The sequence below is a fragment of the Vibrio mytili genome (assembly GCF_000830505.1).
GTDB lineage: Bacteria > Pseudomonadota > Gammaproteobacteria > Enterobacterales > Vibrionaceae > Vibrio > Vibrio mytili.
In genome coordinates, this window is sequence record NZ_JXOK01000041.1 from 57,672 (window position 1) to 107,585 (window position 49,914).

General features: G+C 45.2%; 36 protein-coding genes and 9 pseudogenes (1 of these 45 cut by a window edge). 20 read left to right on the forward strand and 25 right to left on the reverse strand.

The window, feature by feature from the left end:
- Together mrcB and hrpB are read right to left on the reverse strand one after the other, a co-directional pair.
- A pseudogene (gene mrcB / locus SU60_RS11375) lies at positions 1 to 659 on the reverse strand (penicillin-binding protein 1B); it reaches 1,713 nt to the left of the window's first position.
- Positions 652 to 3,119 (reverse strand): annotated as a pseudogene (gene hrpB / locus SU60_RS11380) (ATP-dependent helicase HrpB). The pseudogenes mrcB and hrpB overlap by 8 nt, the downstream one beginning before the upstream one ends.
- Before the next feature lie 62 nt (positions 3,120 to 3,181).
- Between hrpB and sfsA the strand changes: the two are divergent.
- The 7 genes and pseudogenes from sfsA (at position 3,182) to panC (ending at position 9,104) form a co-directional block, all read left to right on the forward strand.
- Positions 3,182 to 3,898 carry a DNA/RNA nuclease SfsA gene (sfsA, locus tag SU60_RS11385; RefSeq protein WP_041155641.1) on the forward strand — a complete coding sequence of 239 codons (717 nt, stop codon included), beginning with the start codon at positions 3,182 to 3,184 and terminating at the stop codon, positions 3,896 to 3,898.
- Positions 3,899 to 4,034: 136 nt separating this feature from the next.
- Positions 4,035 to 4,481, forward strand: coding sequence for an RNA polymerase-binding protein DksA (gene dksA, locus SU60_RS11390; RefSeq protein WP_041155607.1), 447 nt, complete (start codon positions 4,035 to 4,037; stop codon positions 4,479 to 4,481).
- 69 nt (positions 4,482 to 4,550) lie between these two features.
- Complete coding sequence (gene gluQRS / locus SU60_RS11395; RefSeq protein ID WP_041155608.1) at positions 4,551 to 5,414, forward strand: tRNA glutamyl-Q(34) synthetase GluQRS; 864 nt, start codon at positions 4,551 to 4,553, stop codon at positions 5,412 to 5,414.
- 107 nt (positions 5,415 to 5,521) lie between these two features.
- Positions 5,522 to 6,882: pseudogene (gene pcnB / locus SU60_RS11400) on the forward strand (polynucleotide adenylyltransferase PcnB).
- Complete coding sequence (folK, locus tag SU60_RS11405; RefSeq protein ID WP_041155609.1) at positions 6,879 to 7,364, forward strand: 2-amino-4-hydroxy-6-hydroxymethyldihydropteridine diphosphokinase; 486 nt, start codon at positions 6,879 to 6,881, stop codon at positions 7,362 to 7,364. Before pcnB ends, folK begins: the two are co-directional and overlap by 4 nt.
- A gap of 24 nt (positions 7,365 to 7,388) precedes the next feature.
- On the forward strand, positions 7,389 to 8,183 hold the full coding sequence (panB, locus tag SU60_RS11410; protein ID WP_041155610.1) for a 3-methyl-2-oxobutanoate hydroxymethyltransferase: 795 nt from the start codon (positions 7,389 to 7,391) through the stop codon (positions 8,181 to 8,183).
- 12 nt (positions 8,184 to 8,195) lie between these two features.
- Positions 8,196 to 9,104 (forward strand): pantoate--beta-alanine ligase, encoded by a 909-nt coding sequence (gene panC / locus SU60_RS11415; RefSeq protein ID WP_041155611.1) that lies wholly within the window; start codon positions 8,196 to 8,198, stop codon positions 9,102 to 9,104.
- Positions 9,105 to 9,179: 75 nt separating this feature from the next.
- On the opposite strand, the gene SU60_RS11420 is transcribed toward panC, so the two are convergent.
- The 3 genes from SU60_RS11420 to SU60_RS11430 form a co-directional block, all read right to left on the reverse strand.
- Positions 9,180 to 9,950, reverse strand: a complete 771-nt coding sequence (locus tag SU60_RS11420) for an ABC transporter permease (protein WP_041155612.1) — start codon at positions 9,948 to 9,950, stop codon at positions 9,180 to 9,182.
- Positions 9,951 to 10,868, reverse strand: coding sequence for an ABC transporter ATP-binding protein (locus tag SU60_RS11425; protein WP_041155613.1), 918 nt, complete (start codon positions 10,866 to 10,868; stop codon positions 9,951 to 9,953).
- Positions 10,869 to 11,100: 232 nt separating this feature from the next.
- Complete coding sequence (locus tag SU60_RS11430; protein ID WP_041155614.1) at positions 11,101 to 12,771, reverse strand: SulP family inorganic anion transporter; 1,671 nt, start codon at positions 12,769 to 12,771, stop codon at positions 11,101 to 11,103.
- A gap of 272 nt (positions 12,772 to 13,043) precedes the next feature.
- On the opposite strand from SU60_RS11430, the gene can reads away from it, so the two are divergent.
- Positions 13,044 to 13,712 carry a carbonate dehydratase gene (gene can, locus SU60_RS11435; protein ID WP_041155615.1) on the forward strand — a complete coding sequence of 223 codons (669 nt, stop codon included), beginning with the start codon at positions 13,044 to 13,046 and terminating at the stop codon, positions 13,710 to 13,712.
- Positions 13,713 to 13,788: 76 nt separating this feature from the next.
- Here the strand turns inward: can and hpt are convergent, their stop codons facing one another.
- Positions 13,789 to 14,319: a hypoxanthine phosphoribosyltransferase gene (hpt, locus tag SU60_RS11440; protein ID WP_041155616.1), complete on the reverse strand. Its 531-nt coding sequence runs from the start codon at positions 14,317 to 14,319 to the stop codon at positions 13,789 to 13,791.
- Between the two features lie 335 nt (positions 14,320 to 14,654).
- On the opposite strand from hpt, the gene SU60_RS11445 reads away from it, so the two are divergent.
- Complete coding sequence (locus SU60_RS11445) at positions 14,655 to 15,278, forward strand: LuxR/HapR/OpaR family quorum-sensing transcriptional regulator (RefSeq protein WP_041155617.1); 624 nt, start codon at positions 14,655 to 14,657, stop codon at positions 15,276 to 15,278.
- Positions 15,279 to 15,577: 299 nt separating this feature from the next.
- Here the strand turns inward: SU60_RS11445 and lpdA are convergent, their stop codons facing one another.
- The 5 genes and pseudogenes from lpdA to ampD all read right to left on the reverse strand — a co-directional run bounded on the left by lpdA (position 15,578) and on the right by ampD (position 23,630).
- Positions 15,578 to 17,005, reverse strand: coding sequence for a dihydrolipoyl dehydrogenase (lpdA, locus tag SU60_RS11450; RefSeq protein ID WP_041155618.1), 1,428 nt, complete (start codon positions 17,003 to 17,005; stop codon positions 15,578 to 15,580).
- Between the two features lie 277 nt (positions 17,006 to 17,282).
- Positions 17,283 to 19,183: pseudogene (gene aceF / locus SU60_RS11455) on the reverse strand (pyruvate dehydrogenase complex dihydrolipoyllysine-residue acetyltransferase).
- Between the two features lie 19 nt (positions 19,184 to 19,202).
- Positions 19,203 to 21,861 (reverse strand): annotated as a pseudogene (aceE, locus tag SU60_RS11460) (pyruvate dehydrogenase (acetyl-transferring), homodimeric type).
- A 48-nt stretch (positions 21,862 to 21,909) separates the two neighbouring features.
- A complete protein-coding gene (pdhR, locus tag SU60_RS11465; protein WP_041155619.1) occupies positions 21,910 to 22,677 on the reverse strand; it encodes a pyruvate dehydrogenase complex transcriptional repressor PdhR in 768 nt (255 codons plus the stop codon).
- A gap of 401 nt (positions 22,678 to 23,078) precedes the next feature.
- The gene (gene ampD, locus SU60_RS11470; protein ID WP_041155620.1) at positions 23,079 to 23,630 is read right to left on the reverse strand and encodes a 1,6-anhydro-N-acetylmuramyl-L-alanine amidase AmpD; all 552 of its coding nucleotides are present in this window, start codon (positions 23,628 to 23,630) and stop codon (positions 23,079 to 23,081) included.
- A gap of 96 nt (positions 23,631 to 23,726) precedes the next feature.
- Here ampD and nadC point away from each other — a divergent pair, with 96 nt between their 5' ends.
- From nadC to yacG, 8 genes and pseudogenes are all read left to right on the forward strand, one after another.
- Positions 23,727 to 24,614, forward strand: coding sequence for a carboxylating nicotinate-nucleotide diphosphorylase (gene nadC / locus SU60_RS11475; RefSeq protein WP_041155621.1), 888 nt, complete (start codon positions 23,727 to 23,729; stop codon positions 24,612 to 24,614).
- A gap of 260 nt (positions 24,615 to 24,874) precedes the next feature.
- Positions 24,875 to 25,345, forward strand: coding sequence for a pilin (locus tag SU60_RS11480; RefSeq protein ID WP_041155622.1), 471 nt, complete (start codon positions 24,875 to 24,877; stop codon positions 25,343 to 25,345).
- Positions 25,345 to 27,029 (forward strand): annotated as a pseudogene (gene pilB / locus SU60_RS11485) (type IV-A pilus assembly ATPase PilB). The gene SU60_RS11480 and the pseudogene pilB overlap by 1 nt, the downstream one beginning before the upstream one ends.
- Positions 27,030 to 27,059: 30 nt before the next feature.
- A pseudogene (locus tag SU60_RS11490) lies at positions 27,060 to 28,282 on the forward strand (type II secretion system F family protein).
- A 138-nt stretch (positions 28,283 to 28,420) separates the two neighbouring features.
- Positions 28,421 to 29,290, forward strand: a complete 870-nt coding sequence (locus tag SU60_RS11495; protein WP_041155623.1) for a prepilin peptidase — start codon at positions 28,421 to 28,423, stop codon at positions 29,288 to 29,290.
- On the forward strand, positions 29,291 to 29,905 hold the full coding sequence (coaE, locus tag SU60_RS11500) for a dephospho-CoA kinase (RefSeq protein WP_041155624.1): 615 nt from the start codon (positions 29,291 to 29,293) through the stop codon (positions 29,903 to 29,905).
- A gap of 27 nt (positions 29,906 to 29,932) precedes the next feature.
- Positions 29,933 to 30,673, forward strand: a complete 741-nt coding sequence (zapD, locus tag SU60_RS11505) for a cell division protein ZapD (protein WP_041155625.1) — start codon at positions 29,933 to 29,935, stop codon at positions 30,671 to 30,673.
- Positions 30,674 to 30,756: 83 nt separating this feature from the next.
- Positions 30,757 to 30,951, forward strand: a complete 195-nt coding sequence (gene yacG, locus SU60_RS11510; RefSeq protein WP_041155626.1) for a DNA gyrase inhibitor YacG — start codon at positions 30,757 to 30,759, stop codon at positions 30,949 to 30,951.
- A gap of 476 nt (positions 30,952 to 31,427) precedes the next feature.
- On the opposite strand, the gene rplS is transcribed toward yacG, so the two are convergent.
- The 5 genes and pseudogenes from rplS to ffh form a co-directional block, all read right to left on the reverse strand.
- Positions 31,428 to 31,781, reverse strand: a complete 354-nt coding sequence (gene rplS, locus SU60_RS11515; RefSeq protein WP_041155627.1) for a 50S ribosomal protein L19 — start codon at positions 31,779 to 31,781, stop codon at positions 31,428 to 31,430.
- Positions 31,782 to 31,822: 41 nt separating this feature from the next.
- The gene (gene trmD / locus SU60_RS11520) at positions 31,823 to 32,584 is read right to left on the reverse strand and encodes a tRNA (guanosine(37)-N1)-methyltransferase TrmD (RefSeq protein WP_041155628.1); all 762 of its coding nucleotides are present in this window, start codon (positions 32,582 to 32,584) and stop codon (positions 31,823 to 31,825) included.
- Positions 32,585 to 32,611: 27 nt separating this feature from the next.
- Positions 32,612 to 33,160: a ribosome maturation factor RimM gene (gene rimM / locus SU60_RS11525; RefSeq protein ID WP_041155629.1), complete on the reverse strand. Its 549-nt coding sequence runs from the start codon at positions 33,158 to 33,160 to the stop codon at positions 32,612 to 32,614.
- A 29-nt stretch (positions 33,161 to 33,189) separates the two neighbouring features.
- On the reverse strand, positions 33,190 to 33,438 hold the full coding sequence (gene rpsP, locus SU60_RS11530; protein ID WP_005379962.1) for a 30S ribosomal protein S16: 249 nt from the start codon (positions 33,436 to 33,438) through the stop codon (positions 33,190 to 33,192).
- Positions 33,439 to 33,648: 210 nt separating this feature from the next.
- Positions 33,649 to 35,030: pseudogene (gene ffh, locus SU60_RS11535) on the reverse strand (signal recognition particle protein).
- Between the two features lie 213 nt (positions 35,031 to 35,243).
- On the opposite strand from ffh, the gene SU60_RS11540 reads away from it, so the two are divergent.
- Positions 35,244 to 36,038 (forward strand): cytochrome C assembly family protein, encoded by a 795-nt coding sequence (locus tag SU60_RS11540; protein WP_041155630.1) that lies wholly within the window; start codon positions 35,244 to 35,246, stop codon positions 36,036 to 36,038.
- A gap of 115 nt (positions 36,039 to 36,153) precedes the next feature.
- Positions 36,154 to 37,425 carry an HlyC/CorC family transporter gene (locus tag SU60_RS11545; RefSeq protein ID WP_041155631.1) on the forward strand — a complete coding sequence of 424 codons (1,272 nt, stop codon included), beginning with the start codon at positions 36,154 to 36,156 and terminating at the stop codon, positions 37,423 to 37,425.
- A gap of 119 nt (positions 37,426 to 37,544) precedes the next feature.
- Here the strand turns inward: SU60_RS11545 and luxS are convergent, their stop codons facing one another.
- From luxS to SU60_RS11590, 9 genes and pseudogenes are all read right to left on the reverse strand, one after another.
- A complete protein-coding gene (gene luxS / locus SU60_RS11550) occupies positions 37,545 to 38,063 on the reverse strand; it encodes an S-ribosylhomocysteine lyase (RefSeq protein ID WP_041155632.1) in 519 nt (172 codons plus the stop codon).
- Positions 38,064 to 38,123: 60 nt separating this feature from the next.
- Entirely contained in the window at positions 38,124 to 38,729 is a 606-nt protein-coding gene (locus tag SU60_RS11555; RefSeq protein ID WP_084735776.1) for a transglycosylase SLT domain-containing protein, read from the reverse strand.
- A gap of 113 nt (positions 38,730 to 38,842) precedes the next feature.
- Positions 38,843 to 40,408 (reverse strand): glutamate--cysteine ligase, encoded by a 1,566-nt coding sequence (gene gshA, locus SU60_RS11560; RefSeq protein ID WP_041155633.1) that lies wholly within the window; start codon positions 40,406 to 40,408, stop codon positions 38,843 to 38,845.
- Positions 40,409 to 40,564: 156 nt separating this feature from the next.
- Positions 40,565 to 43,408, reverse strand: coding sequence for a M16 family metallopeptidase (locus SU60_RS11565; protein WP_041155634.1), 2,844 nt, complete (start codon positions 43,406 to 43,408; stop codon positions 40,565 to 40,567).
- 9 nt (positions 43,409 to 43,417) lie between these two features.
- The gene (locus tag SU60_RS11570) at positions 43,418 to 43,879 is read right to left on the reverse strand and encodes a YqaA family protein (protein ID WP_041155635.1); all 462 of its coding nucleotides are present in this window, start codon (positions 43,877 to 43,879) and stop codon (positions 43,418 to 43,420) included.
- Positions 43,873 to 44,823, reverse strand: a complete 951-nt coding sequence (locus SU60_RS11575) for an NADP-dependent oxidoreductase (protein WP_041155636.1) — start codon at positions 44,821 to 44,823, stop codon at positions 43,873 to 43,875. The genes SU60_RS11570 and SU60_RS11575 overlap by 7 nt, the downstream gene beginning before the upstream one ends.
- A gap of 242 nt (positions 44,824 to 45,065) precedes the next feature.
- Positions 45,066 to 46,196, reverse strand: a complete 1,131-nt coding sequence (locus tag SU60_RS11580) for a sodium ion-translocating decarboxylase subunit beta (RefSeq protein WP_041155637.1) — start codon at positions 46,194 to 46,196, stop codon at positions 45,066 to 45,068.
- A gap of 9 nt (positions 46,197 to 46,205) precedes the next feature.
- A pseudogene (gene oadA, locus SU60_RS11585) lies at positions 46,206 to 47,990 on the reverse strand (sodium-extruding oxaloacetate decarboxylase subunit alpha).
- Positions 47,991 to 48,022: 32 nt separating this feature from the next.
- Complete coding sequence (locus tag SU60_RS11590; RefSeq protein WP_041155638.1) at positions 48,023 to 48,286, reverse strand: oxaloacetate decarboxylase subunit gamma; 264 nt, start codon at positions 48,284 to 48,286, stop codon at positions 48,023 to 48,025.
- A gap of 957 nt (positions 48,287 to 49,243) precedes the next feature.
- On the opposite strand from SU60_RS11590, the gene SU60_RS11595 reads away from it, so the two are divergent.
- Positions 49,244 to 49,885: a hypothetical protein gene (locus SU60_RS11595; protein ID WP_052481528.1), complete on the forward strand. Its 642-nt coding sequence runs from the start codon at positions 49,244 to 49,246 to the stop codon at positions 49,883 to 49,885.
- Positions 49,886 to 49,914 lie beyond the last annotated feature (29 nt).

Consider the following 49,914-nt stretch of genomic DNA (forward strand, 5'->3'; position numbering starts at 1 on the left):
TGATAAAAGTCACGGTCCTCGGTGGCCAGCAGCGCATCAACTAAGATCTCTGGGAATTGATCTCGACGTAGGAACAAACGTTGCTCATCTTGATCCTTCTCTAACATCCCCAACATCTTCGGCTCCAGACGCAAATATCCCAGATCGCCCTTTGATTCAAGAGATTGGATGCGTTTAAGATTGTCACCGGAGAAATGCAGCATCACGTGGCGATCCGGCTCTGGGCCATCTGCAAATTCAAATGGACGACGAATCAGTTCGATACGTGTTGCCGATGAAGAGTACTCACCAGGGTAGCGCGGTTGGCTAACTTTGCGGTAATTCAAGACATCTAACTCATTGCGCAGCTCTTTGATATTGATATCTTCACCGGGACTCAAATTCAAAATACGGGCATACACTACCGTAGGCAACTCAAACAATTGACCTTCAAAACGCTCTTTGACCACACTGTCTAAGTAAATACCGACAAACAGCAATACGGCAGCGAGCGCAATTCCAGCTTTCCATCCAAACGACCAAAGCGTTTTGAGCCATGAACGCTTGGTATTACTTGGCTTTTTGCTCGGAGTTCGTCGAGTACGCTTCGCCGGTCCTTTACTTGCTGCACTTTTCTTCGCAGGTGCTTTCTTTGCACTGGGCTTTTTACTGTTAGTCATTGTTTAATTGTCTTTTTGTTTTCGTGGTCGCGACATGATTAGCAGGGTCGTCTGGCCAAACATGTTTCGGGTAGCGCCCTTTCATCTCTTTTTGCACCTCTTTGTAACTGCCTTGCCAAAAAGCAGCCAAATCTGTGGTGACTTGTAAAGGACGTTGAGCCGGAGAAAGCAGTTCGAGCACCAAGCGTTTGCGTCCTTGGGCTATGGTTGGTGAACCGCTTTCACCAAACATTTCTTGCATACGTATAGATAACACGGGCTCGTGGCCTGCCTGATATCGAATGCGCTTTTTGCTTCCTGTAGGCATTTGATAATACTCAGGTAACCATTCATCAATTTTCTGATTCAATGGCCACCCCAAACGCGTATTCAATGCTTCGACTAGATTGACTTTTTGTAAATCTTTCACAGAAGACACAGACCCCATATAAGGCGCTAACCACTCATCTAAGGAGTCAAGTAAGCTTGATTCATCAAAACTTGGCCATGGTTGTTCTGCTAGCCAGTTCGCCGCGCATCGAATACGTTCGAGTAGCATTTTTGCTGCTGGTGTCCAGTTTAAACTCGCTATGCCCTGACGGCGGACATAGGTGAGTAAAGCTTGTGTCATTTTTTCTTTACCAGGACTTGGCAAAGTTTCACGATCAATGATTAATTGCCCGAGCTTTTGTTGTCGTTCAGCGACTAAGCGTCCGCGCTTATCATCCCAGTCAACGACTTCTTCAGTGGAAAATAGCGTACCAAAAGTGGTTTGCAGTATATTGACGTCCACTTCACATGCCAAATGAATTTGACTTGAGTTGGAGTGCGCACGCATCAAATCAATAGCCACTAAGTACTCACTCCCTCCTAACGGATCATCAGGGTGACATTCAGCGCCATGCCCGTTTGCCAACGTAAACCGACCAAATTGCTGATGGCGTTGCTGAGCGATGCGATCCGGAAACGCCAAACTCAACACGATTGGGAAAGCACTCTCATCGACACCCTCTAACTGGAATGACGTATCTAACTTTTGTGCAAGAGATTGTGCACGCTTTGACAACAATGATCGTTTTGGGTGAGTACCCACTATCCAACGATGCAGGCTATGTGTGATGTTAGTGACATTGCGCTCCGGCTCTTCAATCAAAGCCGCAGCAGCCAATGCCGTTGAGAGCATCGTCTCACTGTGGGCTTGAGCTTTAATTAACATCGCGGCCGCTCGGGGATCAACACCAAGTTCATGCGCTTGCTTACCATTAGAGGTTAACTGACCTAGCGAGGTAAACAACCCTAGAGAGATCAACAATTGCTTGGCTTGATTCAACGCTGCAGGAGAGGGAATATCCAGCCACTTGAGATCTTGAATGTCCGCCGCTCCCCAAAACGCTAACTCCATGACCAAGCTTGCTAAATCGGAATGAAGAATTTCTGGCGATGAGACTGATGGCTGCTGTTTCAACTGACTTTCCGAATACAACCTTACACAGATGCCTTGTTCAATTCGTCCCGCTCGTCCCATACGCTGAATCGCAGAAGACTGAGCAATTCGAACTTGTTCCAATCGCGTCAGCCCATTTTTCAAATCAAACCGAGCCACTCGCTCTAGGCCAGAATCGACAACTAAGCGGATACCTTCTATTGTGAGTGAGGTTTCTGCAATATTCGTGGCCAATACGACTTTACGCTTGCCAGCTACTGCAGGCGCTATTACTTTTTGCTGGTCAGAGAAGCTAAGCTGACCATAAAGCGGACACACTTCAATATCCTCTGGCAATTCAGATAAGCGTTCTTCCACTTGCTTAATCGCCGCGACTCCCGCAGAAAAGCCAACAATGATCCCGACTCTTTATTCATCAAATTCTGAATACTTTTGGCCATAACATTGGGTAAATAATCATTGGCAGATAAAGGCACGTAACGCGTTTCCACGTCAAAGCAGCGCCCTTGGGATTCAATGTAACTCGCATCAGGTAGCAACGTCTGTAGTGCATTATGATCCAGTGTTGCCGACATCACCACCAGCTTGAGGTCATCGCGCAGCGCTTCTTGTACTTCTAAACTGAACGCCAGTGCGGTGTCGGCATGAATACTTCGCTCATGAAACTCATCAAAGATGAGTAAATCGACACCAGCCAGTTCAGGATCGTTTTGAATCATACGAGTCATGATTCCTTCCGTCACAATCTCAAGCTGCGTTTCCTTACTGACCTTTGTTTCCCCGCGAACACGGTATCCAACACGTTGTCCGACTCGCTCTCCCAACCGCTCAGCCAAGTAGCGAGCAATATTTCGCGCAGCCAAACGCCTAGGTTCCAACATGATAATTTTGCCTTGCACCGTTTGCTGCAAGAGAAGTTGTAAAGGGAAATGGGTAGATTTACCGGCACCTGGAGCAGCTTTTAAGATCACTTGTTGTTGATATTTAACCGCCGCTAGTAACTCAGGCATCACGGCTTCGATCGGCAATTGTGACAAAGAAAATACCTTATGGTGTAATGTTGCCCGTATTGTACTCTTCTCAAATTAAATTAAGCAAAATGCATTTTAAACCGTCTTTAGAGTCAGCGACTCTGCTCAAACGTTACAAACGATTCTTGGCCGATATCGAACTCGATAATGGTGAGATCAGAACCATACATTGTGCCAATACGGGCGCCATGACCGGGTGTGCGACGCCAGGAAACAGAGTCTGGTACTCTACGTCTGACAATCCTAAGCGAAAATACCCAAACAGCTGGGAGTTAACCGAAACCTCTCAAGGGCACCGTATCTGCGTGAATACCGCCCGCGCGAACCAACTTGCCGTGGAAGCGATTGAAAATGGCGTAATTTCAGAGCTTTGTGGCTATGACGAACTTCAAACAGAAGTCAAATATGGCAATGAAAATAGTCGAATTGATATCTTGCTCAGCGAAAAAAATAAACCAAGGTGCTATATAGAAGTAAAAAGCGTCACTCTTCTCGATGAATCAAACGAGCAAGGACAAGGATACTTCCCTGATGCCGTCACGACCCGAGGTCAAAAACATTTAAGAGAGCTCACAGAAATGGCACAAAACGGGAATAGAGCCATACTTTTATTCACTGTTTTACATTCAGGTATTGAAAAAGTGTCCTCGGCACACCATATAGACGCCAAATATTCACAATTACTCAACCAAGCACAAGACGCTGGAGTGGAAGTTCTGTGTTACAAAGCCGAACTAAGCAATACTGAAATTAAGCTGCTTTCCGCTATTGATTTTATCAGTTAAGAGAAAAAATGATGTCGTGTTCACAATGACGATAACTTTGCGATTCAGTATTTGCCAGCACCGCCTCTTTTTGCTATAGATACCCGCCTTAAATTAACTGCATAGCAGTTGACTGGGTGTAAGTAGGAGATGCTGTATGCCAGAATCAAAGAAAAAAACGATAGGCATCCTAGCCATTGCAGGCGTGGAACCATATCAGGAAAAACCTGGTGAAGAGTACATGTCACCAGAACAGGTGAAACACTTTACGACTATTCTAACAGCTTGGCGTGATCAACTAAGAGCTGAAGTAGATCGTACGGTTCACCACATGCAGGATGAAGCAGCAAACTTCCCAGATCCTGTTGACCGCGCCTCTCAAGAGGAAGAGTTCAGCTTAGAATTGCGTAACCGCGACCGCGAACGCCGTTTGATCAAGAAGATTGAAAAAACATTAGACAAAATTAAAGAAGATGATTTTGGCTTTTGTGAATCTTGTGGCGTAGAGATCGGCGTTCGTCGTCTTGAAGCTCGCCCAACTGCAGACCTTTGTATTGACTGTAAAACACTTGCAGAAATCAAAGAAAGACAGATGCAAGGTTAATCAAGCAAACATTTCAATAAAAGGGAGCTCATGCTCCCTTTTTGTTTTAGCTTATCTGGGTATACACGCATGACACGCTATGTTGGCCGATTCGCTCCATCTCCTTCCGGCCCCTTACATTTTGGCTCCCTTGTGGCAGCTCTTGGTAGTTACTTTCAGGCAAAAGCAAACAACGGTCTTTGGTTGGTCCGTATGGAAGACCTCGATCCACCAAGAGAAATGCCTGGAGCCGTGGGAGCAATCCTTGACGCGCTGAAAGCCTACCATTTACATTGGGATGGCGAAGTGGTTTATCAGAGCCAACGCCATCCTTTGTACCAAGCGCAAATTGATACTTGGTTAACCAATGGGGACGCCTACTATTGTCAATGCACACGTAAGCAGATCAAACAACATGGCGGCTTTTATCCAGGGACTTGCCGAGATAAAAACTTGAAACAAGGCGCGATTCGTCTAAAAATGACCCAACCTGTCGCCAGTTTCTTCGATCAAAAACATGGACAGATGCTCATTCCAGAGCAACTGGTAAATGAAGATTTCATTATTAAACGCCGTGATGGCTTATTTGCCTATAATCTTGCGGTAGTATTGGATGACATCGACCAAGGTGTGACAGAAGTCGTTCGAGGTGCAGACTTAATCGAACCGACAGGGCGTCAAATCAGTTTGTACCGAACCCTTGGTCAGCCGGAGGTAAGCTACTTACATTTACCCTTGGCGATGGATAACAACGGCAATAAATTGTCGAAACAAAATCACGCGACGGCTATTGATATCGATAACCCGAAACCAACACTATTGAACGCAATGATCTTCTTAGGCTTTGATATACCTACAGAAATAAGCGCGGGCGATATTGAAGAAATTCTACGTTGGGGCTGTAAAAATTGGCGTTTAGAACAACTGCCAGCAGCGATCGAGATCACAGCATGATTCTCAAATGGGACTACGTAAGCTATCATTAGCCGCAAAATCCGCCCTAAGGGCACCAAAACTAACCAAAGCAAAATTGGATTAAACCCAGTTATTGCCAGATGCAAATGAATACAAACGACTATACACCAAGCGAACCTGCCACAATCCCAGAGCTCGCTCTCAATGTAATAACTCGTGAAGAGCACAACATTTCGCGTAAACAGATCAGTGACAATGCGCTGAAAGTCCTGTACCGCCTAAATGGTGCTGGTTTCGATGCTTTTCTTGTGGGTGGCGGGGTTCGAGACTTACTACTAGGGCAGAAACCAAAAGACTTTGATATTGCCACGAATGCAACGCCGGAGCAGATTAAGCAACTGTTTAGAAACTGCCGCCTAATCGGCCGTCGCTTCCGTCTGGCACACATTATGTTTGGCCGAGACATCATTGAAGTTGCGACCTTCCGAGGTCATCATCAAGAGCAAAAGAACAAGAGCATTTCTCAGCAGTCTAAAGACGGCATGCTATTGCGTGACAACGTCTACGGCACCATTGATGAAGACGCAGAGCGACGAGACTTCACGATTAACTCGATGTACTACAACATCGCAGATTACTCTATTCACGACTACGCGCGCGGTATTGAAGATTTAGAAGACCGTTTAATTCGCCTGATTGGCGATCCTGAAACGCGTTACCGTGAAGATCCGGTACGAATGCTACGCGCCATTCGTTTTGCAGTGAAACTGGACTTTGATATTGAAGAAGACACCGCTGCACCGATTGAACCGATGTCACCGCTGCTGCGTGAAATTCCATCTGCACGCCTTTTCGAAGAGTCTCTGAAGCTGCTTCAGTCAGGTAACGGTTTAGAAACTTATCACTTATTGCGTGAATACAATCTATTCCAACAGCTATTCCCAATCATTGCTGAGCACTTTACCGAAGACTATTCATCGCATACTGAGCAAATGCTGGATCTCGCTCTCGATTCGACCGATTTAAGAATTGAAGATGGTAAACGCATTAACCCTGCGTTTATGTTTGCAGCAATGTTGTGGTACCATTGTGTGCAAAAGCGGAAACACTGATGTCAGAACGTAACCTTGGTCACTATGATGCCATTATGGAAGCGAGCAACATCATTCTTGATGAACAAGTGCGTACCATTGCTATTCCTCGACGTCATACCGCCACTATTCGTGAGATTTGGCAACTGCAATTGCGCCTACCAAAGCGCAATGGCAAACGCGCATTCCGTCTAATGGAGCTTAATAAATTCCGTGCCGGTTACGACTTCTTAGAAATGCGTGGTGAAATCGAAGGTGGAGAGACTCAAGAGTTAGCCAAGTGGTGGAAGACGTTCCAAAATGCGGGTCGAGAAATGCGCCAAGCGATGGCCTCAGACTTAGATAGCCAAGCACCTAAATCGGGGCAACGCCGCCGTAAAACCTTCCGTAAAAAGAAGAGTAAACCAGCGTCATGATCACCGCGTATATTGCAGTAGGCAGTAATTTGGCAGATCCTGTCAACCAGGCTCAGCAAGCGATAGAAGCGCTCAAAGCATTGCCTGACTCAGAGTTTATTAAAGCGTCTGCGCTCTACAGCAGCACACCAATGGGGCCACAAAATCAACCGGATTATATTAATGCGGTGGTGGCGATTCATACTCGTTTAACGCCTATTGCGCTGCTTAATTGCACTCAAGCGATTGAGCAAGAACAAGGGCGTGTCCGTAAAGATGAGCGTTGGGGTCCAAGAACCTTAGATCTCGACATCATCCTTTATGGCAATGAGGTGATCAATTCCGAGAGGCTGATTGTTCCTCATTATGGAATGAAAGAGCGCGAGTTTGTGCTCTACCCTCTTGCGGAAATTGCACCAAGTTTACAACTCCCTGATGGGACAGAGGTCTCTGAGCTACTGAAACAAGTCGACAGAAATGGCCTCAGAATTTGGCAGTCATAGCCAACTCCTAGTAAGGATAAAACAATGAAAAAAATAACCATCAACGACCTAATTAAGTGGAAGCAAGAAGGTCGTAAATTTGCCACTTCAACCGCTTACGATGCTAGCTTTGCACAGCTTTTTGAAAGCCAAGAGATGCCCGTTCTTCTTGTCGGTGACTCTCTCGGTATGGTGTTACAAGGGGAAAACGATACCCTGCCCGTCACGGTTGAAGATATTGTGTATCACACTCGCTGTGTGCGTGCGGGAAGCCCTAACTGCTTATTGATGTCAGATATGCCCTTCATGAGCTATGCCACCCCAGAGCAAGCTTGTGAAAATGCAGCTAAGATCGTGCGTGCTGGTGCGAATATGGTCAAAATTGAAGGTGGTGACTGGCTAGTCGATACGGTTAAAATGTTAACAGAACGTGCGGTTCCAGTTTGTGCCCATCTGGGCCTCACCCCACAGTCTGTCAACATTTTTGGTGGCTATAAAGTGCAGGGGCGTGAGCAAGAAAAAGCAGACCGAATGATCAAAGATGCCATTGCTCTACAAGAAGCGGGTGCACAAATTATCTTGCTAGAATGTGTCCCGGCAGAACTTGCAGAACGCATTACTCAAGTTCTCGACGTGCCAGTCATTGGTATCGGTGCGGGTAACGTGACGGATGGGCAAATCCTTGTAATGCATGATATGTTCGGCATTTCTGCCAACTACATGCCAAAATTTTCTAAAAACTTTCTTGCTGAAACAGGTGATATGCGTAAAGCCGTAGCGAAATACATGGAAGATGTCGCTAGCGGTGTATTCCCAGACGACGCACATACCATTGCCTAAAAGGATAAACGCATGCAAACTCTCGCGGAAATCTCATCGGTTCGTGATCTCGTAAAAACCAATAAGCGCCAAGGTCGCAGCATTGCGTTGGTTCCAACTATGGGTAACCTGCATGAAGGCCACTTAACGCTTGTGCGCAAGGCCCGTGAATACGCAGATATTGTTGTGGTCAGTATTTTCGTCAACCCAATGCAGTTTGATCGTGCGGACGATTTAGACAACTACCCACGCACGCTAGAGGACGATCTGAGTAAACTGAGTGCTGAAGAGGTAGACTGGGTATTTACTCCGACTCCGGAAATGATGTATCCAAAAGGATTAGACAAACAAACCTACGTGGATGTACCAGGTTTATCAACGATATTAGAAGGCGCATCGCGCCCGGGTCACTTCCGAGGTGTCACGACCATCGTCAACAAGTTGTTCAATATCGTTCAACCAGACTTCGCTTGTTTTGGTGAAAAAGACTTCCAACAACTTGCTATCATCCGCAAAATGGTCGATGACTTAGCCATGGATATTGCCATCATTGGGGTGCCAACCGTACGTGAAATGGACGGACTAGCAATGAGCTCGCGTAACGGCTTGCTGACGTTGGATGAGCGTCAACGTGCCCCTGTACTGGCGCGCACCATGCGTTGGATCAGCAGCGCGATTCGCGGTGGTCGTATCGACTATGCGTCGATTATTGAAGATGCGAGTGATCAACTACGTGCGGCAGATTTACAGCCGGACGAAATCTTCATCCGTGATGCTCACTCATTACAAGCCATCACGGAAGAAACAACACAAGTCGTGATCTTAATGTCTGCATTCCTAGGAAAAGCACGCTTAATTGACAACCAAACTGTTGATTTAGCAGCAGAAGCCAAGGAAGAGACTGAATCAAGCGATTCAGAAGACGCGCCCAATGAAGCGTAATTTAGGGTAGCATTAAAAAGGTCGACACGAAGTCGACCTTTTTACTTTTTAAGGAAGCGTTTTAACAAACATACGTTACGAACGCAGTCCAATGCCCTTGGTCACCAAATAATGTGCCAGTGCATAGAGTCCCAAAACAAATACGAATAGAACACTAAAAGAAGTCACAATACCGACATCAGACACACCAAGAAATCCGTAGCGGAATGCGTTGACCATATAAACAATCGGATTCACTTTCGACACGCCCTGCCAAAACTCTGGAAGTAAACTGATGGAGTAAAACACCCCTCCTAAGTACGTCAGTGGTGTTAACACAAACGTCGGAATAATCGAGATATCATCAAACGTCTTCGCGTATACGGCATTAATTAGTCCCCCCAGAGCAAACACCACCGATGTCATGAATACTGTGGCAACAATGATACCCCAGTGCTCAACTTGCAGATCGACAAACAACAAAGAGACACAAGTCACCAATGCGCCTACCAGCAAACCTCGAGTCACACCGCCCATCACATAGCCTGCGATAATCACGTAATTCGGAACAGGTGCTACCAAAAGCTCTTCGATGTTTTTTTGCAACTTGGCACTAAAAAAGGAAGACGCGACATTGGAATAAGAGTTGGTGATCACCGACATCATGATCAAGCCCGGTACAATATATTCCATATAGCTAAAACCGTTCATTTCACCAATTCGGGAACCAATCAAGTTACCAAAAATAATGAAATACAGAGTCATCGTTATCGCAGGTGGCACTAAGGTTTGTACCCAAATTCGAGTAAAACGATTGATTTCTTTACCCAATAAACTGCGAAATGCAGTCCAATATAATTGGTACATTTACTTACTCCCTTCTCTCACGATACTGACAAACAGCTCTTCCAAACGGTTGGCTTTGTTGCGCATCGACAACACTTTAACCCCCTGCTCAGTAAGCTGAGTAAAGACGGAATTCAACCCTTGGCTCTTCTCCAGCTCAATCTCAAGCGAACCTTCCAACCAACTTTGGCGATTCACACCAGTCAGTTCAGGGACTTCGCCATCACACTCAACATCAAGAATAAACGTCTCAACACTCAACTTGCCAAGTAACGCTTTCATTGTGGTATTTTCAATCAGCTCACCGTGATTGATGATACCGATATTGCGGCACAGCATTTCAGCTTCTTCCAAGTAGTGCGTGGTCAGAATAATGGTAATGCCCTGTTGCTGATTAATCTCTTTTAGGAAATCCCACATTGAGCGGCGCAGTTCTATATCTACCCCCGCCGTTGGCTCATCGAGGATCAGTAACTTAGGCTCATGCATCAAGGCTCGGGCGATCATCAAGCGACGCTTCATGCCCCCCGATAAGTTACGTGCGCGCTCCTGGCGCTTCTCCCACAAATCTAGCTTCTTCAGGTACTTTTCTGCTCGTTCTTTGGCTAAACTTTTTGATACGCCGTAATAGCCGGCTTGTTGCATCACAATCTGTTCAACGGTTTCAAACTGATTGAAGTTGAACTCTTGTGGTACTAGACCTAAGTGCTGTTTCGCTAATTCAAGATCAGTATCAATATTGTATCCAAAAACCTTAACGGTTCCGGAAGTCTTATTAACTAGCGAAGCGATAATCCCTATAGTGGTGGATTTTCCCGCTCCGTTTGGACCAAGAAGTGCGTAAAAGTCGCCTTTTTTAACTTGCAGGCTGATACCTTTTAACGCCTCAAAGCCGCCAGCGTACGTCTTGCGTAGCTGATCAATTTCTAATGCGTACATGCGTAATGGTTGCCGTCTGTTGATGAATGGAGAGTAACAATACTGATGAGGGAGTGCTGTGTTCTATAACGCCCCATGAGTATTGGACTGAAGTCGCATTAGTTTATCGTTGAATAACGATGATTACAATCAAACCTGACCGTCATATTAGAAATACAACGACCAGGAGAGTTTCATTCGCTTGATCTGCTAGTAGTGAGATAATTGCTTATACCATATATGGTATTACCACTTAGGCGGTAATACGCTGGTATTGATTGGATTCAACATACTTCACCGCCGAATTCAGAGCCTCATAACGGAATTGATAAATGTTGGCGTCAGGTACCAAATCAATGACGTGAAACTTTTCCAACTGTTCACGCGTTCGCTGATTTGGGCACAGCAAATACACCTGACATTTCGCGTCCAACGCATCTTTGATCGCATTTTCTAGTGCCAAGCCGACGGTCACATCGATCATAGGAACATCGGTCAGATCGAGAATCATTACCTCGTAATCAGAAATGCTGGAATGCTGACGAGAAATCGCTTTGGACACACTGAATATCATGGGACCAGAAAGGTAGAAAAATAGTACCTTGCCATTCGCTTGATCTAACAACCCTCTTTCACTGTCGGTTAGCGGTACATCATCTTCATCAGCATCACTGATGGCCTTGACTTGACGAGCTTGTTCCCGACTTAAACGTTCAATGATAATAATATTAGAAATGAAGACCCCTAACCCGACGGCGACAATCAGATCGACAAACACCGTGAGCAACATGACACCATACATGATTGCCATACCAGAAAAGCTGACTTTGTGGGCACGTTGAATAAAGCTCCAGTCAAGGATATTAAAACCAACGTAGACGGCAATTCCCGCCAAAACCGCCATTGGAATAGGTTCGGTCAAACCACCAGCGACAAGCACAACCAACGCCAGCATCAATGCACGGACAACCCCAGACAACGGCGAACGCGCACCAACTTGGATATTAGTCACCGTCCCCATAGTTGCACCGGCACCAGGTAACGCGCCAAACAAACCAGAAATCATATTCGCCAACCCCTGACCTCTTAGCTCTTTATCAGAATCGTGTTCTTTCCGCGTTAATGAATCCCCAATCACGGCTGTGAGCAATGTATCGATACAACCTAAAGTCCCCAGTACCAGCGCATCAATAACCATTTCGACAAATATTTCTGGGTTTATCTGTGGCGCGACTAACGAAGGTAATCCAGCCGGAATTTCACCGATGCGACGAATGTCATCAGCATCAAAAACCATCACCGACAACAAAGTCACCACCACCAGAGCGACTAATTGTGCAGGGACGTATTTACGATATTGCTTCGGGAAGAAAAACAGAATCCCTAGCGTCAGTAAGCCTAAAAACAACTCACTGAAGTGTAAGTTAGAAATGGTCTCTGGGAGCGCGGACAACGTCCCTAGAACGCCACCAGAAGGGGCCGCGTGTCCCAACAAGGGAGATAGCTGAAGAATAATAAGGATGACACCAATTCCGGACATAAATCCAGAGATAACGCTATAGGGCATTAAAGTGACGTATTTTCCTAGCTTCAAAGTACCGAGTAAAATCTGGAAAGCCCCCGCCATCATTACCACGGTAAATGACATGGCCATACCGCTCTCGGGGTACTTAGCCATCATACTGGTCAATACAGCCGTCATGATCACCGTCATTGGTCCGGTAGGTTCAGATATTAGCGTATTTGATCCACCAAACAACGACGCAAAAAAACCGACCATGATAGCGCCCCACAGACCAGCTTCAGCGCCTGCGCCTGAGGCCACACCAAAGGCCAAAGCCAAAGGAAGAGATATTATGGCCGTCGTAACGCCTCCAAATATATCCCCTTTCAGATTAATATGATCAAAACGACTACCGAACAATGTTGCTCTCCCTGCATGAGTAAAAAAGTAAAAACAAAATTGTTAATACTCTAACCTGAGATGTTAAAAATTAAACCTTAAATACAGTAAGTCTTACTGCATATCAGCCAGCAATTGGGTCAATTGTACGAACTTCAAAGAAAAAACAAGTCAGATGAGTACGTTCTGACGCATATTTAACGAGCTCGAAATTGTAACATTGTGTATAGTTATGACATGGTGAGCTTGAATGTTTGCAGTGATTTTGTTCTTGAAGGGAAGTAGTTTGCAAAATGCCGGAAATTAAACAATTATTTGAAAATAATTCGAAATGGTCAGAAGAAATCAAATCCGACCGTCCCGAATACTTCACCAAGCTCGCGCAAGGGCAAAAACCAGACTTTCTATGGATTGGATGTTCCGATAGTCGTGTGCCTGCAGAAAGACTAACTGGGCTTTTTTCAGGAGAGTTATTTGTCCATCGTAACGTCGCTAACCAGGTCATCCACACCGATCTTAACTGCTTATCAGTGGTGCAGTACGCGGTGGATGTGCTCAAAGTAAAACACATTATTGTTTGTGGACACTACGGTTGTGGTGGTGTGAATGCTGCAATCGACAACCCTCAACTAGGACTGATTAACAACTGGTTACTGCACATCCGGGATATCTATTTTAAATACCGCACCTACTTGGACGAGATGCCATTAGTCGATCGCGCCGATAAACTCGGTGAACTGAATGTCGCGGAACAAGTGTACAATCTCGGCAACTCAACCATAATGCAAGGTGCATGGGAACGTGGACAAGACGTTGAAGTGCATGGTGTCGTTTACGGAATTGAAGATGGCCGTTTAGAATACCTTGGTATACGTTCGAACTCTAAAGACACCGTTGAAGAGTCCCATAAAGAAGCGCTAACCAGTATTTTAAACCCTGAATACAAGCTTTTGTGTCGTTAATTAATGTCACCATTGCTTCAACAAAAAACGCCCATTTTTAAATGGGCGTTTTTATCACTCTAACTTTAATGAGTCATTACTCTTGAGGGACGACTTTACCGATGAACGGTAAATGACGGTATTTCTGAGCATAGTCAATACCAACACCGACAACAAACTCATCTGGAATTTCAAAACCGATCCAATCCACAGGCACATTGACTTCGCGTCGAGATGGTTTATCCAGCAACGTACAAATGGCGATAGACTTAGGCTCACGTAATGACAAAATTTCACGAATTTTGTTCAGAGTATTCCCCGTATCGATAATATCTTCAACCAGCAGTATATCTTTACCTTTAATGTCATCATCTAAATCTTTCAGGATACGAACATCACGCGAACTTTCCATCGTATTGCCGTAGCTAGATGCGGTCATAAAATCCACTTGGTGAGTCAGTTCAATAGCACGAGCTAAGTCGGCCATAAATACAAATGAACCACGCAGCAATCCGACTAAAACAAGGTCTTCACTGCCTTGATAGCGTTCTGTAATTTGCTTACCCAATTCACGAACTCGTTCCTGAACTTCTTGCTCAGAAATCATGACTTCTACTGTATGTTTCATACTGTACTCATTTAATTTTGTGGGTTGAGGCAAGTCGTACTCAAACGATTACCTAATTTTACGGCCTGTAGTGTACCACCCTGCTAATAGGGTTAAAAGTCGGATGCTGTTGCATCCAATATTGGATCTTCGTCGAGATTTACCTATCTCGGAATAAACGTAAGACTGATAATGACATAACTGTCTATAAACCCGAGAACAGCTGTTGACCTCAATGATATGCACCAGTACACTCATTATTGCGACACGCATGTCTTCAACATTGCGACACGCAACTATAAAAATAAATTAGGGGAAAATCCCCAACATAACTCAATTGGCAAGGAAAATTAATTATGGACTCAATTGCAAAGAGACCCAGAACTAGGCTGTCCCCAATAAAACGCAAGCAACAGCTAATGGAAATCTCATTAGAAGTTTTTGCTCGTCGTGGTATTGGCCGCGGAGGTCACGCAGATATCGCTGAAATCGCGCAAGTATCTGTTGCTACTGTATTCAACTATTTCCCTACTCGAGAAGATTTAGTCGATGAAGTGTTGAACCACGTCGTACGTCAGTTTTCGAACTTTTTGTCAGATAATATCGATTTAGACTTAGGCGCCCGAGAAAATATCTCCAACATAACTAATGCGATGCTCGACCTGGTTAAGCAGGATTGCTCTTGGTTGAAAGTATGGTTTGAATGGAGCGCTTCGACTCGTGATGAAGTATGGCCACTGTTTGTTTCAACAAACCATACTAATCAACTGCTGATCAAGAACATGTTTATCAAAGCCATTGAAGCAGGCGAAGTGTGCGATCAACACGATCCTGAACACTTGACCAACCTGTTCCACGGTATTTGTTACTCGTTGTTCGTTCAAGCAAACCGCTTTAAAGGTGAAAAAAGTGAAGCTGAACTTAAAACACTCACCAATTCATATCTGAATATGCTGTGTATTTACCGAGGTGAAAACTAGGACTCACTCTAGTTAATCTGACCTCACCGGTTTATAAGAAATGACAACGCCCACCATTTGGTGGGCGTTTTATACCAATCACAGTAAATAAGTGATCAGAAATAGCGTAGGAAAAATGCTTGAGAACAAGACGCAATTTTTCGGTAAGTAGTTATTCTACAATCAAAAATTGCAATGAAGTTATCGAGTGTTTTAACAAGCTAGAATGACCAGTTATTTACGACGATTGGTATTAGTAGCAGTAAACAAAAAAACCGCTGAATGCTCAGCGGTTTTTAGTAATAAATCAGTAAGAAAGATTATTTCTTCTTAACTGCTTTTTTGTTTGGAAGGTCAGTGATAGAGCCTTCAAATACTTCAGCAGCTAGACCAACAGACTCGTGAAGAGTTGGGTGAGCGTGGATAGTCAGAGCGATATCTTCTGCATCACAACCCATCTCGATCGCAAGACCGATTTCGCCAAGTAGTTCACCACCGTTAGTACCAACGATAGCACCACCGATTACGCGATGCGTTTCTTTGTCGAAGATTAGCTTAGTCATACCGTCTGCACAGTCAGATGCGATTGCACGACCTGATGCTGCCCATGGGAATGTTGCCACTTCGTACTTGATGCCTTCTTCTTTCGCTTCTTTTTCAGTCTTACCAACCCAAGCCACTTCTGGCTCAGTGTACGCGATTGAAGGGATAACTTTAGGATCGAAGTAGTGCTTCTTACCAGAGATAACTTCCGCTGCAACATGGCCTTCATGCACACCTTTGTGTGCAAGCATTGGTTGACCAACAACATCACCGATAGCAAAGATGTGAGGTACGTTAGTACGCATTTGCTTATCAACGTTGATGAAGCCGCGCTCGTCGATTTCCAGACCCGCTTTTTCACCGTCGATTAGCTTACCGTTTGGTACACGACCGATAGCAACTAGTACAGCATCATAGCGTTCTGCTTCAGCAGGTGCTTTTTTGCCTTCCATTGAAACGTAGATACCGTCTTCTTTCGCTTCAACTGCTGTTACTTTTGTTTCTAGCATCAGCTTGAACTTGTCTTTGATTCGCTTAGTGAAAACCTTAACGATATCTTTGTCTGCCGCAGGGATTACCTGGTCAAACATTTCAACAACTTCAACTTTAGAACCTAGAGATTGGTATACCGTACCCATTTCTAGACCGATGATACCACCACCCATGATGAGCAGCTTTTCTGGCACTTCTTTTAGTTCAAGAGCGTCAGTAGAATCCCAGATACGTGGATCTTCATGCGGGATAAATGGCAGTTTGATTGGACGAGAACCCGCAGCAACAATTGCGTTGTCAAAGTTAACAACCGTGGACTCACCTTCACCTTCTACAAGGATAGAGTTAGGGCCAGTAAACTTACCGTAACCGTTCACAACCGTGACGTTACGCATTTTAGCCATGCCACCAAGACCACCTGTCAGTTGGTTTACAACTTTTTCTTTCCAGATACGGATCTTGCTGATGTCAGTTTGCGGTTCGCCAAACACAACACCGTGCTCAGCCATCGCTTTGGCTTCTTCAATGACTTTAGAAACGTGAAGAAGTGCTTTTGATGGGATACAACCCACATTCAGACATACACCGCCAAGCGTGCTGTAGCGTTCAACAAGTACGGTTTCAAGACCTAAATCCGCACAACGGAATGCAGCGGAGTAACCAGCAGGACCAGAACCAAGTACAACAACTTGGGCTTTAATTTCTTTGCTCATTTTGACCTCTTGTAGTCATTATCCCTAACAGGCTGAGTAGTATTTTGATTCTTTTTGTTTAAGTAAGATTTTTTAAACAGTGACTTTCAGACCGCTAACAGTTTACAGAGATGTTAATGGCGTGAAAAGTAAATCAATTTAGCCTGTGAGCTAGACAACAATTCGATTGAGAAAACCCTGAACTAAGTTGGGGGAACAACCAAATTGTCGATAATTTTTATTCGTTATTCGCTATAAACAGAGGCGGCTAATTTGCCGCCTCTCTCATCCACTTCTGTTAAAGAACTAGACGACGAATGTCAGATAGACATGAGTTAGGTAAGTGATGAAACGCGCACCTTCCGCACCATCAATCACACGGTGATCGTATGACAGAGACAATGGAAGTTGTAGACGCGGTTCGAACTCTTTACCGTTCCATACAGGTTTCATCTCAGACTTAGACACACCTAGGATACCCACTTCTGGCGCGTTTACGATAGGAGTAAACGCCGTACCGCCGATGCCGCCAAGACTAGAGATAGTGAAACAGCCACCTTGCATGTCAGCAGCCGTTAGCTTACCTGCACGTGCTTTCTTAGAAACAACCATTAGCTCTTCAGATAGCTCGTAGATGCCTTTCTTGTTCACGTCTTTAAATACAGGAACAACCAGACCGTTTGGTGTATCTACTGCGATACCGACATTCACGTATTTCTTCAGAATTAGGCTCTCACCATCTTCTGATAGTGAAGAGTTGAATGCTGGGAACGCTTCAAGCGCTTTAGCTACCGCTTTCATGATGAACACAAGTGGCGTGATCTTCATGCCAGTGTCTTTCTTAGCTTCAATCGCGTTTTGCTCTTTACGGAATGCTTCAAGAGCCGTGATGTCTGCGTTGTCCCACTGTGTAACGTGCGGGATCATTACCCAGTTACGGTGTAGGTTTGCACCAGAGATCTTCTTAATGCGAGATAGCGGTTTAACTTCTGTCTCACCGAACTTGCTGAAGTCCACTTTTGGCCATGGTAGTAGACCAAGAGCTGCACCGTCACCTTTGCCAGATGCTGCTGCACCAGACTCAAGACGCTTAAGCGCTTCTTTCACGTAGTTCTGAACGTCTTCTTTCAGGATACGGCTCTTACGACCAGAACCTTTAACCTTAGAAAGGTTTACGCCGAACTCGCGAGCTAGACGACGAACAACTGGAGACGCATGAGCGTACTCATCGTTCTCTTTGAAATCGCCTGCGGCCGGCGTTCCGGTCGCTGCTGGAGCTGCCGCCGCTGGAGCTTCCGCTTTAGGCGCTGCTGCTGGTGCTGCCGCTTGAGCTGGAGCAGGTGCTGCGCCCGCAACTTCGAATACCATGATTAGTGAGCCAGTAGACACTTTGTCGCCAGCTGCAATCTTGATTTCTTTAACTGTACCAGCGAATGGTGCCGGTACTTCCATTGAAGCTTTGTCGCCTTCAACAGTGATTAGAGATTGCTCTTCTTCCACTGTATCGCCAACTGCAACCATGATTTCAGTGACTTCTACTTCGTCGCCACCGATATCTGGAACGTTAACTTCTTTGGCTGCTGCGGCCGGCGTTCCAGATGCTGCTGGAGCTGCCGCCGCTGGTGCTTCTACTGCCGCTGGTGCTGCCGGAGCACCGGAACCTGCAGTTTCAAAGACCATGATCAGTGAACCAGTCGATACTTTATCGCCTGCTGCTACTTTGATCTCTTTAAGCGTACCTGCGAATGGTGCCGGTACTTCCATAGAAGCTTTGTCGCCTTCTACCGTGATCAGAGATTGCTCTTCTTCGATGCTGTCGCCGATAGCTACCATGATTTCAGTAACTTCAACTTCGTCACCACCGATGTCTGGTACGTGAACTTCTTTCAATTCTGCCGCTGCTGCTGGAGCTGGAGCTGCTGCTGGAGCCGCTTCTGCCGCAGGAGCAGGTGCAGCTTCAGCTGCACCCTCGGCTTCGAAAATCATGATTAGAGAACCAGTAGAAACCTTGTCGCCTTCTGCAACTTTGATTTCTTTAACGATACCCGCTTGAGAAGCAGGTACTTCCATAGAAGCTTTATCGCCTTCAACAGTGATCAGAGACTGCTCTTCTTCAACCTTGTCGCCAACGCTCACAAGAATCTCAGTAACTTCAACCTCATCCGCACCGATGTCTGGTACATTAATTTCGATTGCCATTTCTTATCTACCTTCTTAATTAAGCGTATAGCGGGTTTGTTTTCTCAGTGTCGATGTCGAATTTCTTAATAGCTTCTACAACTACAGATTTTTCAACTTCGCCACGTTTCGCTAGTTCAGTTAGCGCTGCTACTACTACGTAACCTGCGTTCACTTCGAAGTGACGACGTAGGTTTTCACGGCTGTCTGAACGACCGAAACCGTCAGTACCAAGAACTTTGAATGATTCAGCAGGGATGAATGCACGAACCTGCTCTGCGTAGTTCTTCATGTAGTCAGTTGCTGCGATCGCTGGCTCAGTACCCATTACCGTTTGGATGTAAGGTACTTGCGCTTCCGCTTCTGGGTGTAGCATGTTGTAACGCTCTGCTGCTTGGCCATCGCGAGTTACTTCGTTGAACGACGTGACAGAGTAAACGTCAGAGGCAATACCGTAGTCATCGCTTAGGATTTGCGCTGCTTTACGAACTTCGGTCATGATAGTGCCCGAGCTCATTAGCTGCACTTTACCTTTAGAACCTGTGTAGGTTTCTAGCTTGTAGATACCCTTACGAATGCCTTCTTCAGCGCCTTCTGGCATAGCTGGCATTGCGTAGTTCTCGTTCATTAGCGTTAGGTAGTAGTAAACGTTCTCTTGTTCGCCGTACATACGACGGATACCGTCTTGCATGATTATCGCTACTTCGTAAGCGAATGTTGGGTCGTAAGAGATACAGTTTGGTACTGTGTTTGCCATGATGTGCGAGTGGCCATCTTCGTGCTGCAGGCCTTCACCGTTTAGCGTTGTACGACCAGCCGTTGCACCCAATAGGAAACCACGAGCTTGTTGGTCACCAGCCATCCACGCCATGTCGCCAACACGTTGGAAACCGAACATTGAGTAGTAGATGTAGAACGGAATCATTGGTAGGTCGTTTGTCGAGTATGACGTTGCAGCGGCAACCCATGAAGACATAGCACCTAGCTCGTTGATACCTTCTTGCAGTACCTGCCTGAAGTCGCTTCTTTGTAGTAAGAAACTACGCCACGGTCTTCTGGTGTGTAAGTCTGGCCTTGCGGGTTGTAGATACCGATTTGACGGAATAGACCTTCCATACCGAAGGTACGCGCTTCATCGGCAATGATAGGAACAATGTTCTTACCAATACCTTTGTTCTTCAGTAGAACGTTCAGTGTACGTACAAACGCCATGGTTGTTGAGATATCACGTTTCTGCTCTTCAAGCAGAGGTTTAAACTCTTCTACTTCAGGGATAGTGAGCGCTTCAGTAAAGTTAGGTAGACGCTGAGGCGTGTAACCGTGAAGTGCTTTACGACGAGCATGCAGGTATTCGTACTCTTTTGAACCTTCTTCAAGTTTCAGGTACGGAAGCTCTTTCACCGCTTCGTCAGTTAGAAGATCTTGTAGGCCCAGACGATCACGTAGGTGTAGAACGTGAGTCATGTCCATCTTCTTAACTTGGTGCGCGATGTTCTTACCTTCCGCTGCGTCACCCATGCCGTAACCTTTAACTGTCTTAGCTAGGATAACGGTTGGACGGCCTTTCGTTTCTTCGGCGTTCTTGTAAGCAGCGTAAAGCTTAGAAGACTCATGACCACCACGCTTAAGTGCGAAGATTTCGTCATCTGTCATATCAGCTACAAGTGCAGCTGTCTCTGGGTATTTACCAAAGAAGTGCTCACGCACGTAGCGCCATCTTTAGATTTAAATGTTTGGTAGTCGCCATCGATCGTTTCGTTCATAAGCTGTAGAAGCTTACCCGTCGTATCTTTAGCAAGTAGTGAATCCCAGTTGTTACCCCAGATTACCTTCACTACGTTCCAACCAGCACCTTTGAATAGACCTTCAAGTTCTTGAATGATCTTACCGTTACCCATTACAGGGCCATCAAGACGCTGCAGGTTACAGTTGATTAGGAAACATAGGTTGTCTAGCTTTTCACGGGCAGCGAAAGAGATAGCACCACGTGATTCTGGCTCATCCATCTCACCGTCACCTAGGAACGCGTATACGCGCTGCTCAGACGTATCTTTCAGGCCACGGCCTTCTAGGTACTTAAGGAAACGAGCTTGGTAGATAGAAGCAATTGGACCTAGACCCATAGATACGGTCGGGAACTGCCAGAATTCAGGCATCAATTTCGGGTGCGGGTATGAAGGAAGCCCTTTACCATCGACTTCTTGACGGAAGTTGTCTAGCTGCTCTTCAGTTAGACGACCTTCAACGAATGCACGAGAGTAAATACCAGGAGAAATATGACCTTGGTAGTAAACTAGGTCGCCACCGTCCTTCTCGTTTGGCGCACGGAAGAAATGGTTGAAACATGTCTCGTAGAATGCAGCAGAAGACTGGAAAGACGCCATGTGGCCGCCTAGTTCTAGGTCTTTCTTCGATGCACGTAGAACGATCATGATTGCGTTCCAACGGATAATAGAACGAATACGACGCTCTAGCGTTGTGTCACCTGGGTATGCTGGTTCTTGGTCTGCAGGAATCGTATTGATGTAGTTAGTTGTGATACCTGTTGGCATATCAACACCGTCTAGACGTGCTTTATCTAGAACTTGCTCTAGTAGGAACTGAGCGCGCTCTAGACCTTCTTCACGTACAACTGACTCAAGCGCCTGTAGCCATTCTTGAGTTTCCAGTGCATCTACGTCATGCTTCATATCAGACATGGCGATCTATCCTTCTGTTGGTTGGATCTACTGATTTAAGTAACACTCTTATGAGTGATTACCCTGCTGAATTCGACGTAGAGAACGCTCTCGTCGAGACTCTTCTCGAGTCAAATCCAACAATGTTTCTTCGATGTAAGCCAAATGAGAGTGAGACATTTCTCGTGCCTGTTCAGGCTGCCCAGAAACAATCGCATCCACAATATTGGCTCGGTGCTTACTTACTTTCTCCACCACTTCTTCTCGGCGGTGAAGTAATTTTAAATTTTGTAGAACATTTTGCTCAAGTAAAGGCGCAAGGCTACGAACAATATGCAGCAACACCACATTGTGCGCGGCTTCTGTTAAAGCAATAAGAAACTGCATAACCGCAGCGGCTTCGGCTTCAACGTTGTTGCTTTTTTGTTCTTCACTGATTTGGTCCAGACAGGTCTGAATACGGGCAAAATCTTCTTCGGTACCACGCAAAGCCGCAAAATAAGCCGAAATGCCTTCCATCGCATGACGCGTTTCGAGCAGATCAAGTTGTGTCTCAGAGTGAGTCGATAATAAATTAAGCAAGGGATCGGAAAAGCTTTTCCAGATGGTATCGCTAACGAATGTGCCACCACCTTGACGGCGACTTAACAAACGCTTTGCTTCCAAGCGCTGAATGGCTTCTCGGACTGAAGGACGGGAGACATCAAACTGCTTTGCAAGTTCGCGCTCTGGGGGAAGTTGCTGCCCCGGAGACAATGTTCCTTCCACAATCAACCGCTCCAACTCTTGTTCAATCACATCAGAGAGTTTTGGCTGACGAATCCTTTGATAAGCCATAATTTATTATTCTTCTAATTTTGCTGGTAAATGGTAATACCAATTTTCAATTGAGGCAGAAATTAACATAATTAAAACGTCACTGTCCAGCCAAAAGTTGACCTAAATCATAGAACAGGCCTAGCCCTAACACTTTGGCAACAATCGCGCATTAAAACATCAATATAATTGGTATTACCAATTTCACGATTAAAACAAGCGATGAATGGATGTGTTAGTTTTTTGAAAGAGAACTACAGAAAGTGACAAAACGGTCAGCGAAACGGCGCTTAAAATGCGCCGACAAGAAGAATAATGTTGTTAATTTGCTACATCTGTTTTTTATCTTCACATCACTCCAAAATATGCAACGTCCAATTTTTAATGGTAAAATGGATAATTATTTACAAATCATCCACATTTTAGTTCGCCAATAGTTGTCGATACTTCACCCAATCAAAGCTTAGACCAGGATCGCTTTTTCTCAACGGTGCAATGAACTGATGCCCAGTAATTCTCGGCAAGGTAATGGCGGGATATTCTTGTTGTATGGCTTGGGTAACCTGGGTAAGTGATTGATATTGTTCATCTGTATAAGCGATAAATTCCGTTCCTTCTAATTCAATACCGATAGAATAGTCATTACAACTCGCTCGACCAGCAAAGCTTGACTGCCCCGCATGCCAAGCTCTATCAAGAAAAGAAACAAATTGAACGACTTCGCCATCTCGCTTAATTAAGCAATGTGCCGAAACACCCATTTTGTGAATGACGTCAAAAAATGGATGGGCATTGGGATCGAGTTTACCCGTAAAAAAGTCTTCAATATAAGGCCCACCAAATTGCCCGGGCGGCAAGCTAATATTGTGTACCACTAACAAAGAAATATCTTGTATGTCTGGACGCGCATCAAAAAATGGCGATGGGACATGCTTAGCTTGCATCAACCAACCCTTATCGATTATTGAATGCATATTAATTACTCCCTCTCTATTGCAAATTAACTGCTGAAATTCTTGACCTCGGAGAGTATCATTCGTTGCCATCTCCCTTTCAAGATAAGATTTGCGATGAAGAACACACACAACAGCCAAGAACGCTTAGAATACCTAAAACAACAACTTCCTCTTGAAATCACTCGTGCGGTTGCCGACACCTTAAAAGAAGATTTGGGTGGCAGTGTGGATAATGATAAAGACATCACAGCTTCTCTTATTCCTGCGGATGCTGTTAACACCGCCACCATCATCACTCGTGAACACGGTGTGTTCTGCGGTCAAGCATGGGCAGATGAAGTCTTTAAACAGCTTGGTGGCAAAGTCTCCATTGAATGGCATGTCAAAGACGGCGATAAAGTCGAACCCAACCAAACGCTTTGCACGCTGACAGGTCCTGCTCGTGACCTATTGACGGGCGAGCGCAACGCGATGAACTTTATCCAAACCCTGTCTGGTTGTGCCACAACGACCGCTGAGTATGCAGAGAAAATTGCGCACACAAAATGCCGTTTACTCGACACACGCAAAACCATTCCAGGTCTGCGCAGCGCACTGAAATACGCAGTAGCGTGTGGCGGCGGTTATAACCATCGTATTGGCGTATTCGATGCGTACCTTATCAAAGAGAACCATATCATCGCCTGTGGCGGTATTACTCAAGCGATCAAAACCGCAAAAGAGTTGAACCCAGGCAAGCCAGTGGAAGTGGAAACCGAAAGCCTGGATGAGCTCAAACAAGCCATTGATGCGGGTGCCGATATCATCATGCTGGATAACTTCAGCAAAGAGATGATGTGTGAAGCCGTTGAGATCAACGCTGGTCGTGCGGCGCTAGAAAACTCTGGCAATATCACGCTAGACACCATCGCAGAATACGCGGAAACCGGTGTAGATTACATTTCTGTCGGTGCATTAACCAAGCACCTCAAAGCGCTTGATCTTTCGATGCGCTTCAAATAACCCGATGAAATAAAAACGTATTATTTCAATAAACTCAAACAGTTGAGTTCAAGCGATTATCACTAAAGGGCCAAGCGGCCCTTTTTTATAACCCACAACAATTACATCACTCGCAAAAAATTGCGCGCAATATGCAACACCACGGCAAAGAGTTTTAGCTCACTCGATAGCCGTTCACCAACCCATTTTCAGCCAGCCCTTCTCTTCTTACTCTTTCGCCAATGCAACAGCATTATTTATTTCATTGAGAAGGAAAGAAAATGAAACCAGTTAAACAAAAAAAACAGCAAGGTTTTACGCTGATTGAATTAATGATTGTGGTGGCGATTATTGGGATATTGGCAGCGTTTGCTGTGCCTGCGTACCAAGATTATACGAAGAGAGCGACTTTAGGTGAGTTTCCAAAAGTCGCTTCCGCAGTAAAAGTCGCGATAGAGCTTTGTGGCCATGAGAATGCAGCAGATGGAGATACATTTAAAACTGGATGTGTAGGTGGCTCGAATGGTATTCCGGCTAGTGTAAATATTAACAATATGCAGATCACAGCAGTTGGAGGTGATGCATCTGGCGCTGTAGACATCCGAGTAGCTGCAACAGCAGCTAAAGGACCAATTAAGTCAGGGGAAACATATGTTCTGACTGGTACATATTCGGGCAGTGGCATTGAATGGGAAGGTACATGTTACAAGGATGCTGCATTATCAGAATCACAAGATGATTACTGCCCATAATGCACACCAACCTATCTACAATTCTTCGCCAATCCGGGTTACTTAGCTTAGCTCAAGAAGAATCGTTAATAGAGCAAATCAACGCTTCTGGCATTTCGATGCCGGAGGCGTTAGTTCGTTCTGGCTATCTCACGCCAGAAGAGCTGACTACGCACCTTAGTATCGCAGTCGGGCTACCTTGCGTAAAACTCGCTGACTACCAATATGTACCTCTATGCCAACAACTTGGCTTGCGTGAATTGATCACTCGTCATCACGCACTGCCACTCGAGCGTACGTCCTCAACACTCACGTTGGCTGTCGCAGATCCGACCAATCAACAAGCAGAAGATGATTTTCGCTTTGCCACCGGACTACAGATCGAGCTGGTGATCGCCGACTTTGCTGAGCTAAGCGCGGCCATTCGGCGCTTATATGGCGCTCAATCGGCCAAGAGAAATCAGGTATAAAAGAGATCAACCAAGACGAATTGGCGAGCTTGGTTGATATTAGTGATGATGAAATCGACAACATTGAAGATCTCAGTCAGGACGAATCACCAGTAAGTCGCTACATCAACCAGATTTTATTGGACGCGGTACGTAAAGGCGCATCGGACATTCACTTTGAACCGTATGAAAAAATGTACCGCGTCCGCCTGCGTTGTGACGGCATTTTAATTGAAACCCAGCAACCGCCCAGCCATTTAAGCCGCCGTTTATCAGCACGGATCAAGATCTTATCCAAGCTGGATATCGCCGAACGTCGCTTACCCCAAGACGGACGAATCAAATTAAAACTCAATCAAGACACGGCGATCGATATGCGGGTGTCGACACTGCCTACCCTATTCGGAGAGAAAATCGTACTGCGTTTACTCGACAGCAGTTCTGCCTCTCTGGATATCGATAAGCTGGGCTACAGCGAACAACAAAAACAGTTGTATCTCAATGCACTGCGTCGCCCACAAGGGATGATTTTGATGACTGGCCCAACCGGGAGCGGAAAAACCGTTTCCCTGTATACTGGACTAAATATTCTCAATACATCAGAAATCAATATCTCGACTGCGGAAGATCCGGTCGAAATTAACTTGTCAGGCATAAACCAAGTTCAGGTTCAGCCAAAAATTGGCTTTGGTTTTGCCGAAGCACTGCGCTCATTTTTACGTCAGGATCCGGATGTGGTGATGGTCGGAGAAATTCGCGACCTCGACACCGCCGAAATCGCGATTAAAGCAGCGCAAACCGGTCACTTAGTCCTCTCTACTCTGCACACTAACTCCGCAGCAGAGACCGTAATTCGCCTGTCCAATATGGGGATTGAGAGCTTCAACCTCGCTTCTTCTTTAAGCCTGATCATTGCTCAGCGTCTGGCGCGTAAACTCTGCCCACATTGTAGACAGCCGCAAGAGCTCACCACGGCGCTGCAGCATGTTGGCATTCACTCCACCGAGAATATTTTTCAAGCCAACCCTCATGGATGCAACGAATGCACGCATGGTTACTCAGGGCGAACCGGCATTTACGAAGTGATGCACTTTGATGAAACACTTTCCGAAGCGCTAATTAAAGGCGCTTCGGTGCATGAACTGGAAAAAATTTCGGTCAATAACGGCATGAGCACCCTACAAATGTCCGGTATAGAGAAACTCAAACAGGGAATCACCAGTTTTAGTGAGTTACAACGCGTGCTCTATTTTTAGCTAACCCTATAACATACAGTCACCTAGCCTATGAAAACCACCACTCCTCAACTGAAAAACTTCCGCTGGAAAGGCATCAATAGCTCAGGAAAAAAAACGTCTGGACACACGCTCGCCATGAGTGAAATTGAAGTCCGTGAACGTCTCGATGCCCAACATATTAAAATAAAGAAGATCAAAAAAGGCAGCATCTCTTTTTTGACCAAACTCAGTCATCGCGTCAAAGGCAAAGACATTACGGTGTTTACCCGCCAGATCTCGACGATGTTGGTCACCGGTGTGCCCTTAGTACAAGCGTTAAAGCTGGTGTCTGACAACCATAAAAAAGCCGAGATGAAATCGACTTTAATGAGCATCACCCGCGCGGTAGAAGCTGGCACTCCAATGTCAAAAGCCATGCGCACCGCGAGCAATCACTTTGATGCGCTGTATACCGACCTAATCTCAACCGGAGAACAATCTGGCAACTTAGCGAGGTGTTTGAACGGCTGGCTACCTATCGAGAAAAGAGTGAACAACTGCGCGCCAAAGTGATCAAAGCTTTAATTTATCCCGCGATGGTGATTCTCGTCGCGCTCGCGGTATCGTATCTGATGCTAACCCAGGTCATTCCAGAATTTGAAAAAATGTTTTCCGGCTTTGGCGCGGATTTACCTTGGTTTACCCGACAAGTGCTCGACTTATCTGCTTGGATGCAAGATTGGGGCGGATTTATTGGCTTAGGTGCGCTCAGTTTACTGATATCTTCCCGTATTATGATCAAGCGTTCCGATTCGTTTCGCTTAATGATCAATCGAGCCAGTTTGAAATTTCCCGTCCTTGGACCGGTGTTATCTAAAGCGGCAATCGCTAAGTTTAGCCGTACGCTTGCTACCAGCTTTAGCGCCGGTATCCCAATTCTCACCAGTTTAAAAACCACATCAAAAACGTCAGGTAATATGCATTATCAGTTGGCAATTGAAGACGTCTACCGCGATACAGCAGCAGGCATGCCGATGTATGTCGCGATGCGCAACTGCAACGTTTTCCCAGAATTGGTGTTACAAATGGTGATGATTGGTGAGGAATCAGGTCGCCTGGATGATATGCTGAATAAAGTCGCGACGATTTACGAGTTTGAAGTCGATAACACCGTTGATAATCTAAGTAAGATTCTCGAACCGTTAATTATTGTTTTTCTTGGGGTCGTCGTCGGTGGCTTAGTGACGGCAATGTATCTGCCTATCTTTAACTTAATGAGTGTATTGGGCTAGAATAGGGCATACTCAAATGACGTTGAGATGTAAACGTGAAGCCGTGTCATTACGCCACACATCTTAACGTGATGTAGAATTAATCCGTCCCATCAAAACAGCACCTTGCTCGTTTGATTTTTCGCTCAAGAGAGATATATGGAAGTATTCCAGTACTACCCATGGTTATTCGTTGTATTTGCCGTGGTTTTTGGTTTGATCGTGGGAAGCTTTCTCAACGTCGTTATTTATCGACTGCCTAAGATCATGGAATTAGAATGGCGCCACGAATGTGCGGAGTCCTTTCCCGAATACAAGATTAAAGCGCCTACAGAAACGCTAACCTTAAGTGTGCCTCGTTCTTCTTGCCAAAAATGCGCCACGCCGATCCGCATTCGTGACAATATCCCGGTGATCAGTTGGCTGCTGTTACGCGGTAAATGCCATAACTGCAACGCGCCAATCAGCCCAAGATACCCACTGATAGAACTATTGACAGCAACCTGCTCTGGCTTTGTCGCATACCATTTCGGATTCAGCTATTTCACCATTGCACTCATCTTTTTCACCTTTACATTGATTGCGGCAACGTTTATCGACCTTGATACTATGTTACTGCCCGATCAATTGACCTTACCTTTAACTTGGGCTGGCATTGTCTTAGCATTGATCGAGGTGAGTCCTGTTAGTTTACAAGACGCGGTTATTGGTGCCATCGCAGGTTATCTATGCCTTTGGTCTGTCTATTGGGGCTTCAAGTTGCTGACCGGAAAGGAAGGCATGGGCTACGGTGACTTTAAACTCCTTGCTGCTCTGGGTGCTTGGCTCGGTTGGCAATCGCTGCCTATGATCATTTTAATTTCTTCCCTCGTTGGGGTTATTTTTGGTCTGATTCAACTACGCTTGAAAAAGCAAGGTATAGAGAAAGCCTTTCCTTTCGGTCCCTATTTAGCGATCGCAGGATGGGTATGCTTACTCTGGGGTGAGCAAATTTTAAATTGGTACTTTACGTCCATTCTAGGAGTGTAAATGGCTTTAGTAATTGGCCTGACAGGCGGTATTGCTAGTGGTAAAACAACCGTGGCAAATCTGTTCAAACAACAATTTGATATCGACATCGTCGATGCGGATATTGTTGCGAGAGAAGTAGTAGAACCCGGCACTCCGGGCTTAAATGCAATCATCGAGCACTTTGGATCTGAGATTATTCGAGAAGACCAAATGCTGGATCGTGCTAAGTTGCGCGAGAAAATTTTTTCCAATCCAGATGAAAAAGCGTGGCTGAACTCTCTGCTTCATCCAATGATTCGTGAAAAAATGATCGAAGAACTGGAAGAAGTCACATCCGACTACGCACTGTTGGTCGTGCCGTTGCTGATAGAGAACAATCTGGAAAGCTTATGTGACCGCGTACTGGTGGTCGATGTTGAACCAAGCACCCAGATTTCTCGGACTATGAAACGCGACAACGTCAGTGAAGAGCAAGCACAAGCGATCCTTGCATCTCAAGCGTCTCAACAGCAAAGACTCGCTCTAGCTGATGATGTGGTGAAGAATAACCCAGACGACCCTGAACTTTTACTTCAAATTACAGATTTGCATGAAAAGTACCTAGCCATGTGTCAGAATAATCTGAGAAAATAGGAAAGGATCCCATCTAGGCTTATGTCAATGACCACGCATAAATTCGAACATCCGTTAAATGAGAAAACTCGTATCTATCTAAGAGTAGAGTCTCTGCTGCGTCAGGCTCACTTGGCTTCTAGCTTTACTGACAATCATCAATATCAATTATTTTTTCGCGCGTTATTCGATATGGTTGAGATTTTTGAACAGATCCAACTAAAAAGCGAACTGGCGAAAGATATTGAGAAACAGCGACTGTCCTATCGTCACTGGTTGAATGTGGACGGCGTTGATCAAGGTGCCCTCAACGACCTATTGCAAGAAATTGATTCAGTACACAGTCAGTTGATGGGGGCTGCTCGATTTGGACAAGCACTGCGTGATGATCGCTTTCTGAGCTCAATTAGGCAACGATTTAACTTACCAGGCGGAGCATGTTGTTTTGATCTACCCGCTTTGCACTACTGGCTCCATTTGCCAATTGAGCGTAAAAAGCACGATGCTCAACAGTGGCAAACAAGCTTAAAGCCGCTGTCTGACGCACTTTCTCTCTGGCTTAAGCTGACCCGTGAAACTGGGCACTTTAAACCCCAGATAGGCCGAGTCGGCTTTTTCCAAAGTGATGCAGACGGTGCCAATATTCTGCGCCTGCATATTCCAATGGAGTTTGGTGTATATCCAATGATTTCTGGCCATAAGAACCGATTTGCGATCAAATTTATGTCGTTTGAAACTGGACAAGCCTGTACCCAAGATGTCGAGTTTGAATTGGCGGTTTGTTGCTAAGTGGCGTTCACTCAACAACGACTTTCTATTATTCTTCTAATCATCCAAACTTGTTATAGAAAACCAAAAGGGACGAACAATCCATGTCTAAAATTACTATCGTTCAATGCCCTCAGTGTGGTACCGACGTTGAATGGGGTGAGCAAAGCCCTAACCGCCCGTTTTGCAGTAAAAAATGCCAGATGATTGACTTCGGCGAATGGGCTGACGAAGAAAACGCCATCGCAGGCGCGCCTGATATGTCTGATAGCGACGGATGGTCGGAAGATCAATACTAAGAGGGTCTAGGATAAATAAAGGTCCTAGGATCCTAGGTTCTAGGGTCCTAGGAGGCGCACTCGGGTAGCTTTGCGTCTCAAAAACCAACCGAGCTTGTTGTACGGATTACGGATTACTTTTCAGTCACTTAAGTTCAATATCAAGTATTTCTGTACTCTGTACTCCAAAACCACCAACACAACATTTTCGATTTAACGCAATAATTCCCCCCCCCCCCCCTAGGATCTAGGACCTTTCTTTCCCCAGGATCTTATCTGTATTCCGGAAGCGAAGCGCTCTGTAGTCCAAAACCACAAGAGCCAAACTTTTCAATTGAACACAATACTTTCAACAAACTCCCCTAGAACCTAGGATCCTATAACCTACGACCTATCTTTTCTAACCTAGGACCTATCTTTTCTCCCCTAGAACTTTAAGTTAAAAAAAAAACGGAGCCCATAGGGCTCCGTTTAAGATGAGAACGCTAGTTATAGCATTACTTCTTAGCAAGTTTCTCTTTGATACGAGCAGACTTACCAGAACGCTCACGTAGGTAGTACAACTTGGCACGACGTACTGCACCACGGCGTTTAACTTCGATGCTATCAACAACTGGAGAGTGTGTTTGGAACGTACGCTCAACACCTTCACCGTTAGAGATCTTACGTACAGTGAAAGCAGAGTGTAGACCACGGTTACGGATTGCGATTACAACGCCTTCGAAAGCCTGTAGACGCTCACGGTCACCTTCTTTTACCTTAACTTGAACAACAACAGTGTCACCTGGTGCAAATTTAGGTAGGTCTTGTTTCATTTGCTCTTCTTCAAGAGCTTTGATGATGTTACTCATTTTTTAAATTCCTAGAATAAACTGATACTAAATAAATTAGGTTACTTTGCATGACGTTCGTTAATGGCTTTATGTTCATTAATAAACTCAGCAAGTAATAGTTCCTGTTCGTCAGTCAGAGCTAGGTTTTCCAGGAGCTCTGGTCTTCTTAGCCAAGTTCGGCCCAGCGACTCTTTGAGTCGCCATCGACGAATATCCTTGTGATTGCCTGACATGAGTACCGCTGGTACCTCTTTGTCATCCAATACTTCAGGACGCGTATAGTGAGGGCAATCTAACAAACCATTGGCAAAAGAGTCTTCTTCTGCTGATGCAAAATCTCCCAGCACCCCCGGAACAAACCGAGAAACTGAGTCGATTAGCGTCATGGCTGGTATCTCACCACCCGTCATCACAAAATCTCCAATCGACCATTCTTCGTCGACTTCAGATTGAATGATACGCTCATCTACCCCTTCGTAGCGGCCACAGATAAGAAGCAAGTTCTCATTTGTTGCCAACTCCTCTACCCCTTGCTGATCGAGCTTGCGACCTTGAGGAGATAGGTAAATGACTTTCGTCTTACCCGGTGAGGCCTTTTTCGCGGTATGTATGGCATCGCGCAGAGGCTGAACCATCATTAACATACCAGGACCACCACCGTAAGGTCGGTCATCGACAGTGCGATGTTTGTCGTGAGTAAAATCTCGAGGATTCCAAGTCTCAATCGACAATAGACCTTTTTTAACCGCTTGACCTGTTACTCCAAAATCAGTAACAGAACGGAACATTTCAGGAAACAGGCTAATTACGCCAACCCACATGTTTATCTCGCTCTGTAATTTTGGAGATTAGAATCCAGGATCCCAGTCAACTTCGATCCGTTGAGCTTCACGATCAATATTGATGATCACTTGCTCTTCAAGGAACGGAATTAATCGTTCCTTTTGCCCAAAAGCATCTTTAAGATTTGCTTTAACTACCAAAACATCGTTTGAACCTGTTTCTAACATGTCGCTCACGACACCCAGATCGTAACCATTGGTGGTGACTACTTGCATTCCAAACAATTCACGCCAGTAGAATTCATCTTCTGACAGTTCAGGTAATATTGCAGGGTCGATAGCAATTTCAAAGTTTGTCATTAAGTGCGCGTCTTCGCGAACGTCCAGACCTTCCAGCTTAGCCACCATACCTTTGTTATGGCGCTTCCAGCTTTCTACTTTGTACTCAACCCACTGCCCTTTTTGGTTGATATACCAAGGGCTGTAATCGAAAATGCTTTCAGCATTGTCTGTGTAGGAAAAAACTTTAAGCCAACCTCGAATGCCGTAAGTAGCACCAAACTTGCCTACAACAATCTTTTCGTTGCTCATTGTTTCTTTACCTTTCATCGACATAAACTAGTTTCTACTTCTAACAGTATGAATTAAGCCGCTTTTTGAGCGTCTTTAACTAGCTTAGCAACGCGGTCAGATACAGACGCGCCTTGACCAACCCAATGGTTAACGCGGTCTAGGTCTAGACGTAGACCTTCTTCTTGACCTTTCGCAGTTGGGTTAAAGAAACCAACTTTCTCGATGAAACGGCCAGTTGCAGCGTTGCGGCTGTCCGCTACTACGATTTGATAAAATGGACGCTTTTTAGCGCCGTGACGTGCCAAACGAATGGTTACCATGTCGTCCTCTTTGCTTTCTCAAAAATAAAATTAACCCCAGAAACTAAAATAGCTTGGGGTCTCGTGCCAAAATAAAGCTCCGGAATTTTACTCTTCTCCCGGAGCAATGCAAGGGTTTAGTTACTTTTTCACCAACATAAATCGAATTTACAGTTTGTGACGCAGCTAACACCTTGAAATTTTACGTAGTTAGGTGATGTAATTGTGCAATTATCGACCAAATGGATTGAAGCCACCGCCACCGCCCATTCCGCCCATCATGCCTTGCATATTGCGCATCATTCCTTTCATTCCACCTTTTTGCATTTTCTTCATCATTTTCTGCATTTGGGTGAACTGTTTGAGTAGACGGTTAACATCTTGAACTTGTACCCCAGAGCCTGCTGCGATACGTTTCTTGCGTGAACCTTTGATGATTTCTGGACGCTGACGCTCTTTCATGGTCATTGAGCTAATGATCGCTTCCATCTGTTTGAACATCTTGTCATCGACTTTATCTTTGACGTTCTCAGGGAGCTGAGACATGCAGGAAGCTTATCCATCATGCCCATCATGCCACCCATGTTTTGCATCTGACCAAGCTGCTCACGAAAATCTTCTAAATCGAAGCCTTTCTTCTCTTTAAATTTCTTCGCCAGCTTTTCTGCTTTATCTTGATCGACATTACGTTGTAAATCTTCAATCAAAGAAAGCACATCACCCATGCCCAAAATACGTGATGCAACACGGTCCGGGTGGAAGGGCTCTAATGCGTCCGTTTTTTCACCGACACCTAAGAATTTAATTGGTTTGCCAGTGATATGACGCACGGAAAGAGCAGCACCGCCGCGAGCATCGCCGTCGACCTTGGTCAGAACAACACCGGTAAGTGGCAGTGCATCACCAAAAGCTTTTGCAGTATTTGCCGCATCCTGACCAGTCATGGCATCAACAACAAACAGCGTTTCGACAGGATTGATGGCTGAATGGAGGTCTTTAATCTCGCCCATCATCTGTTCATCAATCGCGAGACGACCTGCCGTATCGACAATCAGCACGTCATAGAATTTTTTCTTGGCGTGGTCGATGGCTGCGTTAGCAATATCAATCGGCTTTTGGTCAGGTGATGATGGGAAGAAATCAACACCAACATCTGCTGCCAAGGTTTCTAGCTGTTTGATCGCCGCTGGGCGGTAAACGTCGGCAGAAACGACCAAAACCTTTTTCTTATCACGCTCGCTCAAAAGCTTAGACAATTTACCTACCGATGTGGTTTTACCCGCACCTTGTAGACCTGCCATAAGAAGAACCGCAGGTGGCTGAGCTGCTAAGTTAAGGGCTTCGTTCGACTCCCCCATCACCGCTTCTAGCTCAGATTGTACTATCTTAATAAACTCTTGGCCTGGGGTCAGAGATTTAGAGACCTCAACACCCACCGCCTTTTCCTTAACGCGGTTTACAAATTCGCGAACAACCGGTAGCGCAACGTCCGCTTCCAGTAATGCCATACGCACTTCACGTAAGGTCTCTTTAATGTTGTCTTCTGTCAGACGACCTTTACCGCTGATATTTTTCAGCGTTTTGGATAATCGATCCGTTAAATTCTCAAACATCTTTGTCTCTTCGCTAAAATGGCGACTAATTAGTGTGAGTATACCTTAGCCAAGGTCACAGTCATACCCGTACTACTGCTCTATTACTATATGGGAAGCTAACTTATTAATTTCAATGTCTCATCTATGATGATTGTTATTGCATAGGTCATAGCTCCAAAGAGTAATGCAAGGTATAATTTCGTTATTCTGGACAACAACCTTTATGGATTCATGGATAGCTTAATTGCCATTGCGGCCGCCATACTTTACATTTTGGCTATCGCAACCATCATACCCGGACTTTCACAACAGTCTGGCATCAAAGCAAAAACCGTGTTTGCTAGTGCCGCGTGCGCACTGGTTTTTCACGCTTGGTTATTGAGTGATTTGATTCTCGATGGTTCTGGTCAAAACCTCAGCATTTTAAATGTCGCGTCCCTGATCAGCTTCATCATTTCCTTGGTCATGAGCCTGGCTATGCTCAAAAACCGGTTGTGGTTTCTGCTGCCAGTGGTTTATAGCTTTGCAGCCATTAATTTATCGGCGGCGACGTTTTTACCTAGCACTTTCATTAAACATTTAGAAAATGATCCTAAGTTGCTTATTCACATATCGTTGGCGCTGTTTGCCTACGCTACGCTGACGATTGGCGCTCTGTACGCGCTGCAACTTGCGTGGCTTGACCATAAACTGAAAACGAAAAAATCGTTAGCCATAAATCCAAATCTACCTCCGCTAATGATGGTTGAACGGCAATTATTTAAAATTATTTTAATTGGCAACCTGCTACTGACCTTCACGCTGCTCACTGGATTTGTGTTCGTTCAGGATATGTTCGCACAAGGTAAAGCACATAAAGCGATTCTCTCTTTCTGTGCTTGGGTGGTCTATTCAGTATTGCTTTGGGGACATTACCAAAAAGGATGGCGAGGTAAAAAAGTGACTTGGTTTGCCGTTGCCGGAGCCACGTTGCTCACACTGGCTTATTTTGGCAGTCGTTTTGTCAAAGAGATCATCTTGAATTAACGCTCCCTTGAGCCTTTATATTCAACGCCAAATCAAATACAGTACTTTAAAACACCACTTAAGAGTTTCATGTGGCTCTTGAATAAACAAAACACTTACAAGGAATAACAACGCTTTGGACGACATCTCTACGGGTATCTTATTTGCGCTACTCGCGTGTCTTATCGTCATATCAGGTTACTTTTCCGGTTCAGAAACAGGGATGATGTCTTTGAACCGCTATCGCTTGAAACACTTAGCCAAAAATGGGCATAAGGGAGCAAAGCGCGTCGAAAAGCTACTAGACCGTCCAGATCGTTTGATTGGTCTAATTCTTATCGGCAATAACCTTGTGAACATTCTTGCCTCGGCCATTGCCACGATTATTGGTATGCGCCTCTATGGCGATATGGGGGTCGCGATTGCAACTGGTGCTCTCACCATGGTGGTACTGGTGTTTGCCGAAGTCACACCGAAGACCATCGCCGCGCTTTATCCAGAGCGTGTCTCTTATGCGAGCAGTATTCTACTTAGCATTTTAATGAAGTTACTTTCACCTTTGGTTTTGTTGGTGAATTTTATTACCAATGGCTTCATTCGACTGCTTGGTGTCAAAGCGGATCACTCCGTCGAAGATCATCTCAGCTCGGAAGAGTTACGCACCGTGGTCAATGAAGCCGGTGGACTGATCCCGCGTCGACATCAAGATATGCTGGTCTCTATCCTAGATCTCGAACACGTCACAGTGAACGATATTATGGTGCCACGTAATGAAATTACGGGGATCGATATTAACGATGATTGGAAGTCAATCGTTCGTCAATTGACCCACTCACCTCATGGGCGAATTGTGTTTTATCGTGACCAAATTGATGAAGTGGTTGGCATGTTACGCTTACGTGAAGCGTATCGCCTTATGCTGGAAAAAAATGAGTTCACCAAAGAAACCTTGTTGCGGGCATTAGATGAAGTTTATTACATCCCTGAAGGCACGCCACTGAACGTACAAATGCTGAAATTCCAGCGCAACAAACAGCGTATTGGTCTTATCGTCGATGAGTATGGCGATATCATAGGATTAGTAACGCTGGAAGATATTTTGGAAGAAATCATCGGTGAGTTCACCACCTCCATCTCTCCTAGCCTAGCTGATGAAATCAGCCCACAAGGTGATGGAAGTTTTCTTATTGAAGGCAGTGCCAATATCCGTGATATCAACAAAGGGCTTAAATGGGATTTGCCAACCTCTGGACCAAGAACACTCAACGGTCTTATTTTGGAACACCTTGAAGATATTCCAGAAAGCCATCTCAGTGTAAAGGTGTCTGGGCACCGGATGGAGATCGTTGAAATAGAAGAGAACCGCATTAAGCTCGTGCGGGTCTACCCGAAGAAGAAAAAGTCGTAGAGCCTTAACAAGTAAAAGAAAAAAAGAGCCTGACACTTCAACAGTCAGGCTCTTTTTTCGTATATCCTTTTAATTATCTTACTACGAGATAACTAGGAAGGCGCTCTCATCAGAGAACGTTAGTCGATACGCAGTTCTTTAAGCATTGATTCAGGCAGAGCAAGCTCGTCGTTTTTATTTACTGACACGCCCGCCTCCAGAATGTTTTTCGCGATTTGCTTTGCTTCATCGAGTGAGTGCATTGCAGCAGTGCCGCATTGATACTCGTTCAGCTCAGGGATCTTGTTTTGGCTTTCCACTTTTAATACGTCTTCCATGGCCGCAATCCACGCATCGGCGACTTGCTGCTCTGAAGGCGCACCGATTAGACTCATATAGAAACCAGTGCGACATCCCATCGGAGAAATATCAATAATTTCCACGCTATCACCGTTCAAGTGCGCGCGCATAAACCCTGCATATAAATGCTCTAACGTGTGAATACCTTTCTCTGAAAGGATATCTTTATTCGGTGCTGTAAAGCGCAAATCGAAAACGGTTATGGTATCACCTTTTGGGGTTTGCATTGTTTTCGCCACGCGCACAGCAGGTGCATTCATACGAGTGTGGTCGACAGTAAAGCTATCGAGTAAAGGCATTACATCTCTCCTTATTGTAATTCCAACACCTGACGGGATTGGTTTTCATTTCTGTTCCGGCTAGAAGAACCAACTACGATTGTCTTCTAACTCTTGTCGGCACTGTTTCAACTGCCAGCCATACGTTTTTGCGGTTTGCTCCACGCGCCTCGCAATTTTCATTAAACTTGGTTTTCTTTTGTAGCTACCACGTTTGTACCCACCTCGTCCTTCATGATAAGCCAAATATTGATTATAGGGGTCCCATAAAGAGATGCCTAGCTGACGCCGAGTTTCATGGGTGTACCAACCAACAAACATCATCGCGTCATCAAAATCACTTCTCGAACTCCAACTTCCAGTGGCATCCTGAAAGTCGTCCCAAGCTGGGTCTTGTGCTTGTGCATAGCCATATGCACTGCTTACTCGTCCCCAAGGAATAAAACCAAGCACATAATCTATTGGTGGTTTTGCATCATGTCGGAAGCTACTCTCCTGCTTGATGATAGCCATTGCAACATGAATCGGAGTTCCCCACTCCTCTTCCATATCAATGGCATCTTCATACCAACTCGGATGTTCTCGGAAGATTTCACACAGGTTACCCTGTTGTTGAGGTGGAGCAGTCGCACACCCGACTAACAACACACTGCCTAAAATGGATACTGCTAACGACTTGATGTTCACCAATCTTTACCAACTTACTATTATTCCAGATGAGCGTATTCCAGATGAGCGCTGTGCCCTAACTAAATAAGCACTGTAATACAGATGATCATTGTCACTCTAGATCAGTACGCTTATTTTAGATAAGCAAAGTAGTCTTGCAAAAAGTCATCAAAAGATAACGTATCACTTTGCTCAGACTGCTTCTGTTTTTCTACCGAAGTTACCACTTCAGTTTCCATAACATCTTGTGAGTAATATTGGTACGTATGTGCGAGGTTCTCCTCGCGATATTTCATACCCAAACTGCAACCCACTTTACCTAAGCCGCCTAGCTCTTTCGTTAGGGCTAACAGCTGGCCTGAGATGGTCAACTCTGGCTCATCAATCCATGTCGCGAGTTTGTCGCAAACATCTTGATAGGCATGACCACCAACAGAAGCATCCATTTTTATGGCGATTTGGCGAAGTTCAACGAAGACTCTTTTCGCCCACTCTTGCAAAGAAAGTCGCTCTCCTTGGCAGCCAATCTGGAGCATCAAACCTTTCTCACGCCCCGACACAACCACCTTGTTCCAGTTATCGCGCCAACATGCTAAATCACTGTTATTCATCGGCTCGGAGTCAGAAAGCGCAGCCCAAGTAAGGAACATATCGAGAAAACGCACCTGCTCTTCAGTGACGCCCACTGGACTGAACGGGTTTACATCTAACGAGCGCACTTCAATATATTCAACGCCAGCGCGCTTTAATGCCTCTGATGGTTTCTCACCACTTTTCGCCACGCGTTTAGGGCGGATGGGAGCGTAAAGTTCGTTTTCAATTTGCAGAATATTAGAGTTGAGTTGACGATATTCACCATCAACTTTTACGCCTATTTTCGCGAACTCTTCAGATGGACGATGAATCGCATCATTGAGACCTTCGAGGTATTGTTCAATACTGTTAAATCCGATCTTCAATTTGCTCTGTGCGTTGTTGGTGTAACCAAGATCACTAAGGCGTAAAGACGTCGATTTTGGCAAATAGAGCGTACCACCAATACTCTCAAAGGGAAGATCCGTTTCTCTGCCCTGGATAAAAGATCCGCACAGCGCAGGTGAAGCCCCGAAGAAGTATGGAATTAACCAACCAAAACGGTAGTAATTTCGGATCAGAGCGAAGTAAGCGGCTGATTTTGTTTCCTGACGTGAAGCCTCATCTTGCTCTCCGTAGAGCGCATCCCAAAACGATTCCGGGAAAGAGAAGTTAAAATGCACGCCCGAGATGATCTGCATTAAGCTACCGTAACGACGTTTAAGCCCTTCACGATACAACGTTTTCATTTTTGCAGCATTGGATGAACCATATTGAGCAAGGTTAATCTCATCTTCACTGCTAACGTAGCAAGGCATTGAAAGTGGCCACATCTTCTCGTCACCCATCTTCGTTTGGGTAAAGTGATGGATGTCTTTGAGTTGTGCGATCAGCTCGGGGATATCATGAGAAACCGGGGTTATGAATTCCAGCAAAGACTCAGAAAAGTCAGTGGTGATCCATTGGTTTGTGAACGCGGAGCCCAATCCCTCTGGATGAGGTGTTGTGGCTAGGTGTCCATCCTGACGATAGCGTAATGTTTCACGCTCAACACCGCGTCCAAACTGCTTAAATACTTCGGGGGTTGATGCAACTTTTTCCAGTCGCGCAGCAAAATCAGTCAAAATGAGGTTCGCTTATATTAGGAGCAGGACACTTGCCATCCGAAGCAAGTGAAAGCTAAGTTATTGATAATTTTAGCATATAGATAAATTAACTTTGTAAAATGACTTATCTAAATACATAGCGGAGAGTAAGCCCTCCGCTATAACATGCGTACTCTATCGAATGATTTCAAGCTCTTCTACGTCTTTCCCTAACTTTTCTAGCTGGGGACGAAGGGATTTAGCATCACCAACAACAATAATTTGATAGTCATTCGGGTCAAACCATTTTCGTGCGAGCCCATTCAACGTGTCCTTATCTACTGTTTCGACCAACGTATTTCTCTGTTGTAGATAATCTTCATCCAAGTCATATTTTAAAATGTCACTGATGAGCTCCGCTTTTTGCGTTGGTGTTTCGTATTTCAGCGCATCTTTTTGCCCGACAGCTTGACGCATAAACGCCAGCTCTTCGTCAGTCATTCCTGATTGAGAATACTCGCTAAGCTCACTTTCCATCTCTATGATCGAGGCGACTGTCGAATCAGCACGCACTTGCGCAGTAAACACAACGGAACCCGCTTCAGGGTTACCGGAAAAGTATCCATAAGCGCCATAGGTATAACCTTTGTCTTCACGCAGATTTTGGTTGATACGGCTGTTAAAGTTACCTGATAAGTTATAGTTTGCTAACTGTCCTAAGTAGAATTCACCCGTAGCGTCGTATGGCACACCTTGACGAACCATCATTACCACACTTTGTGGCGCACCAGCTTTATCAACTAAATATACTTTTTGTGTCCCGAGTTTTGGAATCGTCTCAGGCTCATAAAGTGGTGCTGCTTCATCTTTCCAGCTCGACCAGAAACCAAGCTGTTTCTTAAGTGCTTGCTCCTCAATATCACCGACAACCACAACTTGCGCCCCTTGTGGTGTGTAGTGTTTAGAATAAAACTCGCGTACATCATCTAAGGTTAAGGCTCTCATTCCTGCTTGGGTGCCATCTTTGGGACGTGAAAAAATAGTATCGCCATATAACACTTGACGACTCGCTTGTGCGGCCATCCAGCTTGGATTTTGATGTTCATAAACTAAACCTTCTAAAGCTTGCATTTTCACACGGTCAAAATCTTCTTGTTTAAATGCTGGCGATAAAAGCATTTCTTCGACAATGTCCAAGGTTGGCTCGAGGTTCTTTTCTAAAGCCGAAACGCTAATATTTGTCGTATATCCCGTGGCATCAACGGTAATGACACTCCCCAACTTATCCAACTCTGCTTGGATTTCTTCCATGCTTCGCTTGGTGGTGCCTTCTTGCAACATGGCTGCGGTTAGTTGCGCAAGACCTTCTTTGCCCTTGTCAACAAAACGCGTTCCTGCAGGCAAACTAAACTGCATCATCACGGTTGGCGTTTCACTACTGACCGCCCCGAGCAGCTCAGAGCCATTTTCGAAATGGACATTGTACAAATCAGGCATGGTTGCTTGGACAGGTGCGCCTGTTGGAGGTTGAACCGAGCGATCAAAATTGTCGGCTGCACGACGGTAAGCCAGTTGATCCTCGGTAATTTTTTTGTACTCAGGTAAGGTTCTCTTAGGAGTAACAAAGGTCGCAGGCCGTACGGCTAAGTCGGTTTTCCCCGTTGGAACAACACTCAACGTGACTTTCGGCTGATCCTGAATGAACTCACTATACACTCTCTTAACCGACTCGGGGGTGACGGCTCTAATTTGCTCTAGCTGCTTTTCGATTCGGTCAGGTTCACCAAAAAATGTTTCATTTGATGCCAATTGCGTAACTTTACCCTTCACACTCTCCAAAGCAAAAATAGCATCGGCTTCTACTTTACCGGTAAGTTGCTCAAGACGCTGTTTTGATACGCCAGTGTTGGCAAAGTTTTGTAGCGATTTCTGGAGCTCAGTGTACAGTTTTGACAAATCACCTTTATCGCCCGAGTCGCCCATTGCATAAACATAAAATGTGCAAGCAAGCTCTGCACAATCATGAAACGACCCAGCATCTACCGCTTTCTGCGTTTTGACTAAGTCTTGATAAAGAACGCTGTTTGTCCCCGCACCGAGTATGCTAGACAGTGTATCAAGCGATGCTTGGCTTTCTTCACCACTGTACGTCGTTGGCCAAGCAACCATGACCATTGGCTGCTGAATGCGATCTTCTAAGGTAATGTATTTACTCTCTTTTAGCTGAGCTGGTTGTTTCTCAGCATTTTCTACGGCTGGCCCACGCGGTATCGAGCCGAAATATTTGTTCACCCAAGTCAGTGTCTGATCAACATCCAGATCGCCACCAATCGTCAATGTCGCATTATTCGGTCCGTACCAGCGTAAGAAGAATGCTTTAAGATCGTTGACATCAACACGGTCTAAATCTTCTACATAACCAATGGTTTGCCATGAATAAGGATGGCCTTCTGGATACAAGGCTTCTCCCATACGTTCCCATATAAGTCCGTATGGACGGTTGTCGTATCGTTGTGCACGTTCGTTTTTTACCGTCGAACGTTGGATCTCAAACTTGCGTTGTGAAACGGCATCGAGCAAAAAGCCCATGCGATCCGATTCCAACCACAACATTTTTTCTAATTGATTAGCAGGCACGGTTTCAAAATAGTTAGTGCGGTCGCGGTTGGTCGTGCCATTTAATGTGCCACCAGCCTCAGTAATTATTTTAAAATGTTGTTGATCACCAACGTTTTCCGACCCCTGGAACATCATATGCTCAAAGAAGTGGGCAAAACCGGATTTGCCGATTTCTTCACGTGCAGATCCAACGTGATAAGTGACATCAACATGAACTAAAGGATCCGAATCTTCCGGTGCGAGAATAACCGTTAAACCGTTATCAAGTTGGTATTTTTGATACGGAATCTTAACTTTACCTTCTTCTGCTTTTGACGACTCAACAAAAGTCACCCCTTCAGGCAATGATGAAACAGAGGCATTTGTTGCACAGCCCGTGATCACGAAAAGTGAGCACGCACCAACCCAAAACATTCTCATGTACTTTCCTTAAAATAATCCGAGATAAATAACAGCCAACAGGCTGTAACGAGCGGCCTTTCCAAAGAATATTAGAATGACACACGGCAAGAGGTTCATCCGTAACCAACCTGCCGCCAAACACAGTGGATCACCGATGACAGGTAACCAACTGAAAAATAATCCCCAGTAGCCATATTTTGCTAACCACTTCAAAGCGGTATGGCCATGCTTTTCATTTTGAGCTTTGTTCGGTAGCCATAACCCAAGCCAGTAATTGGTCAGACCGCCTAAGGTATTTCCGATGGTAGCAACAAGAACCACAGTAGAGACGGTGAACTGATTGAGAGAGAGTGTCGCGACTAAACTGGCTTCTGAGCCTCCAGGTAACAAGGTCGCACTAAGAAACCCCGTCATAAAAAGCACCCACAGCGCAGAATCAGAAAACCACAGCGCAATTTGTTCAAAATTGTAATGAAATACTTCTAGCATTTCATATCAAGCAATACCTTGCCTCTGGTTCTGCCAGACTCGACTTGTTGGTGAGCAGCGACAACATCACTCATTGGGTAAATATGTTGAACTTCGGTTTTGAGCAAGCCAACACTCACCATGTACAATAAGGTATCAAGCTGTTCGCTATCTGGCGCCACTAACATCCCCGTCGCTTCAAACCCTAACAATTTTGCTTTTTCACAAATCATTTCCGCAGTAATTGTTGGTACGGTCACCACTCTAGCGTGGTCTTTCAAACATTTGAGGGCATCTAATGCCGCATCTCCACCGACCAAATCAATCAAAACATCCACATCTTCAACACGTTCTGACACTGGTGCAAATTGATAGTTCACCGCATGAGCGCCAAGCGTGGCGAGATAGTCTAAATTTCGCTCACTGCAGGTTGTAAACACTTCCGCTTTTGCTGCCACGGCAATTTGTACGGCAAGGTGCCCAACCCCTCCAGCACCAGCAAGAATTAAAACACGATCATTTTCTTTAACATTCGCTTTGGTTAGCGCTTGAGCCGCGGTTTGTCCAGCAAGAGGAAGTACTGCCGCCGCTTCTAACGTCACGGATTGAGGAACGTGATTCAATTCCGCTTCTGGCACACAGACATATTGGCTATATCCTCCTCCCTTCACAGGAAAGCCAATAAAACCCGCCACCTGATCACCAACGCTAAAACGAGACGTTTCATCTCCGCACGACACCACCTTTCCGGAAATATCATATCCCGGAACCCAAGGCAGTTTATCTTTGTTTTGTTCAGCCGCCCAACCTAGCCCAGCACGGGTTTTTACATCAATAGGATTCACACCAGAAAAAGCGACTTTGACGAGTACCTCTCCCGGTGCTGGTGATGGTGTTGGGGCAGTGTGAGTAGCCAATACATTAGCGTCACCAAACTCAGTGATAACGATTTGTTTGTGTTCCATAAACCATTCCCGTAGTGATAAAAAAAGGATGCCAGAGCATCCCTTTGACTATAAACCATTTTGTTTGATGACGTGAATTGCTGCAGTGTAAATTGTTGATAGATATACTACTCAGCAATACTGCGTTACATTTTTACACCAATCACAGTAAATAAGTGATCAGAAATAGCGTAGGAAAAAGGCAACGACGTTATCGAGTATTTTAACAAGCTAGAATGACAAGTTATTTACGACGATTGGTATTACCCCACCAATGCGAGAAGAATACCCGCAGCCACCGCAGAGCCAAGTACACCAGCCACGTTTGGTCCCATGGCGTGCATCAACAAGAAGTTTTGCGGATTAGCTTGCAAACCTACTTTGTTCACGACACGTGCTGCCATCGGCACGGCAGAAACCCCTGCTGCGCCAATCAATGGATTAATATCTTCATCGGATAGCTTATTAAGCAGTTTCGCCATCAAAACCCCTGCTGCGGTACCGATACTGAACGCAACCGCACCAAGCGCTAAGATACCCAGTGTTTCTAAGTTTAAAAACTTGTCAGCTTGTAACTTAGAGCCAACACCTAAACCTAAGAAGATGGTCACGATATTGATCAGTTCGTTCTGAGCGGTTTTTGATAAACGGTCCACCACGCCAGCTTCACGCATCAAGTTACCCAAACAGAACATCCCGACAAGTGGTGTCGCCGAAGGTAAGAAAAGAATGGTCATCACCAAAACAGCAAGTGGGAAGATAACTTTCTCCCATTTACCTACATGTCTTAGCTGAGCCATTTTTATCTCACGCTCTTGTTGAGAAGTGAGTGCCTTCATGATTGGTGGCTGAATAATCGGAACCAGAGCCATGTAGCTGTATGCGGCAACGGCGATAGCACCGAGTAAATCTGGCGACAGTTTGCTGGCTAAGAAAATGGCGGTTGGGCCATCCGCACCACCAATAATCGCGATGGACGATGCGTCTGCCATGGAAAACTCCATGCCCGGAACATAGTTCAGCAAGATCGCACCAAACAACGTGGCAAAAATACCAAACTGAGCAGCCGCACCTAGCCACAATGTTTTGGGGTTAGCAATCAGCGCACCGAAGTCCGTCATTGCACCCACTCCCATAAAGATCAACAGTGGGAATACACCCGACTCAATCCCGACATGGTAAACGTAATACAGCAAACCACCAGGCTCAGTAAACCCAGCATTAGGAATGTTGGCTAAGATAGCACCAAAGCCGATCGGCAATAGCAGTAGTGGTTCAAAACCTTTGCGGATCGCTAAAAACAACAGTAAGCAGCCAACCAACATCATACAGATTTGGCCAAACTCAAAGTTAGCGATCCCTGTTTCTGACCATAAGGTCATCAATCCGTCCATGGTACTCCCTTACGCCAAGCTCAGAAGAGGCATACCGACAGTCACAGCATCACCTTCTTTCACATTTAACTCCTGAACCGTACCATTGCGGGCAGCACGAACTTCGGTTTCCATCTTCATTGCTTCGAGGATCAGCAGGACATCCCCCTCAGCCACTTCAGCGCCAGGCTGAACGTTGACTTTGAATATGTTCCCCGCCAAAGGAGCAGGCACCGCCTCAGCAGAAGATGCCGTCGCTGGAACAACAGGTGTCGCCGTATTGGCAGATGATGCTGGCACGACAGACGTTAACTCGCCTTGTGGGCCAACTTCGACATTAAACACTTGCCCATCTACGCGCACACTGTATGCCTCGACACCACCAGTAGATGCTTGAGCAACTGAAGCCGGTGTTGGCGTCGCACTTTCCAACGTCGGTGCTGGTTCAAATGCATCTGGGTTGCTGCGGTTCTTCAAGAACTTCAATCCAACTTGCGGGAACAAAGCATACGTCAATACGTCGTCCACTTGCTCATTCGCCAGCTTAATGCCTTCAGATTTTGCTTTCTCCAGCAAATCGACAGAGAGCGTTTCCATTTCAGGTTCGAGCAAATCTGCAGGACGCAAGTAATTGGTTCCTTGCCATCAAGTACTTTCGCTTGCAGTTCAGCATTCAATGCTGCTGGTGCAACGCCGTATTCGCCTTTTAGTAACCCTGCGGTTTCTTTAGTGATGCTCTTGTAACGTTCACCAGTCAGCACGTTGATAACCGCTTGAGTACCGACAATTTGCGATGTTGGAGTCACCAGTGGAATAAAGCCTAAGTCTTCACGAACGCGAGGAATTTCTTCAAGCACCTCGTCAATACGGTCCGCTGCACCTTGTTCTTTCAGCTGGCCTTCCATGTTAGTCAGCATACCACCCGGAACTTGTGCGATAAGGATTCGTGAATCCACGCCTTTTAATTGACCTTCCCACTTCGCGTACTTTTTCCGCACTTCACGGAAGTAAGCCGCTATCGGCTCAATTTGCTCCAACTTCAAGTTGGTATCACGCTCAGTACCTTGCAACATAGCCACGACCGTTTCCGTTGGCGTATGACCGTACGTACAGCTCATGGAAGAAATCGCCGTATCGAGAATATCAATACCCGCTTCTACCGCTTTAACAGCGGTTGCTGTCGACAGCCCCGTGGTGGCGTGACAGTGCAGTGCCAATGGCACATCACAAGACGCTTTTATACGTGTGATCAACTCTTCCGCTTCATACGGTTTTAATAGACCCGACATATCTTTGATACACAAAGAGTGACAGCCAAGATCTTCTAAACGTTTTGCTAAATCAACCCAAGTGTCTGCGTTATGCACAGGACTGGTCGTATAGGACAAGGTACCTTGTGCGTGCGCACCAACATCGATCGTTGACTTAACCGCTTTTTCGAATTCGAACGTCATTCATCGCATCAAAGATACGAAAAACATCCATGCCATTCGCATGAGCGCGCTCGACAAATTTTTCTACTACGTCATCAGCATAGTGGCGGTATCCTAAAAGGTTTTGACCACGCAGTAACATTTGCATTGGTGTATTTGGCATCGCTTTTTTAAGCGCACGTAAACGCTCCCAAGGATCTTCTCCGAGAAAACGAATACACGAGTCAAACGTTGCTCCTCCCCAAGTTTCTAGGGACCAATAACCAACCTTATCCAATTCAGCCGCAATAGGCAGCATATCTTCGATACGCATTCGCGTAGCAAACAATGATTGATGGGCGTCACGAAGTACCACATCCGTTATCGCTAGTGGTTTAGACATACTCTTAAACTCCTTTTTAATCCTTAACTCGGCTACTTCGCGACTGATCGGCGATGTTGATGAATCGCAGACGATATCGCTGCCACAACTTGTGGACTAACAGCTGAAGAGGTTGATTGAATATTCGTATTTTTAGTTGTTTTTAGTGCTGCGATCGGCTCAAGTACTTCTTCTGGTACCAGTTTGGACATTAGCCGAACGAGATAAACAAGAATAGTGAGGAAAATAAACACGACCGCCATCCCCGTTACCATCAGGGTGGCCGCATTTACTAGCAGGCTTCCTATATCTGTCATGTTGCTTCCTTTCTTTGTCATCCTGACAACATTCAGGACTTCAATTGTGTCAAATCCCGACTAGTGGATTATCTCGACTGGTCAAATTTTGTCAATTTTGTTTAAGGAAGGTTTATCATAAACGAGAAAAATGATTATTTATTCACTAGGCAGATCACAGTTTGAGAATAAATCAGTGGACCCAAATAATTCGAATGCGAAAGGAAACAACCTCAGTTGCCAACGCATTGCAAGCTTGTTGCACACAACGCAAAGGCATTCACTGAAGATAAAATATGATTCACAAAAGCAGGAATAGCGACTCAAGTAACGTTAAGATCGATGTTCAACTAGAGCGTCTTTGTTTATGGACGTTTTTAGCTACAAAAAAGAGGGGCAGATGCGAATACATCCTCCTGCTATCGTTAATTGGTTCTTAACAAGTCATCACCCAGCTTAAAGGCCGATAACACTCACCTTGCAGTACCTCATGTTACGGTCACCTAAGTAGCGTATCGAAGAATGATAACATCACGATCTACGCTACGCCAAGTGAGTAAAAAGTACTAGAAAACTTCCTAGTAGAGCCAAGAATTACCGTCTCTTCTTTAAGCAACTTATTGCTTTATAACTTAAACCCCTACCGATTTTTAGCTCGCGACTCATTCGCACTCTAAATACAAAACACGATTAGGTCAGAAGAATAGTAAAGAATCAGCCTATATTTCACAGTAATTTAAGACTTCCTACATACTCTGTAGAAAACCAGACCATAAAATGTTGAATAATATAATATTTTTTATTGATGACATATTTAAAATAACACAATTAACCCTCTATTTACCTCTGTTTTAAAATAGAGTGAAAACGTCTCCCAGATATATTTTCTATACTCTCAACGCTCCCATTAAATGAGGAGTAAAAACAAGAAGTCGTACAATTTATTTATTCAGGAATATAACAAATGGAGTAATCGTTATGACTCTTAACAAAACAGGCCTCGCTCTTGCAGTTTCAGCATTAATTTTTAGCGGTTCAACACTTGCGGCAAATGGTGTTGACGACGGTAACTTTAACGATCAATGGGATAACAGTGCGAATACCACCACAAACACCCTTGGTGTCAGTGATAGCTTCCAAGACAACAGCGATAGCAGCACTAATGCCGCGCTGGGAATCAATGATAGCTTCAAAGACAACAGTGACAACAGCACGAACGCATCGTTGGGCATTGATGATAGCTTTAATGATAGTAACGACAATAGCACCACTAACAACTCGACCACTAACTCTACCGCTAACAATAGTAATACCTCTAATTCGAGTAATAGTTTAGGTGTTGGTATTGCCGATAGCTTTAACGACAACAGCGACAACAGTAATAACAGTGATAACAGCGATAATAGTGACAACAGTGTTTCGCTCGGTCTTTCTGACAGCTTTAACGACAACAGCGACAACAGTACTTACAACAGCGACTCAAGCACAAATGATAGCTATAACCAAGTGCATACTGATATGGAGATGGTTGTAGCCAGTTCAGAGCTCATGGGTAGTGCAGCGGCTTGGTGGTTTACTCAACCAACGCCGAAGATACTACTGTGGACGTTACCAATGTGAATAGTCTCGATGGTATGAATGGCGTTGCT

Bases quoted from the DNA above. Each gene is read 5' to 3' on its own strand.
- SU60_RS11425 (WP_041155613.1), bottom strand. From the start codon at position 10,868: ATGTACGCATTAGAAATTGATCAGCTACGCAAGACGTACGCTGGCGGC.
- SU60_RS11575 (WP_041155636.1), bottom strand. From the start codon at position 44,823: ATGGAACACAAACAAATCGTTATCACTGAGTTTGGTGACGCTAATGTA.
- gluQRS (WP_041155608.1), top strand. From the start codon at position 4,551: ATGACACGCTATGTTGGCCGATTCGCTCCATCTCCTTCCGGCCCCTTA.
- SU60_RS11590 (WP_041155638.1), bottom strand. From the start codon at position 48,286: ATGACAGATATAGGAAGCCTGCTAGTAAATGCGGCCACCCTGATGGTA.
- can (WP_041155615.1), top strand. From the start codon at position 13,044: ATGCCGGAAATTAAACAATTATTTGAAAATAATTCGAAATGGTCAGAA.
- rplS (WP_041155627.1), bottom strand. From the start codon at position 31,781: ATGAGTAACATCATCAAAGCTCTTGAAGAAGAGCAAATGAAACAAGAC.
- SU60_RS11480 (WP_041155622.1), top strand. From the start codon at position 24,875: ATGAAACCAGTTAAACAAAAAAAACAGCAAGGTTTTACGCTGATTGAA.
- SU60_RS11445 (WP_041155617.1), top strand. From the start codon at position 14,655: ATGGACTCAATTGCAAAGAGACCCAGAACTAGGCTGTCCCCAATAAAA.
- hpt (WP_041155616.1), bottom strand. From the start codon at position 14,319: ATGAAACATACAGTAGAAGTCATGATTTCTGAGCAAGAAGTTCAGGAA.
- sfsA (WP_041155641.1), top strand. From the start codon at position 3,182: ATGCATTTTAAACCGTCTTTAGAGTCAGCGACTCTGCTCAAACGTTAC.
- luxS (WP_041155632.1), bottom strand. From the start codon at position 38,063: ATGCCTTTACTCGATAGCTTTACTGTCGACCACACTCGTATGAATGCA.
- SU60_RS11565 (WP_041155634.1), bottom strand. From the start codon at position 43,408: ATGAGAATGTTTTGGGTTGGTGCGTGCTCACTTTTCGTGATCACGGGC.
- panB (WP_041155610.1), top strand. From the start codon at position 7,389: ATGAAAAAAATAACCATCAACGACCTAATTAAGTGGAAGCAAGAAGGT.
- zapD (WP_041155625.1), top strand. From the start codon at position 29,933: ATGACCACGCATAAATTCGAACATCCGTTAAATGAGAAAACTCGTATC.
- yacG (WP_041155626.1), top strand. From the start codon at position 30,757: ATGTCTAAAATTACTATCGTTCAATGCCCTCAGTGTGGTACCGACGTT.
- SU60_RS11540 (WP_041155630.1), top strand. From the start codon at position 35,244: ATGGATAGCTTAATTGCCATTGCGGCCGCCATACTTTACATTTTGGCT.
- SU60_RS11595 (WP_052481528.1), top strand. From the start codon at position 49,244: ATGACTCTTAACAAAACAGGCCTCGCTCTTGCAGTTTCAGCATTAATT.
- coaE (WP_041155624.1), top strand. From the start codon at position 29,291: ATGGCTTTAGTAATTGGCCTGACAGGCGGTATTGCTAGTGGTAAAACA.
- SU60_RS11580 (WP_041155637.1), bottom strand. From the start codon at position 46,196: ATGGACGGATTGATGACCTTATGGTCAGAAACAGGGATCGCTAACTTT.
- SU60_RS11570 (WP_041155635.1), bottom strand. From the start codon at position 43,879: ATGCTAGAAGTATTTCATTACAATTTTGAACAAATTGCGCTGTGGTTT.
- folK (WP_041155609.1), top strand. From the start codon at position 6,879: ATGATCACCGCGTATATTGCAGTAGGCAGTAATTTGGCAGATCCTGTC.
- lpdA (WP_041155618.1), bottom strand. From the start codon at position 17,005: ATGAGCAAAGAAATTAAAGCCCAAGTTGTTGTACTTGGTTCTGGTCCT.
- ampD (WP_041155620.1), bottom strand. From the start codon at position 23,630: ATGCATTCAATAATCGATAAGGGTTGGTTGATGCAAGCTAAGCATGTC.
- SU60_RS11495 (WP_041155623.1), top strand. From the start codon at position 28,421: ATGGAAGTATTCCAGTACTACCCATGGTTATTCGTTGTATTTGCCGTG.
- SU60_RS11420 (WP_041155612.1), bottom strand. From the start codon at position 9,950: ATGTACCAATTATATTGGACTGCATTTCGCAGTTTATTGGGTAAAGAA.
- trmD (WP_041155628.1), bottom strand. From the start codon at position 32,584: ATGTGGGTTGGCGTAATTAGCCTGTTTCCTGAAATGTTCCGTTCTGTT.
- nadC (WP_041155621.1), top strand. From the start codon at position 23,727: ATGAAGAACACACACAACAGCCAAGAACGCTTAGAATACCTAAAACAA.
- rpsP (WP_005379962.1), bottom strand. From the start codon at position 33,438: ATGGTAACCATTCGTTTGGCACGTCACGGCGCTAAAAAGCGTCCATTT.
- dksA (WP_041155607.1), top strand. From the start codon at position 4,035: ATGCCAGAATCAAAGAAAAAAACGATAGGCATCCTAGCCATTGCAGGC.
- panC (WP_041155611.1), top strand. From the start codon at position 8,196: ATGCAAACTCTCGCGGAAATCTCATCGGTTCGTGATCTCGTAAAAACC.
- pdhR (WP_041155619.1), bottom strand. From the start codon at position 22,677: ATGGCTTATCAAAGGATTCGTCAGCCAAAACTCTCTGATGTGATTGAA.
- rimM (WP_041155629.1), bottom strand. From the start codon at position 33,160: ATGTCGATGAAAGGTAAAGAAACAATGAGCAACGAAAAGATTGTTGTA.